Raw genomic sequence first — 44,794 nt, 5'->3', positions numbered from 1 at the left:
GCCGCCGGCGGCGGACCGAAGCCGCCCGCGCTCGCGGCGATGCGGTCCGCGTGCAGGCTCGCGGGCGCGGTGCCGCGCTCCACCCACGACATCAGCGGGCTCAGCGTATCGACCTGCGCGAAGCCGTCGCCGCCACCACAATGGCCCACGCCCGGGATCATGAAGAGGCGCAGGAAGCGGTCGGTCGCGGCCACGCCCAGCTCGGCCTGCACGGCGCGATAGTAGGCGATGGAGATCATCGGCGCGATCGAGAAGTCAGCCCAGCCGTGCCACATGATGAGCTTGCCGCCGCGCGCGGAGAACGCGTGCAGATCGGGATTGGTCGCGTCGTTGAGCGGATGCAGTTCCTGCATGCGCGCGAATTGGGCGGTCGTGAACGGGAACGTCGTCGCGCTCGATTCGGCCTGCGACGGCGCGAGATTGACCACCGGCACCATGCTCGCGAACAGCGATTCGGACATCACGCGCGAGTTGGCGTCGCGCGGCACGAACGAGCCCCACATCAGCTCCGAACCGGGTTCGAGGCCGCCCGGCAGGAAGCGATGACCGGCGGCGTCGGTCGGGCCCGTGTAGATTTTCTTCGCCACCGACCATTCGGCGGGCGTGAGGCAATGCGCCGTGTCGGTCGCGCCGGTCTTGCACGCAACCCAGCTCGGCTGCACGCGGCACGCGCGCGGATCGCTGAGCAGGCCGTCCTTGACGCCGTCGAGCGTGTCGCAATGCGCGATCACCGCGTCGTGCAGCACGCGCAGCTTCGGCGCGAGCAGGATCGGCTTGCCGTTGCTGTCGCGATTGGCCGCCACGGTCCACGCGTGGAAGAACGAGTTCTGGATCTGGAACAGCATCGCGGGCGCGCCCGCCGAAATGCCGTCGAAGTCCTCGGGATAGCGCTGCGCTTCCATCAGCGCTTCGCGGCCGCCGTCCGAGCAGCCGGAGAAATACGTGTAACGCGGCGCGACGCCGTAGAACGCGCGCATCAGCGCTTTCGAGGCGAGCGCGGTCAAGTGATTCGCGCGATAAGCGAAATCGATGCGCTTTTGCGGATCGGCTGCGAACGCGCCTTCGTCGGGCGAACCCATGCGGCCCGTGTGGCCCATGTCGGTCGCGGCGACGGCGAACTCGCCGTCGAGCGCGGGACGGCAATCGCCCGCGTTGCCGATGCTCGCGTTGATCTGGCCGCACAGCCCGCCGCAACCGGCTTGCAGATAGCGTTGCGTCCACTTTTGAGTCGGCAGATCGAGCTTGAAGCCGATCGACGGCGCGATCGTGCCGCTTACTTCGCAGAACTCGCCTTGCGCGGTGCTCACGCGTTTCGTTTCGATCGCCACGGCGGCGCCGACGGCGACATCGAGCTTCGTCTGGGCGAGCGCCTCGCAGCTTTGCACGGGCGCGACCACGGCCAGTGCCGCGCCGGGATCGGCGAAGGCGGGCGACGCGCGCAGCAGCGCCAGCCCCGCGAGCAGGAGGAGCGCAACGGCGAACGCGGCCGCGCGACGGGAAAACAGAGTTAAGGACATGGCGTTCATGGAGAGAAACGGTGGGCACTCGCGTGCCGGAGGACGGCGCGGCGAACGAGCCGCCGCGAATTCAGGAACCGTGTTCTTAGCATTTTTTTCGATTCGATGGCGCGGGTTCGGCGGCGCGATTATGACAATCGATGACCGGATAAGCAGAAAGCATGGTGCGTGGGATGTCGATGCTTTGCGTAGCAAGCGTCGTTCGAATGCGCGCGTGAGTTGCTTTTTGTCGCGCTGGAAATGGATATCGCGCTTGCTATGCTGGCGGCTTGAGGGGATTTTAGTCGCGCGATTTGATTTGGCATGCTTAGTAATGTGCTCGGTTCGCGCAGCCACGTCGTGTCGAGTCCGATATGGTCGAACCGCGCACCGCGAGGCCGATCGAATTCCCGATCGCCAGCGCGCCGAGCGTCACAAGCATCGGTAGAGCCGTCGGCGTGCCGTGCACGAAGTCAATCCGCATCGCGCTCGCGATCCAGCCGATTTTGGCGGCGCGGCATGCCGGATGCGCAAGAAATCGTCGGCGGCGTCTGCCGTCAACGGCGGAGTTCACGGGCCGACCGCAATCGGCGATTGTTCATCAAAGCGAGGCAACGAGGCGACGAAAGGCGGTTTTGTCGGCGATTCACCAGACAAATGCGGCGCGCGCCCAGGTCAAGCGCGTCCAAATTACGTCTTGAAGAACCCGGGATCGCTTTATAAAATCTGGCCCCACACTCTGCGGCGACGATATCCAATTGCGCGAATACGTCCCCGTTCCCCCGGCTTTTCCGCCAATTAACTTTGGGGCCGAGCCCCGACAATTTTCATATTGCGGGGGCTATGCTCACCACCGATCGACCTGCGGTTTCGTCGATCGTCAATTTTCTTAGCGTTATCGAGGCGGATATGTCTAGCAGCAGTATTGCGATCACCGACGAACTCGTCGCTGAAATCGCGGACCGGATGGCCGAAGACGGCCAGACGGTGTCGCCCGTGGCCATCTGGTCGGAAGTCCATACCGGCTCCGTGGTCTCCGTCGCCGCGTCGCTGCGCAAGTGGCGCGAGGCGCGTGCGCCGCGCGTGCCGCAGGTTTCCGAGCGCCCGGCCTTGCCCGACGCCGTCACCGAAACGATGCGCGACGCGCTCGACCGTCTGTGGACGTCGGCGCAGGACGAAGCCGAGCGCGCCGTGACACGCCGTCTGGCGTCGATGCGCGAGCGCGTCGAGGACGCGTGCAGCGAGCGCGACGACGCGCTCGCCGAGTTGCAGAACACCGTCCAGGAACTGGATTCGCTGCAAGTTCAGCTGGACCGCATGACGAGCGCCTACGAAGCGAAGGTCGACGCCGGCAGCGGACTGGACGAGGACATCGCACTGGCCGTGCAGCGCACCGACGCCGCCGAAAAGCGCGTGCAGGAACTGACCGAGCGCGTCAACCTGCTCGAAGCGGAACTCGAGCAGGCCGCGTCGGAATTCGCGGCCGAGCGCGCGGCGCGTGAAGCCGCCGAGGCCGAAGTGGTCCGCCAGACCGAGATCGCCGCGGCAGCCACGGCCGCCGCGCAGCAGATCGTGGCGGAGCAGGCAGCGGCAGCGGAACGCGCGGCAGCCGAGCAGGCGGCAGCGCAAGCGGCGGCGGAACAGGCTGCGGCGGAAAAGGCGGCAGCGGATCAGATCGCGGCCGAACAGGCAGCAGCGCAACACGCTGCTGAGCAGGCAGCGGCGGAACAGGCCGCAGCAGAACTGGCCGCAGAACAAGCCGCAGCAGAGCAAGCCGCAGCGGAACAAGCCGCGGCGGAGCAAGCAGCGGCCGAACAAGCAGCGGCGCAGGCAGCCGAACAGGCAGCCGAACCCGCCGTCGATAACGAAGCCGAGCGCGCCGCGCTGGAAGCCGCGCACGCGGAAACGGTCGCGCGTCTGGAAGGCGAACTCGAATCGATCCGCGCCGCGCTGCAAGCCGAGCAGGAAGCGCACGCCGCGCGTCGCGACGAAGTCAGCAGCGCGCAAGCCGAACGTGACGCCGCCGCCAGCGAGCTGCAGAACGTGCAGACGCAGGTCGCCAGCCTGACCGAAGAACGCGATGCCGGCGCGACCGAGATCGCGCGTCTGTCGGCGACCGTGACGGAAGCGCAGGAACGCGCGGCCGAACTGTCGCAACTCGCGGAAAACGCGGCAGCCGAAGCCGCCGCCAACGCGGAAGCGATCGCGAAGGCCGAGCAGGCGGTGAAGGACGCGCAGGAAGCGCATGAGGCGCTGCAGGCGCAGGCACAAGCTCACGCACAAGCTCAGGCCGCGGAAGCTCAGGCAGCCGCGTCGGCGCCGCAGGAAGCGCAGCAAGCAGCGCAGCAGGACACGGCGGCCATCGAAGCGCTGGAAACGCTGAAGGCCCAGTTCACGCAGGAAGCGCAAACGCACGCCGCCGCGATCAACGAAGCGCGCGATAACCTCAAGAAGTGGGCCGACTACGCGAACGGCCTCAAGCAGCAACTGATCCAGTCCAACGAGCAGATGATGCTGATCCACGCACGCGGCGTGGGCGAAGCATCGCTGAGCCGCCGCCTCGCCGGCGAGCTGAGCCAGCTCAAGCCGGATCACGAGTTGCTGCGCAAGGAGTTCCAGCAGCGCGTGATCGTCGAGGCGATCAGCGCCCAGCTCGAAGCACAGGGCTATCGCTACGACGCGTCGACGGGCGCGGTCACGAAGCTGAACGCCGAGAACGCATCGGCCTGACGCTTTGGACGCACGCACCGGCGAGCCTCGCCGGTCGACAAAACAGAAAACGCGCGGATCGCTCCGCGCGTTTTTTTTCGCCTCGTGCCAATAGCGGCAGCCGCGCTTACTTCGCCTTGTAACCGTCCGTGAGCGTGCCGATGAACGCGATGATGTCCTGGATATCCTGATCGGACATCGCGGGCTGATCGGCCGGCTTGCGGTCGAACGGCGCATCGGCGTAATCGACGTTGCCTTGCCACGCCTTAGGAATGTCGTTGTACACCTGCACCTTGCCCGAGGCGTCGCGCGGATAGATCTTGCCCGGATCGGTATTGCGCAGGTTGTAGAAGTCCATCACCTGCTTCAGATCGTGATAGACGCCGTTGTGGAAATACACGCGACGAATCGCGCTGTTGCGCAGCGTCGGCGTGAGGAACATGCCGCAATACTGCGTCTGCTGCGCGAGGTCCTGGCGGATCGGCCCGCACAGTCCGAGGTCGAAGAATTTCGGATCGTGATTCGCTTCCAGGCGCGGATTGCGCGGCACGCCGAGCGCTTCGTACTGCGTGTCGGTGAAGAGCGGCGGCAGGCCGTCCGAGGTCGGCTGGCTCAAGTGGCAACCGGCGCAATTCGCCTTCTTCGAATCGTTGAACAGACGCAGGCCGCGCAGTTCGGCGTGCGTGAGCCGCGCCTTGCCTTGCAGCCACGCGTCGTATTTGCTGGTGAACGCGTGGAAATCCGGTTCCTCGAATTCGAAGCGGCCGACCGCGAACATCGCCTCGGCGGTCAGCAAGGTCGGGTTGTCGAAAATGCGCGGGCCGAACAGTTTGCGGAAGGTGTCCGAGTAAGACGCGTGCGCGAGTTTAGCGGCGACCGTGGCGGCATCCGGGTTCGCCATTTCGGTCGGATTGAGCAGCGGCCCGAGCGCCTGGCGCTGATACGAATCGGCGCGGCCGTCCCAGAACAGGCCGCCCACCGGCACCATGGCGACGGTCGTGGGCGTCGCACCCGCGACCTTGTCGGCGCGCTGCGTGCCCTTGGCGGCCTGGGCGAGCGCGTTGAAGTCGGGCGGCGCGGCGGCGTCGGCGGCATCGGGGCCGATGCTGAACGGCGCCTGGCGATACAGATACGCGAGCGAGGGCGGCGGGCGATAGCTCTGGCGATCGAGATTCGGGCCGCCGAGCTGGGTGTCGAGATCGTTCGGCGGACCGTAGCCGCGCGTCGCGCTATGACACGACGCGCACGACTGCTTGCCCGACGCGGACAACGACGTGTCGTAGAAAATCTGCTTGCCGAGTTTCGCGACCGCGCTCAGCGGCGCCTGCGGCGGCAACACGAGCTGCACGGGATGCGGATTCGCGCCGGTGAGGTCTTCCACCGCGTCGCCCACGGCGGCGGGCATGCGTTCGGGATAGGCGAGCGCATAACCGGTCAGCCCGGCGAGCGCGAACAGCACGACCGCGCAGCCGCTCAGCAGGCGCGTGCGGCCGCGTTTCTGGCTGGCTCCGGGCGGCCCCTTGGGCGCGGAGGAATCGGCGGAAGGGGACGGACGGTACGGTTGCGTTGACATAGACGAGTGATGAGCGATGCCCGCGAGGCCCGGCGAACCTGCGTGCATGCCGGGCGCAGTAAAAAGGAACAAGCCAGGAAAAAAGCATCGATCCGACCGTGGCCGGACCGATGCGCAAGAGCGTCCCAACGCTGCGTCAAACGATGCAGGGAAGCCGGGACGCCCGTCGATGGTCAAACGTTGTGCTGGATGCGACGGGGCGACGCTTAGAGCGACGGTCCCGTGATCGCAGCGGGCGCCGACGAGAGCTGCGTGCCCTTGTTCGAGTCGAGATACAGCGGCGCGATCGGCGACGTGCTCGCGAAGTTGAACAGGTTCATGATGCTGCCCGCGTTCGCGTCGTTCGAGCCCTGGCCGATGCGTGCGCCGCCGAGCCAGTTGTCCTCGATGAAGCGCACGACCGAGGACTGCGTGACCACGGTGGTGCCGTCGACGAAATTCGCCTTCGCGTACGGCGAGATCACGAGGAACGGAATGCGCGTGCCCGGACCGCAGCGGCCATTCACGGCGCCGCCGTTCACGCCCGCGCCTTGCACCGCGCCCGTGGCGTTACAGACGCCCGCGCCGTTGAGCTGGTCGGCGCCCGTCACGGCCGTCTTGGTCGTCTGGCCCGTCGTTTCCGCCGAGGTCGAGTCGAACGAGGAGGTCGTCGGCGCGATGTACTGGTGGTCGTACCAGCCGTCCGAGTCGTCGTAGGTCACGATGACCGCGGTGTTCTTCCAGTCGGGCTGCTGCTGGAGGAAGTTCACCACGCTCGTCACGAACGACTGTTCGTCGAGCGGATCGGAGTTGCCCGGGTGGGCGTCGGCGACCGCCGGTGCCTTCAGGAAGCTCACCGACGGGAAGTTGCCCGCCTTGACCGCCGTGAAGAAGTCGTTCACGTCGTACTGGTGATGCACCGGCGTGGCCGTGTTGTCGAGCGGATCGGTGTAGCCGATCGCCGCGACCGACGACGGACGCGTATGCGCGAGGTTCTGCGTGCTCGTGTAGTACTGGAACCACGCGTGATGCTGCACGTAGTCGTTTTCGCTCGCGCCGAGCACGGACGAATACGTCGAGCGGTTGCAGCCCGTCGTGCCGTTCGCGTTCACGGTCTGCAGATTGAAGCCGCCCATGAAGCCGCCCCACGTGACGCCGCTCGAATTCAGCAGATCGCCGATGTTCTTCGAGGACATCGCCGCCGTCGTGCTCGAACCGGCCGCGACCGTGCAGGCGTCGCCGGTCGGGTCGAGGTCGCCGACGAGCGTCCAGCCGCCTTGCAGGTCGTACACCACGTCGGTCGACGGGCTCGTCGTCGCGCTGCCCGTGACGACCGCGCCGCTCGACGTCACCACGGCGCCGTTGTGCTGGCCCGAGATCACCGAGATCGCGCCCGGCGTCGACGGACCGTAGGTGTCCGTGTACGCGTTGTCGCTCATCGCGAAGTGTTGCGCGTAGTTCCAGAGCGCGGTCACGGTGTTGCCGTCGTAATAGCCCATCACGAGGCCCGGCTCGCCGAACGTGTTCGCCGAACCCACGGCGTTATTGCCGGTGTTCAGCGGATACAGATCCATCTTGCCGTCGTCGGCGGCGAGCTGTTCCGGCGTGTAGTTGTGGTTCTGGCTTTCCGTGGCGGCCTGCGAACGGTCGAGGCGGAACGGATTGATGTTTGTGCCCGTCGCGTTCTTCGTGTTCGCCACCGTCGGGTTGCTCGTCAGCAGCGCGGACGTGAGACCGTTGACGGTCGGCGTGCCCGCAGCCGCCGTAAACGTCGGCTCGCCTTCGGGGTTCTGCGCGTTCGGATAGGTGCCGAAGTAATGATCGAAGGACTCGTTCTCGCCGAAGATGACCACGAGGTGCTTGATCGGCGTGCTCGTCGCGAGCGCATCTTGCGGCGAGGCGGCCGCCGTCGTCGAGCTGGACGGCGTGTTGTTGCTGCTGCCGCAGGCCGCGATGGTCGCGACCGCCGCAGCGAACGAGATGGATAGCAAAGCTTTTCTGTGTTGCATTTCGCGCGCTCCTGGATTTTAGTATGGCGCTTCGTCTTATTGGGTTGAAAGCAAGCAGGGGGACGATCGCAATATTCGCAATCGGGATTCTTTGAGGCGCCGTCAAAGTGGGCGCATTGAATCATTCGAGTGTGAAACTTTTATAAAGAATTCCGAATATCCGGTAGGCGGTTTTCGGCGATTATTGCGCGCGATGCAGGTAATGAAGCCAATTGACGCCCGGTGGGAATCGGGCAATTGAAAGCCGGCGGCGAGCGGCTTGCGGGCGGGGGTTTACAGCGTGAAAAGCACAACGCGGCCGTCGAGGGCCGCGTTGTTTTGAATTAACTCGTTGATAATCTGGTTCGAATTTCTCAATTCGATGTTGAAATAAATCGTAAAATTTCTGTTATTAATTTATTGAAATATTTCGATCGCATTTCGTGCGTATTTCGTTTTGCTTTTGATGGCGTCGGAGTGTTGCTGTTTTTGAAACCGGCGCATGAATGAGCGCCGGTAATTTTTCGTTATTTGACGAGATGCTTATCCGGTCAGCGAAGCGGCCACGGCTTTGCGGAACGGCGCGAGATGCGAAGCCGCGCGCAGCATGACGTTGCGCGCGAGCCGCGCGGGCAGCGTGCCGTTGGTATAGATCTCGGTGATCAGGCGCGTGGCCAGAAACAGCGGCCGCGTCGCGCGCCGATGGCGGCTCTCGTAGCGGCGCAACACGTTCAACGCGCCGATATCGCCGCCTTCGCGCAGCGTGGTCGTCAGGCATTCGCAAAGCGTTTCCACGCTCGCGAGGCCGAAGTTGAAGCCGTGCGCCGTGACCGGATGCATGCCCACGGCCGCGTCGCCGATCGCGGCAAAACGCGTGGCCGCGAAACGGTCCGCGTAGACCGAGACGAGCGGATAGAGATGGCGCGTGCTGACCAGTTGCATCGCGCCGAGCCGCCGCGCGAAACGGCGTTCGAGATTCGCGCCGAACGCCTCAGCATCGAGCGCCGCGAGCGCACTGATTTCATGCGCGGGCAGCGTGAGCACGACCGACGACTGATGCGCGCCGCTCGGCGCATGCGCGTTCATCGGCAGCAGCGCGAGCGTCTGGCCGTAGCCGAACCACTCCCAGGCCGCCTCGCGATGCGGCAGCTCGTGCGTCATGCGGCAGACGAGCATGGTCTTGCCGAAGTCGTGCAGATCGGCGGCGATGCCCATCATGCGGCGCGTCGCGGAAAAGCGGCTGTCGGCGGCCACGACCAGCGCGCCCGTCAAGACCGTGCCGTTTTCGAGCGTTACGCGCGCCGATTCGGCGTCGGTGTCCACGGCGCTGACCGCTTCGCCCGCGATCACCGTGACGTCGCCGTGCGTGGCGATGTTCGCCTGCAACGCGTCGAAGGCCGTCTGGCGGATGACCTGATTGGCGACCAGCCAGCCCAGCTCCGCATGCTCGCGCGAGTCGCTGCCGATTTCGAGCGCATGCGTGGAGAGGCCGTTGAAGATTTTCGCGGCGCGCATCGGCGAGCGGGCGTCGGCGTCGATACGCTCCCACAGGCCGAGTTCGCGCATCAGGCGCACGGATTGTTGCGTGAGCGCGATTTCGCGGCCGTCGAAGGCGGGCGTCGCGATCACGTCGAGCGGCTGCTGTTCGACGAGAGCGATGCGCAGGCCGCGGCCGCTGAGCGCACGCGCGAGACAGAGACCGACGGGGCCGCCCCCGACGATGATGACATCGTTATTCATGGACCTGATCTGCGGAGGGAGTGAGCGGAAAGGAAACAGCGGCGCGCCGGAGCGCGGGCACGAACGCGCGGCGCGCGTCAGACGACGGGCGCGACGCCGGTCTCGCGCATGTGGCCGATCATCATCGAATCCATCGTCTTGACGTGAAACGCGAACCACTCGCGCAATTCGCCGATCAGCCGCCGGCCGAGATCGAAGCGCGCGTTCTGGGCGATCTCGTCGCGCACGAGGCCGGCGACGTGCAGCGCATGGCGATGCTGGCCCGCATGGCAATGACGCGGCCCGAATTCGAGCGCCTCCATCCAGCGCTCTTCCTGCGCAAAATGCTCGCGCGTGTGCGCGATCCACGCGTCGAGCGCCTCGACGAGCGCCGTGTCCGGCGCATCGTGCGCGAGGTCGAGCAGACGCACGAATTCGGTGTGCATGGCGTCGGTGACGGGCTCGCCGAGTTGCAGCTCGGGAGGCAAAAGCGAGGGAGAAGACGCGACGGGCGAGGACATGAGGCGGGGCGGAGCGAGCACAACGGCTGTCTCGGGGAAATTATCAAGATAGCAAGGCGGCGCAGTTCGCTCGATGATCTCGCGCAAGGAGGCGGGCCGCGGAGGCTGCGGCAAATGGGTTCACGCGAATGCGGCGAAAGCATGGGCCAATTCCTCGGCGCGACCTTGCGCGCGGCCCACGCGATTCAACTCGATCCGGCGATGTAAACGTAGGTTCGGCAGGTTCGGCAGGTTCTGCGCGGGCCGTCGGGCAACATCGACACGCCCGCGTTATTTTGACCAGATATCATTCGGGAAAACCCGAGCCGCGCGCCGCACGTCGTACCCTCGACACAGGCGCTCGCGGCTTGGGGGACTGTCTCGCCGTGCGCGCGCAGGACCGGAGATCCCGGTCGGGCGGCGCATCCGGCGTCCCCTCATCGCCGGGCTTCGCGCCCGGACGTCGGATACGGCCACAAGCCGGATGCCGACATCACGGATATCGTCGACCATGATCGCCGCCGCCTGTTCACGCGCCTTCAACCGCGCGCTGCTTCACGACCCCGAATTCGCGCGTCTACGCGGCGCCGCACGCTCCACGCTCGCGAGCCTGCTCACTGCGAGCCTCGGCGTGCCGTGGGCGCTCCAGCACCATCAGACCGCGACGCTCGCCGTCCCCGCCGCACTGTTCGCGATGATCGCGCCGCTCTTTCTGCGCGAGTCGCGGCTTTCCGGCTGGCTGGTGTCGCTGCTGATCTTGTGCGGCTGCGCCTGCGCGGCGTTCGCGGCCGCCGCCACGGTCGCCTCGCAACCGATGTTGCGCGACGCGGGCTCGTTACTTGTGGTGTTCGTCGGCATGTTGTGCCAGTCGCTCGGCGCGCGCGCCGTGGGCGCCGCGTTGCTGACGCTGGTGGCGTTCTACCTCGGGCTATATTTGCATCCGGTGGATGCGCGCCTCACGGAGATGCTGACCGGCATGGCGCTCGCGCCGTTCGTCGTCGCGTTCGTGGGGCGCGTGGTGATTCCGGTCGAGCGCGTGGAGGCGGCGTCATCGCGATCGCGCGCGGCGTTTATGCGCGGCGTGCCCGCGACCTTCGCGGCGGCGAAGGCGCGCATCGCCAATGCGCTGCGTATTGCCGCCGATGTGCTCGTCACGGGGCGACCCTCGCGTCGGCCGCTGGGCGAACTGTTCGCGCATCGGCTTCATCGGCTCGCGTGGCGTCCGGCGCTGGTGGCCACCGTCGCGGCGTTGCTGGCGATGCTGGCGGGCAGCGCGTTATCGGCGGATCGCGCGATGTGGGCCGTCATCAGCACCTTCGTGGTGTTTCTCGGCACGACCTCGCATCAGGGCACGCGCGCCCGCGTGATGAAGCGCATCGCGGGCACGCTCACGGGCGCGGCGGCGAGCGTGCTGCTCATCGGCCTTTGCGGCCACGAACCCTGGGTGCTGGTGGCCGCAATGGCCTTATCGGTGTTCGGCTGGGCCTATTACATTCTTCACGCGTACGCGCGCGGCGTCTTCTTCATCACGATGCTGGTCGGGCTCGTGTACGGGCAACTGGGTTTTGCGATCGTGCCGCTTGCGCGCCTGCGCATCGAGGAAGTGCTGGCCGGATGCATCATCTCGCTCGTCGTGGCGATGCTGCTGATGCCGTCGGCGAGCGCGCCCGAGCGGGCGTGACGGCGTACCTGAATCCGCACGATCCATAAAAAAATAGCGCCGCAGGCCTGGAGCCTGCGGCGCTATTGGCATGCCGCTAAAACGCAAAACTGAAGAGTCGGACGACGGCGCGAGTTTGCGTTTCCGCTATCGCGCCGTAGCCGCTCGTCGCGTTTAGATCTGCACGCTGTCGGCGACTTCCTTGAAGTCTTCGATCTTGTCGAAGTTCATGTACTGATAGATCTTGTCGCCGTTGGCGGTCAGCACGCCCATGTCGGCCATGTACTCTTCCTTGGTCGGAATCTTGCCCAGACGCGAGCAGATCGCCGCCAGTTCCGCCGAGCCGAGGTACACGTTCGTGTTCTTGCCCAGACGGTTCGGGAAGTTACGCGTCGACGTCGACATCACCGTCGCGCCTTCGCGCACCTGTGCCTGGTTACCCATGCACAGCGAGCAGCCCGGCATTTCGGTACGCGCGCCAGCCGTGCCGAACACGCCGTAGTGGCCTTCTTCGGTCAGCTGCTTCTGATCCATCTTGGTCGGCGGCGCAACCCACAGCTTCACGGGGATGTCACGCTTGCCTTCGAGCAGCTTCGACGCGGCGCGGAAGTGACCGATGTTGGTCATGCACGAACCGATGAACACTTCGTCGATCTTCGCGCCGGCGACGTCCGACAGCGTCTTCACGTCGTCCGGGTCGTTCGGGCAGGCCACGATCGGCTCATGCACGTCGGCCAGATCGATTTCGATGACGGCGGCGTATTCCGCGTCTGCGTCCGGCTGGAGCAGTTGCGGGTCGGCCAGCCACGCTTCCATCGCCTTGATACGGCGTTCGAGGCTGCGCGGGTCTTGATAGCCTTGCGCGATCATCCACTTCAGCAGCGTGATGTTGCTGTTGAGGTACTCGATGATCGGTTCCTTGTTCAGGTGCACCGTGCAACCGGCAGCCGAACGCTCAGCCGACGCATCCGACAGTTCGAACGCTTGCTCGACCTTCAGGTCGGGCAGGCCTTCGATTTCGAGAATGCGGCCCGAGAAAATGTTCTTCTTGCCTTGCTTGGCGACCGTCAGCGTGCCTTCCTTGATGGCCCACAGCGGGATCGCGTTGACGAGGTCGCGCAGCGTGACGCCCGGCTGCATCTTGCCCTTGAAGCGGACCAGCACCGATTCCGGCATGTCCAGCGGCATCGTGCCGGTGGCAGCCGCGAAGGCGACCAGACCCGAACCTGCCGGGAAGCTGATGCCGATCGGGAAGCGCGTGTGCGAGTCGCCGCCGGTGCCGACGGTGTCGGGCAGCAGCATGCGGTTCAGCCACGAGTGGATCACGCCGTCGCCCGGACGCAGCGCGATACCGCCGCGCGTGCTGATGAAGTTCGGCAGCGTCTGGTGCGTCTTGACGTCGACGGGCTTCGGATAAGCGGCCGTGTGGCAGAACGATTGCATGACGAGGTCGGCCGAGAAGCCGAGGCACGCCAGATCCTTCAGTTCGTCGCGGGTCATCGGGCCCGTGGTGTCCTGCGAGCCGACCGAGGTCATCTTCGGTTCGCAGTACGTGCCCGGGCGCACGCCCTGGCCTTCCGGCAGACCGCAGGCGCGGCCAACCATCTTCTGCGCGAGCGAGAAGCCCTTGCCGCTGTCGACCGGTTGTTGCGGCAGACGGAACAGCGTCGACGGCTTGAGGCCGAGCGCTTCACGCGCCTTGGCGGTCAGGCCGCGGCCGATGATCAGCGGAATGCGGCCGCCGGCGCGCACTTCGTCGAACAGCACGTCGGACTTGACCGTGAATTCGGCGATCACGGCGCCGTTCTTCAGCGCCTTGCCTTCGTACGGACGCAGTTCGACCACGTCGCCCATTTCCATCTGCGACACGTCGAGTTCGATCGGCAGTGCGCCAGCGTCTTCCATCGTGTTGTAGAAGATCGGGGCGATCTTGCCGCCGAGGCACACGCCGCCGAAGCGCTTGTTCGGGATGAAGGGGATGTCTTCGCCCGTGAACCAGAGCACCGAGTTGGTGGCCGATTTACGCGACGAACCCGTGCCGACCACGTCGCCGACGTAGGCGACCAGGTGACCCTTTTCCTTCAGCGATTCGATGAACTTGACCGGGCCGCGCTTGCCGTCTTCTTCCGGCGTGATGCCGGGACGGGCGTTCTTCAGCATGGCGAGCGCGTGCAGCGGGATGTCCGGGCGCGTGGTGGCGTCCGGAGCCGGCGACAGGTCGTCGGTGTTGGTTTCGCCCGTGACCTTGAAGACCGTGATGGTCAGGCTTTGCGGGACTTCCGGACGGCTCGTGAACCATTCGGCGTCGGCCCAGCTTTGCAGCACGGCCTTGGCGTTCGCGTTGCCCTTGTCGGCGAGTTCCTTGACGTCGTGGAACTGGTCGAACATCAGCAGGGTTTTCTTGAGCGCGTCGGCGGCGACGGTGCCCACGGCCGGGTCGGCCAGCAGTTCGATCAGCGGGGCGATGTTGTAGCCGCCGAGCATCGTGCCGAGCAGTTCGGTGGCGCGTTCGCGCGAGATCAGCGCGCAGGCGGTTTCACCCTTGGCGACGGCGGCCAGGAAGCCGGCCTTCACGCGCGCGGCTTCGTCCACACCGGCCGGCACGCGGTTGGTGATCAGATCGACCAGCGTGGCCTCTTCGCCTGCGGGCGGATTCGTCAGCAGTTCCACCAGCTCGGCGGTTTGCTGAGCCGTGAGAGGCAGGGGGGGGATGCCGAGCGCGGCGCGTGCGGCTACGTGAGCACGAAAGTTTTCAAGCATGGGGGACCTGCTGTATTGCGTTTCAGGGGAAGGCGTTCCAGACACGCCGAGGCTATTCCGGGCACTACCACTACTTTGACCGCGATTTTAATCGCTGTGCCGTCTATCGTCAAATGTCTTATGTCTTATATAAGAGTTGATTAGCGGAGCGGTTGGAGGCGTGGGAGGTGCGTTGCGCGGAAGGTGGTTTGTCGGGGATTCTTTGGGTCTGGTTAGAGCATTGTTTTAGCTCGGTTTTTCTGTGATCTGCGCGGGCGTTGGAGCTTTCGCTGCGCCGGTTGTAAGGCGGTCTTTGCACGCTTTTAGCGCAGAATCCGGAAAGGATATTTACCGCGCGGGCATGTTATTCCACCATGTGGGAAGTGTGGCGGGGCGGCCAGCATTGCGCCCGAAAACCACGTAAGGTTTGCCGCGCGCCGCCTCCTCGACTGCCTCCGCAACGCTCAAAGATCGCCGCGCACTTCGCCGGTGCCCAGCGCGGTCCGCTGGCGGTTGACTTCCGCCCACAGTTCGTCGCTTTCGTCGTCGCGCAGCAGAATGATCCAGTCCAGTTGCTCGCCGGTCACGCCAAAATATTCCTGCAATTCCTTGCGCACGCCTTCGATGAATTGCGCGTATTCCGGGGGCGCCTGGGCTTGCGCGTGCAGCGCGTCGTACTCGGCATCGTCCGCGCCGCCGCCACGCTCGTCGATGTAGTCCGTGAGCCATTGGTCGCGCTCGCGGTCGTAGTCGGCCTCGGCGCGCATCGCCTGCACGGCCGTGTAGAAATCGAGTTGGGCAAACGCGGCAATCGCCGCCGTCGTGGCCGCGTCGAATGTCGTGGTCATGGTCTATCTCTTGGTTGAATGCGCCGCTTGAACAGCGTCGCAAAGACGGTATCGGCTGCGGGAAACGTCTCGAATCCCATCGGTCCGTGATACTACCGCGTGGCGTTGGCGCAATTAAAGCAATGTACGCAATATCCGCGCCGGATTGCGCCCCGGCGTCACGCGCTTTCGCTTCGTTCGCCGCTCACGTAAGCTAGGGCCGATAAAGACGGGAACACAACACGGAGACGCGCATGCCCCTGCAGATCGACGACCTCCCTGGCGCCATTCGCGCCGCAAAGAATGAACTTCGCGAGCGGCTGCCCAACTATCGCGAGGTGTTCGCCGAAGTCGAGGCGGACATGATCGCGCAGGCCGAACGCATCGCGGCGCTGCGCGAGCGCGGCGAGCCGGTGATTCCCGAGATCCGCTTCGACGATATCGCCGCCCGTCGCGTGAGCGCGGAGCAGATCGCGAGCGTGAAAACGCGCGGCGCGTGTGTGATCCGCAACGTATTCGATCGCGCGCGCGTCGAGCAATGGGACCGCGATATCGCCGACTATGTCGAGCGCAATCGCCTCGACAAAAAACTCGAAAATCGCGCGGAGGATCGATACTTCGGACAACTGGCTTCCAGCAAACCGCAGATTTACGGCGTGTACTGGTCGAAGCCGCAAGTGCTGGCGCGCCAGTCCGCGGAACTCACGCAGGCGCGCGTTTTTCTGAACCGGCTCTGGCGCAGCGAAAGCGAAGGGCGCGTGCATTTCGATCCCGACCGCGTGCCGGTTTATGCGGACCGCTTGCGCCGGCGTCCGCCGGGTTCGGAGTCGCTGGGCTTGTCGGCGCATTGCGATGGCGGCTCGGTCGAGCGCTGGATCGAGGCGAATTTCCGCAAGGTCTATCGCGAGGTGTTTTCCGGCAACTGGCGCGCGTACGATCCGTTCGACGCGGCCTGGCGCACGGAGGTCGAGGAAATCGCCTCGCCCGCCGTGTGCTCGATGTTCCGAACCTTCCAGGGTTGGACCGCGCTGACGCAGCAGGGGCCGGGCGACGGCACGCTGCAGCTCGTGCCGATCGCCAACGCCATGGTCTACATCCTGCTGCGCGCGCTGCAAGACGATATCGCCGACGACGACCTTTGCGGCGCCATGCCGGGCCGCGCGCTGTCGATCAAGGAGGCGTATCACGCGCCGCTGTTCCGCGCGCTTTCGTCGATCCCGCTGATGCAGCCCGGCGACACCGTGTTCTGGCACAGCGATGTGATTCACGCGGTCGAGGACGCGCATCGCGGCAGCGGTTACAGCAATGTGATGTACATCGCCTCGCTGCCCGCGTGCGCGAAAAACGACGCCTATTTACGGCGTCAACTGCCGAGCTTCATCGACGGAGAAAGTCCGCCCGATTTTCCCGCCGATCATTTCGAAGTGAATTTCACCGGCCGCGCGAGTCTCGACGATCTCACGGCGACCGGGCGCGCGCAAATGGGCGTCGGGCTGTAGATCGGGCGTCGTCACGGCTCAATCGCAGGACGGTTCGCGCGGCATCGTGGCCACACGCCGCACCGACAACGGCGCGCGCCACGTCTGCGCGAGCAGCACGCCCGCGAGCGCCACGCCGCCACCGAGCAGGTGATAGGCATGCAGCCGCTCGCCGAAGCAGCCGACGGCCAGCACCGCAGTGAACACGGGCAGCAGATTCATATACATGCTGCAGCGGTTCGGGCCGAGATGCTTCACGCCCTGCATCCAGAAGAACGGCAGCACGACCGAGGCGAGCGAGCCCGCATAAGCGATCAGCGGCAGGCTTGCGCGATTGGGCAGCGCATCGGCGAGCGGCAGGCGCAGAATCAGGAGCAACATGACGATCAGCGCCGCGATCGCCTGAAAATAGGTCGATTGCCAGGACGGCAAGCCGACGTGCCAGCGCCGCAGCAGCACGCCGTAGAGCGCGTAGGCGGCGCCCGCGCCGAGCATCAGCAGATCGCCGGGATGGACGCCGCCTGCGAGCAGGGCGGGCGGATTGCCGCCGGTAATCAGCCAGACGAGACCCGCGAACGACAGCACGCCGCCGGCCGCCATGCCCGCGGTCGGCGTTTCGCCGAGCAGCGCGACCGAGAGCAGCATCGTCAGCAGCGGCACGAGCGCGGTCATGATCGCCATGTTGGTGGCGGTGGTGGTTTTCGCGGCCTCGTAGGAGAGGCACTGGAACAGCGCCATCGCGAGCAGACCGAGAAAAGCGAGCTTCGGCAATTGCGGGACGATGGCGGCGCGGTTGCGCCAGGCGGCGGCTGGCACGAAAAGGCTCATCAGCGCGACGGCGAGCACGAGACGCCAGAAGGTGATCGCGTAGGGATCGATGGTGTGCGCGGACAGGCGCGACACCATGACGTTGCCGGACCACAGCGCAATCGCGACGATCGGGAACAGCGAAGGGAGCGCGGAGCGCGAAGAGGGTGCGGGCATGCGGGCCTCGTGGTTCAGGGGCAGCGGTGGAAGGAATCAGCGAGCCCCGAGCATGCGCGTCGTAACGGTGGTCTGTCTCGCGCTAAAATGGCAAGACCTGTCGTGAAACTGCCACATGGATTCACAACCCGGATTGTCACCCCGGGTTTTTCACCCTGGTTTTTCACCCGTTCCCGCCGATGCCCGCTATTCCGCCGCCGGACGTCCACGTCCCGTTCGAAGACACGCCCATGCCGCTCGCGGCGCTCGCCGCCGACTATCCGCACGGCGCGTTCGTCGCCACGCATCGGCATCGGCGTGCGCAACTGCTGTATGCGGTCGAGGGGGTGATGCTGATCGAGGCGCAGGCGGGCCGCTGGGTCGTGCCGCCCACGCGCGCGGTCTGGATCGACGCCGGGCTCGAGCACACGGTCCGCATGAGCGGCAACGTGCGCATGCGGACCGTGTTCGTGGAGCCGCACGCGGCGCCGGATCTGCCGTATGGCAGTTGCGTCATCGCCGTGCCGCCCTTGCTGCGCGAGCTGATTCTCGGCGCCGTGGACGTGCCGTTCGACTACGCGCACGGCAGCCGCGACGATCTGCTGATGCGCTTGCTGCTAGCCGAACTCACGGTGATCCAGCGTCTGCCGCTGCACTTGCCGTGGCCCGAGGACGCGCGCCTGCGCAAGCTCTGCGATGCGATCATCGACACGCCCGACGCGTCGCACGAACTCGCGCCCTGGGCGGCGCAACTGGGCATGGCCGAGCGCACGCTGCATCGCGCTTTTCAGCGCGAAACCGGCATGACGCCGGGGCGCTGGCGACAGCACGCGCGCCTCTTTCTCGCGCTGGAGCGGCTTGCGAGCGGCGAGAAGATCGTCGCGGTCGCGCTCGATCTCGGCTACACGAGTCAGAGCGCGTTTGCCGCGATGTTCAAGCGGCATTTCGGCATTGCGCCATCGGAGTTTTATCGATGAAACGCTCTGCCGGAAACGGCCGCGTGGCGCGTTGTTGCTGCTGTCGCTGCGCCGTCGATTAAACCAGTTCGTGCAGCGAAGCCGGTTCGAAACCGCGCAGCCCGTCGACATCGCCCGAGCGCACCTTGGCGGCCCACGACGCATCGGTGATGAGCGCGCGGCCCACGGCGATCAGATCGAACTCGTCGCGCTCCATCCGCTCGACCAGGCGGTCGAGTCCGACGCTCGTCGAGCCTTCGCCGCCGAACGCGCCCATGAAATCGCCCGAGAGGCCGACGGAGCCGACGCTGATCGTGGCCGCGCCCGTCAACTTCTTGGCCCAGCCCGCGAAATTCAGGCCGTTTTCGCCATCGACTTCCGGAAATTCCGGCTCCCAGAAACGGCGCTGCGAGCAATGCAGCACGCTCGCGCCCGCGGCGACGAGCGGTTCGAGCCATTGCGCCATCTCCTGCGGCGAGGGCGCGAGGCGCGCCTTGTAATCCTGCTGCTTCCACTGACTCAGGCGGATCACGATCGGATAGTCGGGGCCGACGGCGGCGCGCACGGCCGCGATGATTTCCGCCGCGAAACGCGCGCGTTCGCCAATGCTCGGGCCGCCGTAGCGGTCGTCGCGCCGGTTCGTGCCGGACCAGAAGAACTGGTCGATCAGATAGCCGTGTGCGCCGTGCAGTTCGACCGTGTCGAAGCCGAGGCGCTTGGCGTCGGCGGCCGCTTGCGCGAACGCGGCGATCGTATCGGCGATATCGGCGTCGGTCATCGCCACGCCGCGCTCCACGCCCGGCGCGTCGAGACCCGAGGGGCTTTCGACGGGCGCGTCCGGCGTCCAGTCGGTGAGGAAGCTTTTCACCGCGCCCGTGTGCCAGAGTTGCGGGCCCATGCGGCCGCCCGCTGCGTGCACTTCGTCGATCACGTGCTGCCAGCCCGCGAGCGCCGCCTCGCCGTGGAAGAACGGAATGCCCGGATGGTTGCGCGACGCGGGGCGGTTCACGACCGTGCCTTCCGACAGGATCAGGCCGACGCCGCCTTCCGCGCGACGCCGGTAGTAGGCCGCGTTCGTCGGGCCGGGAATGCCGTCCGCCGCGAAGGAGCGCGTCATCGGCGCCATGACGATACGGTTCGGCAGCGTCAGCGAGCCGACCGAGAAAGGTTGAAACAGGACATCGGTTGCAAACGAAGACATCGGGTGGGGCTCCGTGGGTGTCAAGGGCATGCGCGCATGCCGGTCTGAATTGCGGCTGAATCCCGCAGCACCCCGAATGGTATATTCCGGATACCTGGCGTCAAGAACGCACTTTGTTTCGCCTAGGTATCCTCGAGGAAACCTGCCCCATGCCGCCCTTGCCGCTTAAGCCCGATTGCCGCCAACATTTTTCCGTCGATTGTCCGAGCCGTCTGCTGATCGACCAGATCGCGGACAAATGGTCGATGATGATTCTGACCGTGCTCGACGCGGGCCCGATGCGCTTCAACGCGATCAAGCGCCATCTGGAAGGCGTCACGCAGAAGGCGCTGACGCAATGTCTGCGCCGTCTGGAGCGCAATGGGCTGGTGTCGCGCCGGGTGATTCCGGTGTCGCCGGTCGCGGTCGAATACGAGATCACGCAACTGGGGCGCTCGCTGCAAGGGCCGTTCAGGGCGCTCTATGCGTGGACGCTGCACAACCTCGACGCCGTCGATATCGCGCGCGCGGCGTTCGATGCGCGCGTCGCGAGTGAAGCGGGCGAAGCGTAAAAAGGCGCGTCATGGCGCCAGAAAATCCGTCAACGCATCGTTGAACGCGCGCGCCGAATCGACATTGCTGATGTGCGCGGCCCCTGAAATTTCCACGAATCGCGCGCCGCGAATCTGTTCGCACATCGCCTGACCGAGCGCAGGCGGCGAAATGCGGTCGTCGCTGCCCGCCACGATCAGCGTGGGCTGCGCGATCTGCGCGAGCCGGCCGCTCGCGTCGTAATCCACCACGCCTTGCGCGATCCACGCGAGCGACGCGCCATCGGACATCGCGGCGATGCCATGCCACGTCTGCCACGTGCGCGTCCCTTCGTCGCTCGCGCGAAACGCGGCGCTCACGTTGAACGGCCAGGAGCCTTCGAAACGCACGACCGGACCGTCCTTGGCGCGAAACGTCGTCGCCCATTGATCGGCGAGCGCGCGAAACGCGTCGGTCGCGGTCGACGGAAAACTGTTGGCGAGCACGAGCCGCCCGACACGCGCGCTTGCGCCAAGCGCCAGCTCGATGCCGATCAGGCCGCCGAGCGACAGCCCCACGATATCCGCGCGTTCGATGTCGAGATGATCGAGCAGCGCGATCACGTCGCGCGCGAGATCGGCGATGCCGAGCGGCGCGCCAATTCGCGTTGACGCGCCGTGACCCGCATGATCGGGCACGATCACACGACACCCGGCCGCGACCAGCGGCGCAATCTGCGGACTCCATGCGCGGCCCGTATTGCCGATGCCGTGCAGCAGCACGACGGGGCGGCCCCCGCCGAATTCGACGTAATAGTTGCGGCGTTGTTCGTGGACGTAATAGGCCATCTGGCGTCTCCCGGGTCGGGCATCAGTGAGGGGTTTTATCTCGATACAAAGTATCTTGACGTCGAGTAAACTAACCTGGTTACAACGGCGGCGCAAGCTGATATCTTGACGTCGAGAAAATTTGCACGGGAGTGACGGTGATGGGACGAGCCAGGCGCGCGGCCGAACAATGGCGCAAGGAACGGCCGGATATCGATTCGACTGTGATGGCCACAGTGGGCCGTTTGCTGGAAGCGACACATCTGATCGAGCGCACGCGGTTGATGCCGCTCGCCGCGCAATTCGGTTTGCAGACCGGCGAGTTCGACGTGATCGCGGCGTTGCGTCGCGCCGGTGCGCCGTATCAGCTCACGCCGACCGAGCTTTACGAAGCGCTGATGCTGTCCTCCGGCGCGATGACGAGCCGCCTCGATCGACTGGAGCGTTCGGGCCTGATCGAGCGGCGCGCGTCGGCGAAAGACCGGCGCAGCGTGGATGTGTGCCTGACGCAGAAGGGCGCGGACCTGATCGACGAGATTCTTCCGCATCACATCGCCAACGAGCAGGCGGTGCTCAAGCCGCTGAGCGTGCGCGAGCGCGAGCAACTCGATCATCTGCTCGACAAGCTGATTCGCGGGGTGCAGACCTGAGGCCGGATGTCTGTTTCGCCTCCGATCCGGTTTCGGAATTCGGTGTAGTATTCAGATACCCATTGGAATCTGAAAATCTGAAATCGGCGCGGACCAGCGAAATGCGGGAATGCGGCGAGCATCGGGAGTGAAACATGACAGCGGAACTCAAGGGCCGGCGCGTAGTGATCGTCGGCGGTACGTCGGGCTTCGGTTTTGAAGTGGCCCGCATGGCGCGCGACGCCGGCGCGCAGGTCGTCATCACGGGCCGCGATGCGCAGCGGCGCGACGCCGCGCTGGCCGCGCTCGCCACGTCGCAAAACACGGTGAGCGCGCTCGCGCTCGATATCGCCGACGAAGCCGCGCTAACGGACTTTTTCGCGCGCATCGAACCGTTCGATCATCTCGTCTCGATGGCGGGCGGCGCCATGGGCGGCGGTTTTCTCGAAGCGCCGCTCGAGACCATTCGCCAGGCCGTGGAAGAAAAGTTTTACGCCAATCTGCGGCTCGCGCGTCACGCTGCGCCGCGTCTGCGCGAAGGCGGCAGCTTCGTGTTCACGGCGGGCTCGGGCGGGCGACCGCACAATGCGTCGGGTGCGATTGTCGGTAACGACGCCATTCGTACCCTGGTCGAAGGGCTCGCCGTGGAACTCGCGCCGCGCGCTCGCGTGAATGCGGTCGCGCCCACCTGGACGCGCACGCCGCTCTGGCGCAATCTGCCCGCAAGCGACGTGGATGCCATCGAGCAGCGCTTCACGTCGCTCATTCCGCTCGGGCGCACCGCGAAAGTCGAGGAAGTGGCTGCCGCGTATCTCTTCCTCATGAGCAACGGTTTCGTGACGGGCCAGACGATTGCCGTCGATGGCGGCGTCACGCTCGTTTCCTGAGCGTATCCGCGCACGTGTTCAACGCTTCGCGCGCTTGCGTGCGGGAGCAGGCGCGGCGCTTGCGCCAAACACGCCTTGCAGTGCCACACGCAATAAATCGCCCGACGTGGGCTGGCTGACGAAACTCATCGCGGGCGCGTAGGTCAACTCGAACACGAGCGCACCGACCGTTTCGGGCGAGAGCGTGGCGCTGGCCGAAGTGGCAGTCAGCGCGAGCAGCCGTTCGCCGAGTGCGCGCCATTGTGCGCGCAGCACTTTTTCCTGGGCTTTGCGAAACGCGCTGGCCGGTTTGGCGTGGCGCGCGTATTCGACGATCAGCGAAGGCCAGTTGCCGGTGCGCGACTGTTTGTCGGACCAGCGCGCGAGGCGTTCGATGGCGTCGTCGAGCGTGTGCGCATCGTGCAGCGCGGCGAGAATGGCGGCGAGGCTCGTCTTGCCGTGCGCATCGAGCACGTCGAGAAACAGCGCTTCCTTGCCGTCGAAATTCGAATAGACGGCGCCTTTGCTGTAGCCTGCTTCGTCGGCAATGCGTTCGAGCGAAGTGGCGGCATAGCCGTCGCGCGCGAAGAGCATCTGCGCGACGCCGATGAGCTTCTCGCGCGTCTGCGCCTGGCTTTCTTCACGGGTCATGCGGGGCATGGGCGGATTCCTTCGCGAGTGCGCTTGCTCGACCGGTATGCGGATACCTGCCGGTATGTGGGGTATTCCGGGACCGCGGTAAGCGGTTTGTTTTTGGCACGCGGGACGTGCAGCCCGCGCGGCTGCACGCATTTTACCAAGGACGTTTCAAGGAACTTTTCATGACAGTCAATCCGGCGCCTCTCATCAAACTGGCCAACGGCGTGGAGATGCCGCAAACCGGTCTCGGCACCTGGCCGCTCGACGACGCCGGCGCGGCGAAAGCCGTGGCGGGCGCCCTGCAGATCGGCTATCGGCTGATCGATACGGCGGAAAACTACGCCAACGAAGCGGGCGTGGGCGAAGGCATTCGCGCGTCGGGCATCGCGCGCGAGTCGATCTTCGTCACCAGCAAGTTCAATCGCCAGTGGCATAGCGTGAACGGCGTGCGCGAGGCCTGCGAGGCGAGCCTCAAGCGCATGGGTCTCGACTATCTCGACCTGCTGCTCGTGCATTGGCCCAATCCGGATCAGAACCGCTACGTGGAGGCGTTCGAAGGGCTCGTGCGGCTGCTGGAGGCGGGCAAGGTGCGCGCGATCGGCACCTCGAACTTCAAGCCCGAGCATCTGCAGCGCCTGTTCGACGCGGGCTTCGTGCCGCACGTGAACCAGATCCAGCTCGATCCCTGGCACGCGCGCGACGATATCGTGGCGATTCACGCGGAGCGCGGTATCGTGACGGAAACCTGGAGCCCGATCGGGCGCGGCGGCGACTTGCTGGCGGAAGATGCGATCGTGTCGATCGCGCGGCGTTACGGTCGTACGCCCGCGCAGATCGTGCTGCGCTGGCATACGCAGCGCGGCTTCGTGCCGGTGCCGAAATCGGCGGACCCGGAACGTCAGGCGCAGAATCTCGACATCTTCGATTTCCGTCTGAGCGACGAGGAGATGACGGCGGTGAGCGCACTCAAGCGCGACGAGTCGGACATGCTCGACGCCGACGTCTTCGGGCACTGAGCACGCGACGTTAAAGATGCAGCGCGACGGCTTCGTGCCGGTCGCGCTGCGTCGTTTCGAGGCGCGTCAGTCGCCCGGCTGCGCGACGCTCGCGCCATCCACATGATGACGCGCGAGCGCCTCGGCCACGAAACCCGATTTCGCCATCTCGCCCGCGAATTGCGCGACGCAGTTTGCAGCGTCGTCGCCTTCGTTCTTGCGCACGCCCATCGCCTGGCGGATCACCATGAAGCGTCCGTCGAGCAGATGCAGTCCGCTGCCGGACGCGGCTTCCTGAGCGAGTTGCGGCTTTACGCCGGCGAGCACGTCGATGTGCTGCTTCTGAAACGCATCGAACACGGCCGACGACGGCGAGATGCGCACGAGCGTCGCGTGACGCAGCGCGCGCGAAAGATAGAGATCGTAGGCGCTGCCGCGGCTGACCGCGATGCTCACGCCGGGCTGGTCGACGTCGGCGCTGCGCGCGATCGGCGAGCCGTCGCGCACCGCGTACGCGCCTTCGATCAGCACATAAGGCGCGGTGAAACGAATGTCTTCGCCGCGTTTGGGATCGATGGCGAAGAAGCCCACGTTGGCGCGTCCGCTCACGACATTGTCGAGCGACGCGGCCGCGCTAGTCGCCGTGACGAGTTGCACGCGCGCGCCCAGACGCCGCGCGAGTTCGCCCGCCAGGTCGACGGAGACGCCGACCGGCTCATGCGTGTTCGCATCGAGCGCGGCCAGCACCGGATTGCCGATGTTGATCGAGGCGCGCAAGGTGCCGTCCGGCGCGAGGCTGCGGGCCGCGTTCGTGCAGGCGTCGGCGTTGACGTTTGCGTCGTCCGTTGCCGCGACGGCGCTCACGCTGGCGAAGCAGAAAAGACCGGCGATCAGCGACGCGCCAGCGGCTTTGAATGCGTTCATCGGTTTATCTCAGTGGGCAAGGCATCATTTACGGCATGACATGATGCAGACGCTCGTCGAACGGACCGCCGAGTATCGGTTGCAGCGTCTCGCGCAGCGTGCGCACATAAGGACGCGAAACGAACGCATCATAAGCCGTTTGCGATTTCAGCACTTCCACAAGCGTGAAATGATTTTCCGCGCCGGTTTGCTGAAGGATTTCGATGCTCGCGACAGCCGGGTCCTGTTTGGCTTGCGCTTCGAAGGCGCGCAGCGCGGGTAGAGCGTCGGGCACTTTCGGCGGTTCGATATCGACGTGAACGACCGCATAAACCGGAGCGGCGGCGAGCGTTTCGGACTGCGCCGCGCAAGCGGCATTCGAGAACAGAGCGACAGCGGCGAGGGAAGCCGCGGCAAGTACAGTGAATTTCATTGCGTTAATCAAGCGTATTTCAGGCAGGCACGGCAATGCGCCGCGCCTGCATTTCATCGATATCAGTTTGCGGCGTTCGCTTCGGCGAGGCCGCGCAACAGGGCGGCGTGGAAGCGGTCGGGCACCTGCATTTGCGGGGCGTGTCCGGCGTCGGGAAACTCCACGAGCTGAACGTGCGGAATCACGCTGGCCGCATGATGCGCGAGCGCGGGGTAATTGCCGAGCGTCGGCCGGATGGCAGCCGGCGCGTATTCCTTGCCGATGGCCGTGGTGTCCTTATCGCCGATCATCAGCAGCGTGGGCGGCTGGATATGCGAGAGTTCGTAATAAACCGGCTGCGTGAGAATCATGTCGTAAAGCAGCGCCGAATTCCACGCCACGCTCGCGCGCTGCGGGCCGCGATACATGCCGGCAAGCATCTGCACCGAAGGCTCGTAGGCGTCTTTCCATTGCCCCGCGAAATAGGTGTTTTTCTCGTAGTTGCGAATCCGCGCGGCCGACGTATGCAATTCGCGTTCGTACCATTGATCGACGGAAACCGGCGGCACGCCTTTCGCGCGCCAGTCTTCGAGACCGATCGGATCGACGAGCACGAGTTGCTGCGTTTGCTCGGGCCACGTGAGCGCATAGCGGATCGCGAGCATGCCGCCCGTCGAATGGCCAATCATGATCGGATGCTCGACGCCCAGCGATGCCAGCAGCGCGTGCGTATTGAGCGCGAGTTGCTGGAAGGTGAATTGATAGTTGTCGGGCTTGCTCGATTTACAGAAACCAATCTGGTCGATGGCAATCACGCGATAGCCCGCTTCGCTGAGCACCTTGATGGTAGGCGCCCAGGTGGCCGAGCAATAGTTCTTGCCGTGCAGCAGGACGGCGGTGCGGCCATTCGCTTTGGCGGCGTCGGGCGGCACGTCCATATACGCCATGTTGAGCGTCTGCCGTTGCGACGTGAACGTGAAGGTCTTGACCGGATACGGATAGTCGAAGCCTTGAAGTTCGGGGCCGTAGACGGGACCGTCCTGCGTCTCGGCCGCGCCGGATGCTGCGGCGTTGTCCTGAGCCAATGCGCAATGGCTGGCGGAGAAGGCGAGTGCCGCTGCTATCGCCAGCGGCATGAATTGACGAAGCACTTTCATTCTTGTTGATCGACGTGACGAAGAGAGAGAAAGAGAGCGTGCGACGGGCGCGAATACATCGCGCGTATCGATAGCAGCCTGATATTGTCGGACACGCGTGTGAATTCGGGAATGTGTCCCGACATTGAAAGATTATTCAGCTATTTTTGAAAATAATGCTTTCAATTCATTACGTGTAAGCTGAATCGAATAAAAACATAGCGATAAAAAAAGCCCCGGCGAATTCCGGTCGCCGGGGCTGAAAACGAGGCTGGCGCCTCGGCTATCACACCTGGGTGTGTGAAGTCTTTCGTGTCGGTTAAAACGCTTGGGGCGCTTGAAGCGTCAATGGAAATCAGCCCGCCGCCGACCACCCGCCGCCCAGCGCCTTGTACAGCGCCACGAGCTGTTCGCGCAGCGCCATGTCGGCCTGTGCGAGCGCATCTTCGCCGCCGAGCAGCGCGTCCTGCGCGGTATCCACCTGCAGATAGCTCGAACTGCCTTGCTGATAACGCTGCGTGGCGGCCGTGAGCGCGGTGCGTTCCTGATCGACGGCCTGCGCGAGTTCGTTGCGGCGGCGTTGCGTGTTGCCATACGCGGTCATCGCGTTATCGACGTCGCGCCACGCTTGCAGCACGGTCTTCTGATACGCGATTGCGGCCTCGCGTTGTTGCGCCCGGCGCAGCTTCAGCGTGCCGCGCAGACGTCCGCCTTCGAAGATCGGAATATCGACGCTCGGCCCGATCGAGAACGCGCGGCTCGCGAGGCTGAACAGATTGCCGAATTGCAGCCCTTCGGTGCCGACGCTGCCGGTGAGACTCACGTCGGGATAAAACGACGCCACGGCCACGCCCGTTTCCGCGGTCGCCTGATGCAGACGCGCCTCGGCTTCGCGAATGTCCGGACGGCGACGCAGCAGCGCCGAAGGCAAGCCCGCCGGCACCTGCGGCGGCAGCAGCGGCAGTGCGGCGACGGGCGCGAGTTCGTTCTGCAGCGCGCGCGGCGGTTGCGCGAGCAACAGGCCGATCGCGTTGATGCTCTGCTGTTCCGTGGTTTGCAGATCCGGCACGCGCGCGGCGATCGCGTCGCGCGTGGCCTTCGCGCGCGCCACGTCGAGCGTATTGCCGATGCCGTTTTCGTACTGGTTTTCGACCAGTTCGAGCGCGTGCGTGGCGCTGTCGAGATTGCGGCGCGCGATGGCTTCGCGTTGTTGCGCGCCGCGCAGCGTCATGTAGTCGGCGGCGAGTTCGGCGAGCGCGTCGAGCGCCACGCCCCGGCGCGCTTCTTCAGCGGCGACGGTGCCCGCGTCGGCGGCTTCCACGGCGCGCCGCACGCGGCCGAACAGGTCGAGTTCCCACGACGCGGAGAGGCCCGCGCCCCAGTCGTCATATTCGAGCGGCGCGCCGGGCGGATGCGTGACGAGCGTCGAGGTGCCCGTCGAGCTGATGCGATCGTGCGCCTGCGACACCGACGCGCCCACGCTCGGCATGCCCGCCGACGCCGTCACGCGCCGCGCCGCCTGCGCCTCGATCACGCGTTCGCTCGCGCTCGCGAGGTCGAGGTTCTGCTTGACGAGGCGCTGCACGAGGCTGTCGAGTTCGGGGTCCTGGAAGCGCGTCCACCAGGTTTCGTCGATGGCGCCAGTGGTCACGTCGCTCGTGCCGTCGCCGGGCGTGACGTGCCAGACCGAAGGCGGCGGCGTGTCCGGTTTGGGCGGCTCGAAGCGCGGGCCGACCGTGCAGCCGCCGACGAGCGCGCCCAGCAGGGCAATGGCGCCGATCACGCCGGTCTTGAGCGCAAGCGGCCGCGCGCGAGGTTTGAGCTTGTCGAAGGCCATGCTCATGCTCCGGCTCCGTCCGCGTCGCTGGCGGCATGTGCGGTGTTCGCGGCGCTGGCGTTGCCGATGTTGCTGGCATCGCTTGCATGATAGGTATCGCGCAGCTTGCCCACGACATCGGCGTTATCGGTCAGCACGGTGGTTTCGACCGACATGCCCAGGCGCAGCAGATCCGCCTTCGGCTGGTCCGGCGCAAACACGATCTTCACCGGCAGACGCTGCACGATCTTCGTGAAGTTGCCGGTGGCGTTGTCCGGCGCGATTGGCGAGAACACGGCGCCCGTCGAAGGCGGCACGCTGTCGACCACGCCGTTCAGGTCGATATCGTAGGCATCCACATGCACACGCACGTGCTGGCCCGGCTGCATATGCTTGAGCGCGACCTCGCGATACTGCGCCTCCACGTACATGCCCTTCGCGGGCACGAGCGCCATCAGCGCCGCGCCGGGGCTCACGTAATTGCCGGGCTCGACGGCGCGCTCGCCCACCACGCCGTCCATCGGCGCGACGATGCGCGTGTAGCTCAGATTCAGTTGCGCCTGCGCGAGCGCGGCTTCGTCGGCGTGCACGGTGGCGATGGCCGCTTCGTGCTGCGCCTTGAGCAGATCGAGTTGATGCTGCGCCGCGCTCACGGCCGCGCGCGCCTGCGCCAGTTGCGCGCTCTGTTCGCGCAAGGTGGCGTCGGCGGCTTCGGTGTCCTGCTTCGAGCCCGAGCCGAACGCGGCGAGGTTGCGATAACGCGTGGCGTTCGATTGCGCGAGCGCGAGGCGCGCCTCGATCTGCTGGACCTGCGCGCTGTTCTGCGCGATCACGTCGGGCTGACGCGCGACCGATGCCGACGCATCGTCGACCTGCGCGCGGTCGCGATCGAGCTGCGATTGCGCGCGCTCGACGGCGGTTCGGTAGTCGCGATCGTCGAGCGTCGCGAGCAACTGGCCCGCGTGCACGGTCTGGTTGTCCTGCACGTTCACGCTCGCGATCTGTCCGGCGACGCGCGGCGCGATCGTCGTGTAGTGCGCGGTGATGCGCGCGTCGTCGGTCCAGACGTTGGCGCTCGGCGCGTAGATCTTCCAGCCGGCGACACCGGCAAACAGCACCACGATGGCGATGCCGATAACAAGCGGCACGCGGCTCTTTTTCGGCGGGATTTCCTTGTGCATGTCTTTTTGCAGCGTTTGAGGCGCGGACGGCTTGGCCGCTGCGGCGGCGGGTTGGGTCATATCGTTCATGGGCAAATCGGTAGCGTTAGACGCGTTGGATCGACGCGTCGTTATTTCTTCAGGAGTGCGATGCGCGGCGGATGCGTGCGTTCGGGCAGCACCAGCAGCACGACGAAAATGAGCGTGGCGACGCCCGCGAGCAGCAGATAGTCGTCGCTGACGACCATCACGGCGCGCTGCACGTCGATGGCGTGCGCGAAGCCCGCGAGGCTGTCCGCGCCGCGTTGCGCGCCATCGGCGAGCAGCGGCGGCAGATGTTGCGGATCGAGTCCGCCGTTCGCCTGCAGGGTCGAAAAGCGATGCGTGCCCGCGCTTTCAAGCAGACGCGTGGCGTGCAACTGGCCGCGAAAACGCGCCATCAGCGTGAGCAGGCATGCGCCGATCACTTCGCTCAATCCGCGCGGCATGTTCACGAGCGACGAGGCGAACGGGCCTTCCTGCGGCACCAGCGCGTTGGTCGCCATCATCAGCAGCGAGAGCACCACGCAGGCCTGGCCGAAACCGGAAACCGCCTGCCACAGATAGAACTGCTCGCGGCTCCACGTCGAATCGAGCTGGCTCGAACCGATGCACGCAGTAATCAGGCACAGCAGGCCGAGGCCGTTGATCCAGCGCGCGTCGATCCATTCGATATCGAGCAGATGGACGACGAGCGGCAGAAAGATCAGTTGCAGCGCGGCCACTTCGGCCATCACGGTCCAGATCTGCATGGGCCGGAAGCCCTGCACATCGGCGAGATACTCGGACGGCACCGTCGAACTCGACATCGCCACGATCACGAAGCAGAACAGCGTGAACACGCCATAGGCGAAGTTGCGGCGCTTGAGCAGTTGCGGGCGGAACAGCGGAATGGTCTGGCGGCATTCGTTGACGACCAGCAGCGGCAGCGCAATCGCGCTGATGAGCGCCAGCGTGCAAATGAACTTCGACTGGAACCAGTCGAGGCGGCTGCCGTGCTGGAGCATCGTCGTCAGCGCGCCGAGTCCGACGATCACGAGCAGCGTGCCGGGCCAGTCGTACTGGCGCAGGCGTTCGTAATGCGGCGGATCCTGCGGCATGCCGTACCAGACGCACAGCGCAGCGATCGTGCAGAGCGGGATCGCTTCGAAGAACACGAACTGCCAGCCGACCACGTCGGTCCACAGGGCGGACACGGCGGCGCTCAGGTTCGGGAAGAAGGTCGCGGTGAGCGCGTAGCACGCGAGCCCCCAGAGGCGGATGTTCGGCGTGAGGTACTTGAGCGCCGTCGTCATCAGCAAAGGGATCGTGAGGCCGTGCGCGAAGCCTTCGACGGCGCGCAGCGCGTAGAAGCAGGCTTCGTTGGGCGCGAGCGGCAGCAGCGCGGTCGCCACGCAGTTCAGCGCGATCGCGAACAGCACCATGCGCTTGAGCGTGACCGCCGCCGACCAGCACGGCGACAGCGCCATGCCGATCACCATGCCCGAAAGATAGAGGCTCTCGATCCAGATGCCCGGATCGTGGCCGATGCCGAGCGCGCCGCGCACGTCGATCATCGCCGCCGAGCCCACCTGATCGTTGAATTCGGCGGACATTGCTGCCACGATGACGCCGCCGAGCCCAATCAAGGGTTTTTTGTCCAAAATCATTTCCTTCTAACAACACGCTTTGGCGCTGCCACGCCTTGCGTCGATAATGCGAATAACCGCAATGCGGTGCAATGTATCACAATATGGTTATTCGGTGCGATGACACCTCAGTGAGAACATGGTCAAGAAAAACGAAGTGACAGGAGCGGCCCAGGAGGAGCGCGGCGACGACGCGCGCTCGGGCATTCAGGTGATCCGGCGCGCCGTGGGCGTGCTGCGCGTGCTGGCCGAGCAGGGACACAACGGCCTGAGCCTCGGCGCGATCGCCACGCGGGTGGAGTTGCCGCGCTCGACGGTGCAGCGCATCGTCGGCGCGCTGGAGGACGAGGGCATGGTGGCGCCCGCGCCGGCGGGCGGCGGCTTCTGCCTCGGCCCAACGATGAGCGTGCTGGCGCGCGGGCTCGACGCTGATCCGGTCGAGGCGTTCCGCAGCGAGATGAACCGCCTGCTCGCCGAACTCGACGAATCGGTCGTGCTGACCACGCTCGCCAACGGCCGCGTGCTGGTGCTCGAAGCGTTCAGTTCGCCGCGGCCGCTGCGCGTGGTGCTGCCCAAGGTGCTCGAAGTCGACATGTTCACGAGCGCGCCGGGCAAGGCGATGCTCGCGATCCTCGCGGACGGCCCGCGCGAGGCGCAGATCGCCGCCGCGCCGAACGCCGTCGATCGCGCCGTGCTGGATGAGGAACTGGCGCAGGCGCGCCGCGACGGCTACGCGATCGAAGAGGACGTGCCGTTCGAGGGCATTTCCGCGCTCGCCATCGCGCTCGAAATGGGCGGCAAGCCGTACTCGATCACCGTCACGCTGCCGACGGGACGTTTCGCGGCCGAGCGCGACGCCATCGCCGAGGCGCTGCTCGAAAGCGCGCGCTCGCTGGCGCGGCGCATTTCGGGCGCGTCAGCCTGAGTGCTGGTCTGAGGGTTGGGCTGATGAGTTGAAGGCTGCGCCGGCGTCGCCTGCATGGCGTTCCCACGTCGTCTTGCTGCCGAACGTCGTGCGGTTGTCGGTGAGCTTGAGCCGCAGCAGATGAATGCGCCAGAGCGGCGCCGCCATGCCCTGCGCAAACGGAAAACGCGCGTGATAGAGCGCGAGACCCGCGCGACGCTCGGCTTCATCCTCGACCACGCGCGCGAGGCCGTAGAACTGCACGCCGACGATCTCGTTCACCGCCGCAGGCTGGCCGGCGACCGTGCCCGCGACATGGCAATTTGCGAGCAGCATGCGCGCATGCTGCGTGTCCAGATGGCCGAGCAGGGCGAAGCTCGCGGTGTCTTCGTCGAAGGCGAAAAAGGCGTTGGCGGCCCACGGCACGTCCTGGCTGCACACGGACAGCGACAGCACGTGATGCGCGCGCAGGACATCGACGATGGCGGACGGCAAAGCGTTCATGCGTGCGGGCTCCGGCGGGATCGAGGGCAAATCAGGCGAGGTCGGCGTTGGCGCGGTGTGGCTTACCACGCGAGTTCCTGTTCGGCTTCGAGCGCCGCGACGGTTTCGCCCCAGCGCGGCTGCGCCTTCGATTCGAAGCCGAGCAGGCCAACTGCGCGCGCGGCGCTGTGCGTGATGATCGCGTCCACCGTCTGCGGGCCGGCATAGAGCGCGGGCACGGGCGGAAACACGATCGCGCCGTATTCCGTCACCGCCGCCATGTTGCGGATCTGGCCCAGATGCAGCGGCGTTTCGCGCACCATCAGCACGAGACGGCGGCGCTCCTTGAGCGTGACGTCGGCGGCGCGCGTGACGAGGTTTTCGGTCACGCCGTTCGCGATGCAGGCGAGCGTGTTCATCGAGCAGGGCGCGACGATCATGCCGGCCGTGCGGAACGAGCCGCTCGAAATCGCCGCGCCGACCGCGCCGGTCGGATAGAACACGTCGGCCATGTCGATCACGTCCTGGCGCGAGAGCGTGGTTTCGTGTTCGCGCGTGAGACCGGCGGCCTTCGACATGACGAGGTGCGATTCCGCGCCCAGTTCGCGCAGCAGCTCCAGCACCTTGACGCCATACATGAATCCGGTGGCGCCGCTGATTCCGACTACGACTCGTGGCTTTTGCATGATGTGACTCTCCAGTGTGCGTGTTGATGAGCGGAGCCGGTCTCGCTGCGTGGCGGCTGGACGGCTTCCGTCGATAAGTGAAGTATGCGAGTTCTCAAGCAGAAGATCGATACACTCGAACGCGCGAATTTAATAAGTTAAAACGTATGTATGAGGCGTGCCGGATCGCTCTGAAGTGCGCGGCGGCGGCACGGCATCGGCGTCAGTGCCATGCCAGGCCGTGCCGCGCGGGCGATCATTGTGGTTCGCGAAGCGTGCGAGTCAGCGCGTCGATTTCGTCGTGCAGGAACACGGCGTGGCGTTGCGGCCAGCGCGGCGACGCATCGCCGTCGAGATGGAGCCGGAGCACTTCGAGCCACTCCTGCGCGAGCACGTAATCCTCGAACAGCGTGGCCGCGTCGGCGACGGATTGCGCGTCGCGTTCGCCCGCCGCTTCCTGCTCCCAGCAGGCGTTCAGCAGCCGGTAAGCGAGCCGCTGCGTGGCCGCCGCCGCGCTGCCGAGCGTGCGCGAGAGCGGGGCGTTGCGCTTCAGCGCGGGCGCATCGGCTTCGAAGACCTGTTGCAGCGTAATGGTCTGATGTTGCAGATCGCGTCGCGCTTTGAGCGCTTCAGGCGCGGTGACCGCGCCGTGCGACAGACAGCGCAGCACGCGCTGCGCGGCGGCGAGCGTGCGGGCCATTTCGCTGCGCAACTGCCGATGCGCGGAGCGGCGCACCGTGAAGTGGAACACTGCGAGCGCAACGGCGCAGCCGATGGCCGTATCGAGCGCCCGCGCGCTGAACAGATGCGTGATGGCCGGAAAGCCCTGGCCGCCGGCCGCGATCGTCAGCGCATTCGAGGTGATGAAGATCGCGGCGACGGCGTACTGCAGCACGACCCAGATCTCGATGGCGAATTGCAGCAGACCCACGGCCGCCGCGATCCAGAGACCTTGCGGATGGGCCGCGAGCACGGCCCACGCGAGGATCAGACCGGCGAGCGTGCCGAGCACGCGATAACAGGCGCGCCGGAACGTGCCCGGCCAGCCATAGGCCTGATTGAGCACGACGACGACGGCCGCCATGCCCCAGTACGCGCGATCCAGCCCGAGCGCCACGCCGATCCCGCCCGCGATCAACGTGGCCACGCCCACGCGCGCCGCGAGCAGCAGCGGATTGGACCAGGGCACGACGCTCTCGCGCAGCGACGCGAACGCCGTGCGGCGGCTGAGCGGAAATCGGGCTGCGGCCGAGGGCGCGTCGGGCAGCGGCGCGTCGCTCGCCTCCTCGCCGAGATGGCGCGCCTCGCGCGCAAGCTGCAGGCATTCGGCGCGACGGGCGTCCTGAGCGCCGGTTTCTGTCAGCAGCTCGGAGAAGATCCGGTGCAGGCGGCGGCCTTGACGGCGCAATGCGTCGAGCACGGGGTCGCCTGGCGTGCCCGATGGAGGCTGCGAGGAAGAGAACGATTGCCAGGTGACGAGCGTGGTCCACGCGTCGTCGAGTGCGCGCGCGGCGCGGTGGCGGGCCACGACGCGTTTCGCGGCATCCTGGCTTTCGGCGAACGCGGCCACGGCTTCGGCCGCGGTGGCGATAGCCGCGCGTTCCGGCCCGCGCCGATCAAGCAGCGCACCGGCCATGTGCGCGAGCCACGAGACGATGCCGCCGCACAGCACGTACAGCCCGCTGCGGATCGGATCCGCGCCGCTGGCGGCCATGCCGGTGCCGCTCGCGCAGGCCAGGGCGAACATGTACGCGCCGGGCGGCCCGACGTGCAGCGAATTGCACGCGAACGTGGCGAGCGCCGCGATCAGCGCGACCACCACGACGGCCAGCACGGCATGCGGCGCGACGCAGATGCCGAGCGAGACCACCGCCGCGAGCGCGAAGGCGATCGCGGCCAGATGCACGGCCCGGTTTCGATAAGGACGATCGCTGCCGTACAGCGCGGTGAAGGAACCGATGGTGGCGAGCAGCCCGGCATGAATGTCGCCGGCGAACCAGCCGGCCATCACGGGGATGCCGCAGCACAGTCCGGCGCGCACGGCGAACGGGAAGCGCCGCTTCGCGGCAGGCGAAGCGAGCAGGGAAAGCAACGCGCGCAGCGCGACGAACGGCTGGCGTAGCAGGGCGGCGATGCCTGAGGGTGAGGGAGTCTGCATGAGATCGACCTTGTTCAGTCGTGCGCCGGTCACGATGAGGGCGGCTGCACGTGCGCGGCCGCGGTTCGATGCGATCGATTGATCGAAGGACAGCCGCTCCTGACCGGACGATGCCCGGTCAGGATACGACAGGAGGGGTTCAGCGTGCGTTTCGGCGCGCGTTTCAGTTGCCGTTGAAGCCCGGCAGGAAGCGGTTCACATCGACTTCGAGGAACTTCGAGCGCTCGAACTCGTGCTTGAGCTTGAACGGCACCGTGCAGTCGAAGATCGTCTTGCAGCTCGTGCCCACTTCCGGAATGCTCGGGCTGAACGCGGGCGTCTGCGACGGATCGAGCGGATGGCAACGCACGCCGGGAATGTTGATGGTGTCGACATCACCCTGAAAGCGCGTCTGCATGGCCCACAGCACGTCGTCGGTGTCGAAGATATCGACGTCTTCATCGACGAGCATCACGTGCTTCAGTTCGGGGAACGCCGCGAACGCGAGAATCGCGGCCTGGCGCTGGCGGCCCTCGTCGACCGCCGCCGACTTCTTGAATTGCATCACCGCGAGCAGCTTGCCGCCGCCCGAATTGTGCGCGTAGACGTTGAGCAGCTTGCCCGGCATCGCGCGCTCGACCATCTGCAGAATGCTCGCCTCGGTCGGAATGCCCGCCATGTTTACGTGCTCTTCGCCGGGGCCCATCGTGGTCTGCAGAATCGGGTTGAGGCGGTGCGTGACGGCCTTGACCTTGATGACCGGCAGCTCGTCCTTCGCTTCACCGGTGTAGCCGGGGAATTCGGGCATGGCCTTGCCGGTGTCGGTGTTCTGGTCTTCACGCTGGCGCACGTTCGGCAGCAGTTCGCCTTCGATAACGATCTCGGCGTGCGCAATGGCGCGCGCATTGATCGTCAGACACTGCGAGAGTTCGACCGGACGGCCGCGCAGCGCGCCGGCAATCTTCAGTTCGTCGTAGCCGAGCGGCGTGGTCGGCGGCTCGAAACATGCGGCCACGTAAATCGCCGGATCGACGCCGATGCTCACCGAAATCGGCAGCGGCTTGCCCGCGGCTTCGGCCTTCATGCGGAAGGCGTCGATATGGCGGCCCGGCGTGAGCCACATCGTCAGCTCGTCCTTGCTCTGCACGCACAGACGGTGAATCGTCACGTCGTGCTCGCCGGTTTCCGGATCGGCCGCGTAGCACAGGCCCATCGTCAGATAGGGACCGGCGTCTTCGGGCGTGTTGGTCGGCGCGGGGAGCAGCGTGCGCAGATCAAAACCGGGTTCGTCGGCGCGATGCACGATTTCCTGGCAGAACGCACGGCCCGGTTCGGCGAGCACAGGTTCGATCGGATGCTGCACGGAATCCTTCAGCAGAAAGCCGAGTTTTTCCGGTTCCGCGCCGAGCAGTCGCGCAACCCGCTTGCGCGAACCCAGCATGCCGATGGCGACGCGAAACGCCGGAAAGCCCTTGACGTTGTTGAACACCATCGCGGGGCCGCCGCGTTTGGTCGGACGCGCGGTCGTGCCGCCCGCGCCGACGTAGCGATAGACGCCGGACAGTTCGGCTTCGGGGTCGACAGGTTCGTTCGTTTCGACGTATTCGCCTTCGTGCTGCTTGAGCAGTTCGATGGCCGAGCGCAGGTCGGTGACGTTGGCGGCGGTGAGAGTCGGTTCGCTCATGTTCGTTTCTCCAGAATGGCGGGTTGTGCTGGACACGTGGACGGCTGCGTCCTTCCGTGGAGAAAAGTATGCAGTTTGCGATACGAAAGATCGATATACATCGACCGTCAACTTTAATAAGTGAAAACTTATGTCGATAACGGCAGCGAAAAGTGGTGGAGAGGCGGCGGAGAAGCGGCCCATCTGATTGGCGCGTGTTGCGTTGCGAGTTGTTTATCGGGCGGTGACGGCGCGGGCAGGCTGGCGCTTCGGCCCATCAAGGCATTCGCGGCGTGACGTGTTGCGGAGTCGCCGTGATGGCGGGCGCGACGCGAGCCGCGTTCCCTTCAGTGCTGAATGCATCGGTCGATATCCCCGGCATGGAGTCGAAATCTGAATGGCTCCACACGATAAATAATGGGAGACATCGAGGAACATGCGCAATCTCAGCTTCAAGGCGACGTTATGGAGCACCGTTGCCGTGGTGTGGTTCAGTCTGCTCACGCTTTCCGTCATCAATTCGATCGCGACCCGAAATCTGATGATGGACGACCGCGTGGCCTCGCTGCGCGAGCAGGTGCAATCGGCAGTCAGCATCGTTCAGGGTTATGAAAAGGCGGCGCGCGAGGGCAAGATGCCCGTCGCCGAGGCGCAAAGCCGCGCGCTCGCGCAATTGCGTTTTATCCGTTACGGCACGAGCGGTTATTTGCTCGTGGTGGATTCGTCGATGCTGCAATTGCTGAATCCGGTCAAGCCGGAATTCGAAAACAAGATCAACGATCTCGTCGACGAAACGGGCAAGCATTTCACCGCTGAAATCATTCAGCACGATCGTGACGGCACGCACACGACGACCTATCGTTTTCCGAAGCCGGGCGAAACGCGTACGCAGCCCAAAATCGCCTATGGCCAATATGTCGAAGCGTGGGATTGGCACGTCTATACCGGCGCGTATGTCGACGATATCGACCGCGAGTTTTATCTGCATCTCGCGTATGGCGTGGCCATTGTTTGTGCCGTGGGCCTCGCGGTCACGCTGGTGTTTGGTCTGATCATTCGCCGCGTGAATGGCCAGCTCGGCGGCGATCCGCAATTCGTCGCGGGTGTGTGCGAACGCATTGCGCAAGGCGACCTCACGATGCGGCTCGATGTGCGGCCCGATCAGGCGCATAGCCTGATGGCGTCCGTTCACGCGATGCAGCAACGCCTGCGTCTCGCCATCGACGCCGTGAAGCTGTCGGCGGGTTCGATTGCCGGGGCCACCAACGAAATCGCCACCGGCAACGCCGATCTTTCCGCGCGCACCGAAGCGCAGGCCGCCGCGCTCGAACAGACGGCCGCGAGCATGGACGAACTGACTTCGGCCGTGCGCCAGAACTCGGGCAACGCCGAAACGGCCAGCGAATTCGCTTCGCAGGCGCAGCAGATCGCGCGCGAATGCAGCGCGGCGGTGTCGAGCGTGGTCGACGCCATGTCGCGTATCGACGATAGCGGACTGCGGATTGGCGAAATCATCGGCATGATCGAAGCCATCGCGTTTCAAACCAATATTCTCGCGCTCAACGCGGCGGTCGAGGCGGCGCGCGCGGGTGAACAGGGACGCGGATTTGCTGTCGTCGCGTCCGAGGTGCGTTCGCTCGCGCAGCGTTCGTCGGCGGCGGCGAAGGATGTGCGCGGCGTGATCGAATTGTCCGCGTCGAATGTGCAGCAAGGCAACGCATCGGTGGCGGTTGCGGGCGACGCAATGCAGCGCGCGCATGCGTCGATCGAACGCGTGGCGACGCTGATTGGCGAGATCGCGTCGGCTTCGCACGAACAAAGCCGCGGCATCGATCAGATCAATCAGGCCGTCACGCAAATGGATCAGGGCACGCAGCAGAATGCCGCGCTGGTCGAACAGGCCGCGGCCGCCGCCGCTTGTCTGCGCGACGAAGCGCGCAAGTTGTGCGATGCGGTCGAGACGTTCAGAACGCAGGCATAAAAAAACGCCAGCACGCGCGAGCGGCTGGCGTTTTTGACTTCGCGACTTTGCGGGCGACGCCTAGTTTTTCAGGCGATAACCGGTCTTGAAGATCCACGCGGTAATCGCGAGGAACAGCGCGAGAAAGGCGGCGGTCATGCCGAGACTGACGCCGACCGCCACATCGGCGAGTCCGTAAAAACTCCAGCGAAAGCCGCTAATCAGATAGACGATCGGATTGAACAGCGTGATGACGCGCCACGCCTGCGGCAGCATATCGACCGAATAGAAACTGCCGCCGAGAAACGTCAACGGCGTGATGATCAGCAGCGGTACGATCTGCAGCTTTTCGAAATTGTCCGCCCAGATGCCGATGATAAAACCGAGCAGACTGAACGTGACCGCCGTGAGCAGCAAAAACAGCATCATCCAGAACGGATGCTGGATCTGCAGCGGCACGAACAACGCGGCAGTGGCGAGAATGATCAGCCCGAGCAGAATCGATTTGGTCGCCGCCGCGCCCACATAAGCGATGACGATTTCGAAATACGATACGGGCGCCGAGAGCAATTCGTAAATCGTGCCGGTAAAGCGCGGAAAGTAAATGCCGAACGACGCATTCGAAATGCTTTGCGACAGCAGCGAAAGCATGATGAGGCCCGGCACGATGAACGCGCCATAGCTCACGCCATTGACTTCCTTGATGCGCGAGCCGATCGCGGAACCGAACACAATGAAATAGAGCGACGTCGAAATGACCGGCGCGACGATGCTTTGCATCAGCGTGCGTCGCGTGCGCGCCATTTCGAAACGGTAGATCGCGCGGATGGCGTAGAGGTTCATCGTGAGGTCTCCTGGTCCTGGCCGCTTTCGGCAGACGTAGCGGACGTGGCAGACGTAGCGGCCGTGCTGCGCGCGGCAGCCGCCGCGTCCTTGCCGACGAGACTCACGAAGATATCTTCCAGTGAACTCTGGCTTGTTTTCAGATCGGTAAAGCCGATGCCGGCATCGCCCAGGCTCTTGAGCAGCGCGATGATGTCGTTACGCTCGTTTTCGGCGTCGTAGGTGTAGGTGAGCTCGGCGCCGTCGTTGCCCAGTTCCAGACGCCACGCGGCGAGCGCGGGCGGAATGGCGGCGAGCGGCGTATCGAGTTGCAGCGTCAACTGCTTGCGGCCGAGCTTGCGCATGAGCACGTCCTTACGCTCGACCAGCATGATTTCGCCCGCATTGATCACGCCAATGCGGTCGGCCATTTCCTCGGCTTCTTCGATGTAGTGCGTCGTGAGGATGATCGTCACGCCGTTGGCCTTGAGGCCGCGTACGAGTTCCCACATGTCGCGGCGCAGTTCGACGTCCACGCCGGCGGTCGGTTCGTCGAGAAACAGGATCTGCGGCTCGTGCGCCAGCGCCTTCGCGATCAGCACGCGGCGTTTCATGCCGCCCGACAGCGTGAGGATCTTGTTGTTGCGTTTTTCCCAGAGCGAAAGATCGCGCAGCACGCGCTCGACGTAAGCGGGATTGGGCGGCTTGCCGAACAGCCCGCGGCTGAATGACACGGTGGCCCAGACGGTTTCGAAGGCGTCGGTCGTGAGTTCTTGCGGCACGAGGCCGATCAGCGAACGCGCGGCGCGATAGTCCGTGACGATATCGTGACCGGCGACGCGCACGCGGCCTTCGCTCGGATTGACGATGCCACAGACGATGCTGATGAGCGTCGTTTTGCCCGCGCCGTTAGGCCCGAGCAGCGCGAAGATTTCGCCGCGATCGATATCCAGATTGATGTTCGAGAGCGCGCGGAATCCCGTTGCATAGACTTTCGAGAGATTCTCGAGGGAGAGGATCGTTTGCATGTGCGTGACATTACCAGAATCGGCGCCGGAGCATGGCGGGCGGCGAACGCGCGGGCGCGTGCGCCGTTGCGTCGGGCCGATTGGTGCGCGAATCGTGGCTGGTCCGCGCCATTGTTGGCGTGGCCGGAATAATGCGGGCTAGTCGGTGGCGAGCCGCGCGTAGAGCATGAAGTCGCCCGGCGTGCCGCGAACCATGCGATAGCTGCGCAGCAGGCCTTCCTGGCGGAACCGGGCGCGTTGCAGCACGCGCGCCGAGCGCGCATTGCTGCTCAACACCGTGCCCTGGACGCGGACAAAGCCGTACGCGTCGAACGACCAGGTCGTGACCGCCTCGCAGACCGCGCTCGCGATGCCTTTGCCCCAATGTGTCGGAGCCAGGTCATAGGCGATTTCGGCGGTGTGATTCACGTCGGAAATCGTGTGGAAGCCGATCGTGCCGATCAGTTTTGCGTCGTCGTCGCTGACCATCGCGAGGCGTCGCACCGATTGCGTCGCGGTCGATTCGAAAGCGTCGAACATCGGCAGAAGGTCGGCTGGCGAGTGCAGATTCCAGCTCGTGTGCTCGACCACATGCGGTAGCGACAGATACGCGTACCAGGCCTCGATGTCGGCGCGTTCGAGTTGCCGTAGCGAAATGCCGGGATAAGCGGAGTCGGGCGGCGATTCGATTTGCATGAGGGCTCGCGGAAATGGGAGCGTGGGCTTTAAACGAATCCGCCGTGATGAGACGGCCCACTTTGATTGTTCGATTGTCGGCGATTTACGCATCGAGGTCGAGTCGAGGCTATGCGCAACGATTGCGGACACTTACACGCTTCACCTTCAAATTCCTGACCCCTTGCCAACAGAATTATTTATCGGCTTATACTGGGCGTCGCCTGAATGGCTTTCTCGGATTTCACTTCAGGTCCCACGCTGCACGCCAGTAAAACAAGCCATAAATCGACAAAAACGGCACGCGATTCACGTTTCGCAACCGCAGTTCTTACCTGACAGGTGGGGCCTCCTATGCTTAATCGTGCTTTTTATGCAGTGCTTTCATCGTGGCTCGTGGCGGGCGCACTCGCTGCACCGGCCATCGCGCAGGCCGACGAGAATTTCGCGCAGGACGACGGCGGTTCGCACGGCCGTCCGGTCAAGGTGATGATCATCTCCATGTTCGGCCCCGAAGGCCAGGTGTGGCTCGATCATCTCGGTCCGTGGCAGGACATCACAGTGGCGGGTCTGTCGCCTGATTATCCGGCGGTGCATTGCAATCGCCAGGATGTCTGCGTGATGACGACGGGCATGGGTCACACGAATGCCGCCGCGTCGATCATGGCGCTGACGTTCTCGCCGCGTTTCGATTTGCGTCACACGTATTTCATGGTGGCGGGCATCGCGGGCATCGATCCGCAGCAGGGCACGGTGGGTTCCGCCGCGTGGGCGAACTGGCTCGTCGATTTCGGCATTCAGTGGGAAATCGACGGACGTGAAATTCCGGCGGGCTGGAATACCGGTTATCTCGGCATCAACACGACCGACCCCACGCAGAAGCCGCCGCTCGATTACCGCACCGAAGTGTTTCAGCTCAATCCGGCGCTCACGAATGCGGCCTTCGCGCTGTCGCGCAACGTCACGCTCAGCGATAACGCGCAGGCGCAGGCGGCGCGCGCGAAATACAGTTATGCGCCGGCGAATCGTCCGCCGGCCGTGATCCAGTGCGATACGCTCGCGGGCGATACCTGGTGGTCGGGCACCGACATCGGCGAGCGCGCGCGGCAGTGGACAAAGATTCTCACCGACGGCAAGGGCACTTATTGCACGACACAGCAGGAAGACAACGCCACCTACGAAGCGCTCAAACGCGCGGCGGCGACGCATCGTGTCGATCTCAATCGCGTGGCGGTGCTGCGCGCCGGTTCGGATTTCGATCGGCCCTATGCGGGTCAGACGAGCGCCGATAATCTGCTGAATTACGCGGCACAGGGCGGCTTTACGATCGCTATCGATAATCTGTATCTCACCGGCAATCCGCTGGTGCAGGATATCGTCAAGCATTGGGGCGAATGGCGCGACGGCGTTCCGCAGCGCTAAGCCATTCGCTGCACCGCATAGCGTTCACGAAGCGTAATCGTGAACGCTGCGCGTGCATGTGGCCATTACGCCGCTAAACGCTTGACGAGAAAATCGATCGCACTCCGTAGCATGGCCGTAGGCCGCAATTCGCGCGAATGAACGAGATGCATCGGCGTATGCACGTGGCTCCATTCGGGCAGCACCGGCACGAGACGGCCTTCGGCCAGATCGGCTTCCAGCAGCAGGTCCGGTTGAAGCACGATGCCCGTGCCGCGCAGGGCCGCGGCGCGCAATGCGCGGCCGTCGTTGGCGGTGAAGCGTCCTTCCACGGGCACATGGCAGATCTGCTGATCCGGCCCGACGAGCGCCCAGAAAAACTCCTTCTTTTTCCAGTACGCCAGGCCGAGACAGGCGTGATCGCGCAATTGCGCGGGCGATTCCGGCTGGCCGTGGCGTTCGAGATAGGAGGGCGCGGCGGCGAGCACGCGTCGATACGCGTGCAGCGGATGCGCGACGAGATCCGCGCTGTCGAGTTCGCCGATATGAATCGCGAGGTGATAGCCCTCGCGCATCAGATCGACCGGTGCATTGTCGAGCGTGAGATCGACGCTGACTTCGGGATGCTGTTCGAGATAATCGGCGAGCACCGGCGCGAGTTTTTCGCTGCCGAAGCTGACTGGCGCGACGATCTTCAGTCGGCCGCGCGGGTTGCTGCGCAATTCGGCGGCGCTGGCTTCGGCCTGTTCGAATTCGTGCAGCGCGCGTTTGCATCGCTCGTAATAGAGCGTGCCGATTTCCGTGAGCTTGTGTTGACGCGTGGTCCGATGCAGCAATCGCGCGCCGAGCCGTTCCTCGATTTCGCGCACGTGTCTCGCGGCCATCGTCGCGGTGACGTTGCTCAGTGCGGCCGCCGCGGCAAAACTTCCGGATTCGACGACGCGGACGAACATTTGCATTCCCGCTAATTTATCCGCCATGCGCATCCCCGTTTGATCGTGCAATTGATATCGCACTTGCTGCCGTATTCAATGCCGCATTCCAAACTGCGTGGTTTGGAGTATCCCAACCCGTAGCCCGTTTATCCATGCCTCGCGCTTCCCGATAATGACTGCGTCCGCGTCGATGGAACGCGGTAAAAAACGGAGTCATTATGCCTATCCTTCGAATTGAAATGCATCCGGGCAAGACGCTCGAACAAAAGCGCGAACTCGCAAGCGGCATTACGCGTGTGTTCGTGGAAACCTTGGCGTGTCCGCCCGAGGTCGTCGAAATCGTCTTTAACGAAATCGAAAAGGACGCGTGGGCGGTCGGCGGAAAACTGAAATCCGATACGTGATGTGAGTGCTTCGGCATTCGCCGGAAAAGTGGCTTTCCGTGGGTGAGGAAAGCCATTTTTCGTTTGGGCGCCGAAGCTGCACGTTCACTTTACGATTTTCTTACACACAAACCGGAGGTCGTCGGGCATCGACGAGATATGAAGTTTAACTTTGTAGTTTGGCTTCATATCTTCTAGAATGCGTGCATGACTTCCTCACATGACGAACCGGTTTCCGAACTGGCCGGCGCGCTGGCCGGCGATCTGCGCGCGCTGGTCGGCAAGCTGCGGCGGCGCATGCGCGAGCAGGGCAGCGCGGGTGATTTCACGCCGTCGCAGATCGCCGTGCTGCTGCGGCTCGAACGCGACGGCGCCGCCACCGTGTCCAGCCTCGCGCGCGCCGAAGGCATG

At 65.0% G+C, this 44,794-nt stretch carries 38 protein-coding genes and 1 pseudogene; 14 read left to right on the top strand and 25 right to left on the bottom strand.

All coding sequences use genetic code 11. From position 1 onward, the window contains the following. Window positions 1-1,517 (bottom strand): tannase/feruloyl esterase family alpha/beta hydrolase (locus G3N97_RS11945; protein ID WP_205993396.1); only part of this gene is annotated, 1,517 nt, incomplete at its 3' end. A gap of 353 nt (window positions 1,518-1,870) precedes the next feature. On the opposite strand from G3N97_RS11945, the gene G3N97_RS11940 reads away from it, so the two are divergent. Both G3N97_RS11940 and G3N97_RS11935 read left to right on the top strand, forming a co-directional pair. Next, window positions 1,871-2,197, top strand: coding sequence for a hypothetical protein (locus G3N97_RS11940; protein WP_205993395.1), 327 nt, complete (start codon window positions 1,871-1,873; stop codon window positions 2,195-2,197). A 208-nt stretch (window positions 2,198-2,405) separates the two neighbouring features. Next, a complete protein-coding gene (locus G3N97_RS11935) occupies window positions 2,406-4,226 on the top strand; it encodes a DNA-binding protein (protein WP_205993394.1) in 1,821 nt (606 codons plus the stop codon). Between the two features lie 106 nt (window positions 4,227-4,332). Here the strand turns inward: G3N97_RS11935 and G3N97_RS11930 are convergent, their stop codons facing one another. The 4 genes from G3N97_RS11930 to G3N97_RS11915 all read right to left on the bottom strand — a co-directional run bounded on the left by G3N97_RS11930 (window position 4,333) and on the right by G3N97_RS11915 (window position 9,985). Next, window positions 4,333-5,778 (bottom strand): cytochrome c peroxidase, encoded by a 1,446-nt coding sequence (locus tag G3N97_RS11930; RefSeq protein WP_205993393.1) that lies wholly within the window; start codon window positions 5,776-5,778, stop codon window positions 4,333-4,335. 206 nt (window positions 5,779-5,984) lie between these two features. Further along, window positions 5,985-7,766 carry an alkaline phosphatase family protein gene (locus tag G3N97_RS11925; protein WP_205993392.1) on the bottom strand — a complete coding sequence of 594 codons (1,782 nt, stop codon included), beginning with the start codon at window positions 7,764-7,766 and terminating at the stop codon, window positions 5,985-5,987. Window positions 7,767-8,288: 522 nt separating this feature from the next. Continuing rightward, window positions 8,289-9,485 carry a 5-demethoxyubiquinol-8 5-hydroxylase UbiM gene (gene ubiM, locus G3N97_RS11920; protein WP_205993391.1) on the bottom strand — a complete coding sequence of 399 codons (1,197 nt, stop codon included), beginning with the start codon at window positions 9,483-9,485 and terminating at the stop codon, window positions 8,289-8,291. 77 nt (window positions 9,486-9,562) lie between these two features. Continuing rightward, entirely contained in the window at window positions 9,563-9,985 is a 423-nt protein-coding gene (locus tag G3N97_RS11915; RefSeq protein WP_205993390.1) for a hemerythrin domain-containing protein, read from the bottom strand. A 490-nt stretch (window positions 9,986-10,475) separates the two neighbouring features. On the opposite strand from G3N97_RS11915, the gene G3N97_RS11910 reads away from it, so the two are divergent. Next, on the top strand, window positions 10,476-11,645 hold the full coding sequence (locus G3N97_RS11910; protein ID WP_241030535.1) for an FUSC family protein: 1,170 nt from the start codon (window positions 10,476-10,478) through the stop codon (window positions 11,643-11,645). 153 nt (window positions 11,646-11,798) lie between these two features. Here the strand turns inward: G3N97_RS11910 and acnB are convergent, their stop codons facing one another. Next, window positions 11,799-14,384 (bottom strand): bifunctional aconitate hydratase 2/2-methylisocitrate dehydratase, encoded by a 2,586-nt coding sequence (acnB, locus tag G3N97_RS11905; RefSeq protein WP_065064085.1) that lies wholly within the window; start codon window positions 14,382-14,384, stop codon window positions 11,799-11,801. 443 nt (window positions 14,385-14,827) lie between these two features. Further along, window positions 14,828-15,211 carry an ATP-dependent protease gene (locus tag G3N97_RS11900; RefSeq protein WP_205993388.1) on the bottom strand — a complete coding sequence of 128 codons (384 nt, stop codon included), beginning with the start codon at window positions 15,209-15,211 and terminating at the stop codon, window positions 14,828-14,830. Between the two features lie 233 nt (window positions 15,212-15,444). Between G3N97_RS11900 and G3N97_RS11895 the strand changes: the two genes are divergently transcribed. Beyond that, complete coding sequence (locus G3N97_RS11895) at window positions 15,445-16,689, top strand: DUF1479 domain-containing protein (RefSeq protein WP_205993387.1); 1,245 nt, start codon at window positions 15,445-15,447, stop codon at window positions 16,687-16,689. 18 nt (window positions 16,690-16,707) lie between these two features. Here G3N97_RS11895 and G3N97_RS11890 read toward each other — a convergent pair whose 3' ends face one another. Continuing rightward, entirely contained in the window at window positions 16,708-17,652 is a 945-nt protein-coding gene (locus G3N97_RS11890; RefSeq protein ID WP_205993386.1) for a DMT family transporter, read from the bottom strand. A gap of 179 nt (window positions 17,653-17,831) precedes the next feature. On the opposite strand from G3N97_RS11890, the gene G3N97_RS11885 reads away from it, so the two are divergent. Further along, on the top strand, window positions 17,832-18,608 hold the full coding sequence (locus tag G3N97_RS11885) for a helix-turn-helix transcriptional regulator (protein ID WP_241030534.1): 777 nt from the start codon (window positions 17,832-17,834) through the stop codon (window positions 18,606-18,608). A gap of 58 nt (window positions 18,609-18,666) precedes the next feature. Here G3N97_RS11885 and G3N97_RS11880 read toward each other — a convergent pair whose 3' ends face one another. Next, window positions 18,667-19,788, bottom strand: a complete 1,122-nt coding sequence (locus tag G3N97_RS11880; protein ID WP_205993385.1) for an NADH:flavin oxidoreductase — start codon at window positions 19,786-19,788, stop codon at window positions 18,667-18,669. Between the two features lie 149 nt (window positions 19,789-19,937). Between G3N97_RS11880 and G3N97_RS11875 the strand changes: the two genes are divergently transcribed. After that, on the top strand, window positions 19,938-20,339 hold the full coding sequence (locus G3N97_RS11875; protein WP_205993384.1) for a helix-turn-helix domain-containing protein: 402 nt from the start codon (window positions 19,938-19,940) through the stop codon (window positions 20,337-20,339). 9 nt (window positions 20,340-20,348) lie between these two features. Here G3N97_RS11875 and G3N97_RS11870 read toward each other — a convergent pair whose 3' ends face one another. Beyond that, window positions 20,349-21,146 (bottom strand): alpha/beta fold hydrolase, encoded by a 798-nt coding sequence (locus G3N97_RS11870; protein WP_205993383.1) that lies wholly within the window; start codon window positions 21,144-21,146, stop codon window positions 20,349-20,351. A gap of 140 nt (window positions 21,147-21,286) precedes the next feature. On the opposite strand from G3N97_RS11870, the gene G3N97_RS11865 reads away from it, so the two are divergent. After that, window positions 21,287-21,775: a MarR family transcriptional regulator gene (locus tag G3N97_RS11865; RefSeq protein ID WP_205993382.1), complete on the top strand. Its 489-nt coding sequence runs from the start codon at window positions 21,287-21,289 to the stop codon at window positions 21,773-21,775. A gap of 134 nt (window positions 21,776-21,909) precedes the next feature. Further along, window positions 21,910-22,641: an SDR family oxidoreductase gene (locus G3N97_RS11860; protein WP_205993381.1), complete on the top strand. Its 732-nt coding sequence runs from the start codon at window positions 21,910-21,912 to the stop codon at window positions 22,639-22,641. An 18-nt stretch (window positions 22,642-22,659) separates the two neighbouring features. Here G3N97_RS11860 and G3N97_RS11855 read toward each other — a convergent pair whose 3' ends face one another. Further along, window positions 22,660-23,280, bottom strand: coding sequence for a TetR/AcrR family transcriptional regulator (locus G3N97_RS11855; protein ID WP_205993380.1), 621 nt, complete (start codon window positions 23,278-23,280; stop codon window positions 22,660-22,662). Window positions 23,281-23,441: 161 nt separating this feature from the next. Between G3N97_RS11855 and G3N97_RS11850 the strand changes: the two genes are divergently transcribed. Next, window positions 23,442-24,275: an aldo/keto reductase gene (locus G3N97_RS11850; protein WP_205993379.1), complete on the top strand. Its 834-nt coding sequence runs from the start codon at window positions 23,442-23,444 to the stop codon at window positions 24,273-24,275. Between the two features lie 66 nt (window positions 24,276-24,341). Here G3N97_RS11850 and G3N97_RS11845 read toward each other — a convergent pair whose 3' ends face one another. The 6 genes from G3N97_RS11845 to G3N97_RS11820 all read right to left on the bottom strand — a co-directional run bounded on the left by G3N97_RS11845 (window position 24,342) and on the right by G3N97_RS11820 (window position 31,315). After that, complete coding sequence (locus G3N97_RS11845) at window positions 24,342-25,178, bottom strand: transporter substrate-binding domain-containing protein (protein ID WP_205993378.1); 837 nt, start codon at window positions 25,176-25,178, stop codon at window positions 24,342-24,344. Window positions 25,179-25,206: 28 nt separating this feature from the next. Then, a complete protein-coding gene (locus G3N97_RS11840; protein WP_205993377.1) occupies window positions 25,207-25,590 on the bottom strand; it encodes an antibiotic biosynthesis monooxygenase in 384 nt (127 codons plus the stop codon). Window positions 25,591-25,652: 62 nt separating this feature from the next. Continuing rightward, window positions 25,653-26,726 (bottom strand): alpha/beta hydrolase, encoded by a 1,074-nt coding sequence (locus G3N97_RS11835; protein ID WP_205993376.1) that lies wholly within the window; start codon window positions 26,724-26,726, stop codon window positions 25,653-25,655. A gap of 334 nt (window positions 26,727-27,060) precedes the next feature. After that, entirely contained in the window at window positions 27,061-28,548 is a 1,488-nt protein-coding gene (locus tag G3N97_RS11830; RefSeq protein WP_205993375.1) for an efflux transporter outer membrane subunit, read from the bottom strand. Next, window positions 28,545-29,771 (bottom strand): HlyD family secretion protein, encoded by a 1,227-nt coding sequence (locus G3N97_RS11825; protein ID WP_205993374.1) that lies wholly within the window; start codon window positions 29,769-29,771, stop codon window positions 28,545-28,547. The genes G3N97_RS11830 and G3N97_RS11825 overlap by 4 nt, the downstream gene beginning before the upstream one ends. Before the next feature lie 41 nt (window positions 29,772-29,812). Beyond that, window positions 29,813-31,315, bottom strand: a complete 1,503-nt coding sequence (locus tag G3N97_RS11820; RefSeq protein ID WP_205993373.1) for an MFS transporter — start codon at window positions 31,313-31,315, stop codon at window positions 29,813-29,815. A 172-nt stretch (window positions 31,316-31,487) separates the two neighbouring features. Between G3N97_RS11820 and G3N97_RS11815 the strand changes: the two genes are divergently transcribed. After that, window positions 31,488-32,273 carry a helix-turn-helix domain-containing protein gene (locus tag G3N97_RS11815; RefSeq protein WP_205993372.1) on the top strand — a complete coding sequence of 262 codons (786 nt, stop codon included), beginning with the start codon at window positions 31,488-31,490 and terminating at the stop codon, window positions 32,271-32,273. Here the strand turns inward: G3N97_RS11815 and G3N97_RS11810 are convergent. From G3N97_RS11810 to G3N97_RS11795, 4 genes are all read right to left on the bottom strand, one after another. Continuing rightward, window positions 32,265-32,756: a pyridoxamine 5'-phosphate oxidase family protein gene (locus G3N97_RS11810; protein ID WP_205993371.1), complete on the bottom strand. Its 492-nt coding sequence runs from the start codon at window positions 32,754-32,756 to the stop codon at window positions 32,265-32,267. The genes G3N97_RS11815 and G3N97_RS11810 overlap by 9 nt on opposite strands. 62 nt (window positions 32,757-32,818) lie before the next feature. Further along, a complete protein-coding gene (locus G3N97_RS11805) occupies window positions 32,819-33,421 on the bottom strand; it encodes a UbiX family flavin prenyltransferase (protein WP_205993370.1) in 603 nt (200 codons plus the stop codon). Window positions 33,422-33,656: 235 nt separating this feature from the next. Next, the gene (locus G3N97_RS11800) at window positions 33,657-35,558 is read right to left on the bottom strand and encodes an FUSC family protein (RefSeq protein WP_205993369.1); all 1,902 of its coding nucleotides are present in this window, start codon (window positions 35,556-35,558) and stop codon (window positions 33,657-33,659) included. Between the two features lie 163 nt (window positions 35,559-35,721). Continuing rightward, entirely contained in the window at window positions 35,722-37,221 is a 1,500-nt protein-coding gene (locus G3N97_RS11795) for a UbiD family decarboxylase (RefSeq protein ID WP_205993368.1), read from the bottom strand. A gap of 415 nt (window positions 37,222-37,636) precedes the next feature. Between G3N97_RS11795 and G3N97_RS11790 the strand changes: the two genes are divergently transcribed. Then, window positions 37,637-39,181, top strand: a complete 1,545-nt coding sequence (locus G3N97_RS11790; protein ID WP_205993367.1) for a methyl-accepting chemotaxis protein — start codon at window positions 37,637-37,639, stop codon at window positions 39,179-39,181. Between the two features lie 60 nt (window positions 39,182-39,241). On the opposite strand, the gene G3N97_RS11785 is transcribed toward G3N97_RS11790, so the two are convergent. From G3N97_RS11785 to G3N97_RS11775, 3 genes are all read right to left on the bottom strand, one after another. Next, a complete protein-coding gene (locus G3N97_RS11785) occupies window positions 39,242-40,003 on the bottom strand; it encodes an ABC transporter permease (protein WP_065064119.1) in 762 nt (253 codons plus the stop codon). Then, window positions 40,000-41,010: an ABC transporter ATP-binding protein gene (locus G3N97_RS11780; RefSeq protein WP_205993366.1), complete on the bottom strand. Its 1,011-nt coding sequence runs from the start codon at window positions 41,008-41,010 to the stop codon at window positions 40,000-40,002. The genes G3N97_RS11785 and G3N97_RS11780 overlap by 4 nt, the downstream gene beginning before the upstream one ends. 138 nt (window positions 41,011-41,148) lie before the next feature. Further along, the gene (locus G3N97_RS11775) at window positions 41,149-41,685 is read right to left on the bottom strand and encodes a GNAT family protein (protein ID WP_205993365.1); all 537 of its coding nucleotides are present in this window, start codon (window positions 41,683-41,685) and stop codon (window positions 41,149-41,151) included. A 333-nt stretch (window positions 41,686-42,018) separates the two neighbouring features. On the opposite strand from G3N97_RS11775, the gene G3N97_RS11770 reads away from it, so the two are divergent. Beyond that, a complete protein-coding gene (locus G3N97_RS11770; protein ID WP_205993364.1) occupies window positions 42,019-43,086 on the top strand; it encodes a purine nucleoside permease in 1,068 nt (355 codons plus the stop codon). A gap of 65 nt (window positions 43,087-43,151) precedes the next feature. On the opposite strand, the gene G3N97_RS11765 is transcribed toward G3N97_RS11770, so the two are convergent. Then, on the bottom strand, window positions 43,152-44,018 hold the full coding sequence (locus G3N97_RS11765) for a LysR family transcriptional regulator (protein ID WP_241030533.1): 867 nt from the start codon (window positions 44,016-44,018) through the stop codon (window positions 43,152-43,154). Between the two features lie 200 nt (window positions 44,019-44,218). On the opposite strand from G3N97_RS11765, the gene G3N97_RS11760 reads away from it, so the two are divergent. Further along, complete coding sequence (locus G3N97_RS11760) at window positions 44,219-44,404, top strand: 4-oxalocrotonate tautomerase (protein ID WP_065064125.1); 186 nt, start codon at window positions 44,219-44,221, stop codon at window positions 44,402-44,404. A 186-nt stretch (window positions 44,405-44,590) separates the two neighbouring features. Further along, window positions 44,591-44,794: pseudogene (locus G3N97_RS11755) on the top strand (MarR family transcriptional regulator); the annotation flags it as partial.

It is taken from the genome of Paraburkholderia sp. Ac-20347 (assembly GCF_017104805.1).
GTDB lineage: Bacteria > Pseudomonadota > Gammaproteobacteria > Burkholderiales > Burkholderiaceae > Paraburkholderia > Paraburkholderia tropica.
The sequence above is the reverse complement of the archived record's forward strand: the minus strand, read 5'-3'. Positions and strand labels throughout refer to the sequence as shown.

Excerpts from the sequence above, each read along its gene's own strand:
- G3N97_RS11940 (WP_205993395.1), top strand. The coding sequence starts at position 1,871 with ATGGTCGAACCGCGCACCGCGAGGCCGATCGAATTCCCGATCGCCAGC.
- G3N97_RS11935 (WP_205993394.1), top strand. The coding sequence starts at position 2,406 with ATGTCTAGCAGCAGTATTGCGATCACCGACGAACTCGTCGCTGAAATC.
- G3N97_RS11930 (WP_205993393.1), bottom strand. The coding sequence starts at position 5,778 with ATGTCAACGCAACCGTACCGTCCGTCCCCTTCCGCCGATTCCTCCGCG.
- G3N97_RS11925 (WP_205993392.1), bottom strand. The coding sequence starts at position 7,766 with ATGCAACACAGAAAAGCTTTGCTATCCATCTCGTTCGCTGCGGCGGTC.
- ubiM (WP_205993391.1), bottom strand. The coding sequence starts at position 9,485 with ATGAATAACGATGTCATCATCGTCGGGGGCGGCCCCGTCGGTCTCTGT.
- G3N97_RS11915 (WP_205993390.1), bottom strand. The coding sequence starts at position 9,985 with ATGTCCTCGCCCGTCGCGTCTTCTCCCTCGCTTTTGCCTCCCGAGCTG.
- G3N97_RS11910 (WP_241030535.1), top strand. The coding sequence starts at position 10,476 with ATGATCGCCGCCGCCTGTTCACGCGCCTTCAACCGCGCGCTGCTTCAC.
- acnB (WP_065064085.1), bottom strand. The coding sequence starts at position 14,384 with ATGCTTGAAAACTTTCGTGCTCACGTAGCCGCACGCGCCGCGCTCGGC.
- G3N97_RS11900 (WP_205993388.1), bottom strand. The coding sequence starts at position 15,211 with ATGACCACGACATTCGACGCGGCCACGACGGCGGCGATTGCCGCGTTT.
- G3N97_RS11895 (WP_205993387.1), top strand. The coding sequence starts at position 15,445 with ATGCCCCTGCAGATCGACGACCTCCCTGGCGCCATTCGCGCCGCAAAG.
- G3N97_RS11890 (WP_205993386.1), bottom strand. The coding sequence starts at position 17,652 with ATGCCCGCACCCTCTTCGCGCTCCGCGCTCCCTTCGCTGTTCCCGATC.
- G3N97_RS11885 (WP_241030534.1), top strand. The coding sequence starts at position 17,832 with ATGCCCGCTATTCCGCCGCCGGACGTCCACGTCCCGTTCGAAGACACG.
- G3N97_RS11880 (WP_205993385.1), bottom strand. The coding sequence starts at position 19,788 with ATGTCTTCGTTTGCAACCGATGTCCTGTTTCAACCTTTCTCGGTCGGC.
- G3N97_RS11875 (WP_205993384.1), top strand. The coding sequence starts at position 19,938 with ATGCCGCCCTTGCCGCTTAAGCCCGATTGCCGCCAACATTTTTCCGTC.
- G3N97_RS11870 (WP_205993383.1), bottom strand. The coding sequence starts at position 21,146 with ATGGCCTATTACGTCCACGAACAACGCCGCAACTATTACGTCGAATTC.
- G3N97_RS11865 (WP_205993382.1), top strand. The coding sequence starts at position 21,287 with ATGGGACGAGCCAGGCGCGCGGCCGAACAATGGCGCAAGGAACGGCCG.
- G3N97_RS11860 (WP_205993381.1), top strand. The coding sequence starts at position 21,910 with ATGACAGCGGAACTCAAGGGCCGGCGCGTAGTGATCGTCGGCGGTACG.
- G3N97_RS11855 (WP_205993380.1), bottom strand. The coding sequence starts at position 23,280 with ATGCCCCGCATGACCCGTGAAGAAAGCCAGGCGCAGACGCGCGAGAAG.
- G3N97_RS11850 (WP_205993379.1), top strand. The coding sequence starts at position 23,442 with ATGACAGTCAATCCGGCGCCTCTCATCAAACTGGCCAACGGCGTGGAG.
- G3N97_RS11845 (WP_205993378.1), bottom strand. The coding sequence starts at position 25,178 with ATGAACGCATTCAAAGCCGCTGGCGCGTCGCTGATCGCCGGTCTTTTC.
- G3N97_RS11840 (WP_205993377.1), bottom strand. The coding sequence starts at position 25,590 with ATGAAATTCACTGTACTTGCCGCGGCTTCCCTCGCCGCTGTCGCTCTG.
- G3N97_RS11835 (WP_205993376.1), bottom strand. The coding sequence starts at position 26,726 with ATGAAAGTGCTTCGTCAATTCATGCCGCTGGCGATAGCAGCGGCACTC.
- G3N97_RS11830 (WP_205993375.1), bottom strand. The coding sequence starts at position 28,548 with ATGAGCATGGCCTTCGACAAGCTCAAACCTCGCGCGCGGCCGCTTGCG.
- G3N97_RS11825 (WP_205993374.1), bottom strand. The coding sequence starts at position 29,771 with ATGAACGATATGACCCAACCCGCCGCCGCAGCGGCCAAGCCGTCCGCG.
- G3N97_RS11820 (WP_205993373.1), bottom strand. The coding sequence starts at position 31,315 with ATGTCCGCCGAATTCAACGATCAGGTGGGCTCGGCGGCGATGATCGAC.
- G3N97_RS11815 (WP_205993372.1), top strand. The coding sequence starts at position 31,488 with ATGGTCAAGAAAAACGAAGTGACAGGAGCGGCCCAGGAGGAGCGCGGC.
- G3N97_RS11810 (WP_205993371.1), bottom strand. The coding sequence starts at position 32,756 with ATGAACGCTTTGCCGTCCGCCATCGTCGATGTCCTGCGCGCGCATCAC.
- G3N97_RS11805 (WP_205993370.1), bottom strand. The coding sequence starts at position 33,421 with ATGCAAAAGCCACGAGTCGTAGTCGGAATCAGCGGCGCCACCGGATTC.
- G3N97_RS11800 (WP_205993369.1), bottom strand. The coding sequence starts at position 35,558 with ATGCAGACTCCCTCACCCTCAGGCATCGCCGCCCTGCTACGCCAGCCG.
- G3N97_RS11795 (WP_205993368.1), bottom strand. The coding sequence starts at position 37,221 with ATGAGCGAACCGACTCTCACCGCCGCCAACGTCACCGACCTGCGCTCG.
- G3N97_RS11790 (WP_205993367.1), top strand. The coding sequence starts at position 37,637 with ATGCGCAATCTCAGCTTCAAGGCGACGTTATGGAGCACCGTTGCCGTG.
- G3N97_RS11785 (WP_065064119.1), bottom strand. The coding sequence starts at position 40,003 with ATGAACCTCTACGCCATCCGCGCGATCTACCGTTTCGAAATGGCGCGC.
- G3N97_RS11780 (WP_205993366.1), bottom strand. The coding sequence starts at position 41,010 with ATGCAAACGATCCTCTCCCTCGAGAATCTCTCGAAAGTCTATGCAACG.
- G3N97_RS11775 (WP_205993365.1), bottom strand. The coding sequence starts at position 41,685 with ATGCAAATCGAATCGCCGCCCGACTCCGCTTATCCCGGCATTTCGCTA.
- G3N97_RS11770 (WP_205993364.1), top strand. The coding sequence starts at position 42,019 with ATGCTTAATCGTGCTTTTTATGCAGTGCTTTCATCGTGGCTCGTGGCG.
- G3N97_RS11765 (WP_241030533.1), bottom strand. The coding sequence starts at position 44,018 with ATGTTCGTCCGCGTCGTCGAATCCGGAAGTTTTGCCGCGGCGGCCGCA.
- G3N97_RS11760 (WP_065064125.1), top strand. The coding sequence starts at position 44,219 with ATGCCTATCCTTCGAATTGAAATGCATCCGGGCAAGACGCTCGAACAA.